Genomic DNA, 50,740 nt, shown 5'->3' on the forward strand with positions numbered 1-50,740 from the left:
GATTATTAAATACAGTACAATATAATGTAGCTAGAAAACAAAAAGATTTAAAACTTCTTGAAATTGGACGCGTATTTTTCGGTAGTGGTGATGACAATATTCAACCAAAAGAAACATTGTATTTGAGTGCAGCTTTAACTGGTGAAGAAAGAGCAACTAAATGGCTTAAAGAAAGTAGTGCTTTAGACTTCTTTGCGGCTAAAGGATATTTAGAAGTTGTATTTGAACGTTTAGGATTAGATGAGAAAGTTACGTATAAAAAATCTACTCTTGAAGGTATGCATCCAGGTCGCTTTGCTGAGGTTTATTTAGGTGAAAAACGTATTGGATTTATCGGTGAAGTTCATCCACAAGTTGCAGACAAACTTGGATTAAATAAAACTTATGTATTTGAAATTAATTTAGATGAAGTAATTTCAGAAAGCAAAGTTAAGCCTAAATACGAAGAAGTAACAAAATATCCAGAAATTACACGTGATATTGCAATGCTAGTTGACGTGAAAGATGAGTATCAAAATATTTATAATGTTGTTGAATCAGTAAATAATAAGTTAATTAGCAAAGTAGAATTATTCGATTTATATGCTGGTGCTGAGTTATTAGCTGGTAAGAAATCTTTAGCGTTAACAATTACTTATAGCGATAAACAAAAAACTTTAACAGATGAGGAAGTAACATCAGTGCATGATAAAGTACTTGCTGCACTTACAGCGTACGGAGCTATTATTAGGTAGGTAGTCTATGATTACACAAATTATATTATTTTGTATTTTGGCATATGTAATTGGATCTATTCCTTTTGCATTGATAGTAGGAAAAGTATTTTATAATACTGATATTAGGACATTAGGAAGTGGAAACTTAGGTACAACAAATACATTCAGATGCCTTGGAAAAAAAGCAGGGATAACTGTTTTTGTATGTGATGTATCAAAAGGGATTGTAGCTACATTTTTACCAACATTAATGTTAGGTAGAGTAGATTTTCTATCAGTATTTGGAGCTTTTGCGATGATAGGGCATGTGTTCCCTATCTTTGCAAACTTCAAAGGAGGAAAAGCGGTAGCAACAGGATCAGGAGTTTTTATATTCTTATATCCTATGTTGAGTTTATTATTATTGGTAATATTCTTTACAACGTTATTCTTAACAGGATATGTTTCTTTGGGAAGTATCTTAATGAGTATAACTGCTATTGGATACTTAAGTATTTTTGAATCAGGTATTGATAAGTGGATAATGATAGTCATGTGTGTATTTGTTATTTATGTACACAAAAAGAATATATCAAGGTTAATAAATGGGACAGAAAATCAATCGAAATTGAAATTGAAATTTAAAAGGGGAACAAAGAATGACAAAAATCATTAGTGGAACTGAGCTTGCAAAGAAGTTGCGAGAAGAAATAAAAAATGAAGCAGCTGTATTAAGAGAAAAAGGTGTTGAACCAACACTTGCTGTAGTATTAGTTGGAGATAATAAAGCTTCAAGAAGTTATGTAAATTCAAAACATAAAGCTTGTTTAGAAAATAATATAAATTCTGTAAAAATAGAATTACCAGAAGAGATTACTACTGATGATTTACTAAATGAAATTAAAAAATTAAATACAGATGATAAGGTTCATGGGATCCTAGTACAATTACCTTTACCTAAACATATAGATGAGGAAAAAGTTTTGAATGCTGTTAGTGTACTTAAAGATGTTGATGGTTTTCATCCTGTAAATGTTGGTAAACTGGTTATTGGTGAAGCTAAACTTATCCCGTGTACACCATTAGGAATTTTAGAAATGATAAAATCTACTGGAGAAGAAATTTCTGGAAAACTAGCATTAGTAATTGGAAGAAGTAATATTGTAGGAAAACCTATATCAACTTTACTACTTCAAAATAATGCAACGGTAATTACTGCGCATTCTAGAACTAAGAACCTGGAATCATTAATTGAACAAGCGGATATTATAGTGAGCTGTGTAGGTGTCGCTCATTTCTTAAGTGGAAAAGAAAAAGTTAAACCAACATGTACAATTATCGATGTAGGTAATAATTATAAAGATGGTAAATTAGTAGGTGATGTAAATCTAGATGAATTTTTAGATAAAGTAGCATACATTTCACCAGTTCCAGGAGGGGTAGGACCATTAACGATTACTATGTTAATGAGAAATACTTTAACTGCTACTTATGATTTACTGAATAAATAAATTAAGGAATTATATAAGTAATTTGAGACTATATTTAATTGAAAAGTTAATGATTTAATGATACAATAATATATTGTACAAGAATGCATTATTTTTAAAGATATAGACTTATAATTTAGACTGTGATATAATTTTAGAAATATATATAGTAAGAAATTTATGTGGGAGGTTTGTAATTAATGATTAGATTTCTAGGAAAAGTTGCTGCTGAAATGAGAAAAGTAAGTTGGCCAACTTTTAGCGAACTTGTTAGAAAAACATTGATTGTTATTGTTGTAGTTGGAATATTAATGTTATTTAGCTACGTAGTTGATTTAGGAATAACTGCTGGAATTAGACATTTCAGTAGATAAGAGAGGTTATTATGAGCGATACAGTAAGTAAAGAGTGGTATGTGATACATACATATTCTGGATATGAAAACAAAGTTAAAGATAATATTGAAAAAAGAGTTGAGTCTCTTGGTATGGAGGATAAAATTTTTAGAATCGTTGTACCTGAAGAAAAAGAGACAATTTTAACTCCTACTGGAAAGAAAAAAGAAGTTAATAGAAAAACATTCCCAGGATACGTTCTTGTTGAGTTAGTTATGACTGATGACTCTTGGTTCGTTGTTAGAAATACGCCTGGTGTAACAGGATTTGTTGGATCTCATGGTGGAGGTTCAAAACCAAGTCCTTTATTACCTGAAGAAATCAACTTTATTTTACAACAAATGGGATTATCTAGTGTTGTAGATATTGATATTGAAGTTGGAGATTATGTTCGTGTTATCTCTGGCCCATTTGTTGGTATGGAAGGTAAAGTTGTTAACCTAGACTTACACAACTATAAAGTTGATGTTATGATTGAACTTATGGGTAGAGAAACCAAGGTTGAGCTTGAGCTTTATAATATAGAAAAATTCTAAGAAAGGAAAAGCTATCTCTAAAGATAGTCGGATAGAGTGTGGAAAAAATTGCTATAATTATGGATTCAACTGCATATTTATCAGAAGATTTAAAAAAAGAATTAGATATTAGTACTGTTTATTTAAATCTTGTTATTGGTAATAATTCATATAAAGAAATAATTGATATGCCTCTTGATAAATATTATGATTATTTAAAAAATCCTAATAATCCCTTCCCGACAACTTCTCAACCAGCTATTGGAGAAGTCGTAGCTTGCTTAGAAAAATTAAAAGAAGAAGGATATACTGATGTTATCGCTATCGCTTTATCTAGCGGAATAAGTGGTACGTATTCATCTTATTCTGTAGCTGGACTAATGGTCGATGGTTTAAATGTTCATCCATTTGATTCTGAAGTATCTTGTAGACCAGAAGGTTATTATGCTATTAAAGCAGCAAGATTAATTAAAGAAGGAAAATCTTGTAAGGAGATTATTTCAGCTTTAAATGAAATGAAAAAAGTGTCTAAAGCGTATTTTATGGCTGATGACTTATCTCATTTGCAAAGAAGTGGTCGTTTAAGTGGAGCTCAAGCAATGGTAGGAAGCTTACTTCAGGTGAAACCATTACTACATTTTGATGATAAAGTAATTGTACCGTTTCAAAAAATTCGTACTTATAAAAAAGTAGTATCAAGAATGTATGAATTGTTTGATGAATACTATAATCAACACAAAAATGAGAACATTACAGTTTGTGTTCTACATGTTGACGCATTAGAGAAAGCAGAAGAGATTAAGAAATATATTGAAGAAAATTATTCGAATGTAACTGTTGATATAGATGGAATAAGTCCAGTTATATCTACTCATCTTGGTATTGGTGCAGTTGCAATCGGATGGACAATATTATAATAACAAATTAAGAGGTGGAAAAAATGGTTCAAACTATGGCACATACTTGCTACCGTGTAGCAAACCTAAAAGAATCAGTAAAATTTTATACTGAAGCATTTGACTTTGTTGTAAGTCGTGAAAGAGACTTTCCAGAGTACAAGTTTACATTGGTATATTTAACTTTACCTGGATCTAATTATGAATTAGAATTAACTTATAATTATGATCATGGTGCTTATGATCTTGGCGATGGATATGGTCATATTGCTATTTCTGTAGAAGATTTAGAGGCACTATATGAAAAACATAAAGCGGCAGGATATGATGTAACAGACCTTAAAGGTTTACCAGGATTCCCGCCAAGCTACTACTTCATTAAAGATCCAGATGGATATAAAATTGAAGTTATTCGTACTAAAATGTAGTTATCATTTGATTTATTTATAATCATATGATATAATTTAGTTAAATTGAAATAAATTACCGAAAGGGTGGTGAATTTTGAAAGGTTCTCCGCTCTTTTATATTGCAATGAAAAATTAAGAAAGAGGTGCACTGTATGAGTATAGTAGATAAAGTAAAAGTTATAGCAACGAAACAGGCTGAAAATACGGAATTTTCTCTTTATGATGTGGAATATGTTAAAGAGGGTACTGAGTACTTTCTACGTATCTATTTTGATAAAGATGGTGGTCTTACGCTTGATGATTGTGTATTACTAAGTGAAAAACTTGCAGAAGAACTTGATAAAGAAGATTTTATCAGTGACAAATATTATTTAGAAGTTTCTTCTCCAGGTATTGAGAGAGATTTGAGAAACTTAGAAGAAGTTACTAATTCTGTTGGGAAGTATGTTTATATAAAAACATATGAAAAAATTGATGGTCAAAAAGAATTTTATGGTGATATATTAGCTGTAGAAGGTGAAGAAATTACGATAGAATATAAAGATAAGGCGAGAGTGAAGAAATCAACGATTAATTACACTAAAATCGCTAAAATTAGATTAGCTGTTAAATTTTAATTATTAAAGGAGAAAGAAAGATGAGCAAGGATTTGCTTAAAGCTATTAAATTAATTGAACAAGAAAAAGGAATTGCAGAAGATATATTGGTAGAGGCTATTGAGTTGGCTTTATTATCTGCATATAAAAAGAATTTTAATGCTGCTAAAAATGTACGAGTAGATTTCAACAGAGCTACAGGTGATTATAAATTTATCATTAGAAAAGATGTTGTAGAAGAAGTTTATGATGATAGAATTGAGTTTGCATTAGAAGATGCTTTGAAAATCAATCCTGCATATGAAGTAGGAGATATTTATGAAGTTGTTGATTTACCAAGCGATTTTGGTCGTGTTGGTGCACAAGCTGCTAAACAAGCATTATTACAAAGACTTCGTGAAGCTGAAAAAGAAATTCTTTATAAAGAATATATTGAACATGAAGGTGAAATTCTTTCTGGTACTATAGATAGAATTGATACTAGATACGTATATGTTAAGCTTGGAAAAATAGAAGCTATTCTTGGTGAAAATGAGAGAGTTAAAGGAGAAACTTATGTTCCTCAAACTCCAATTAAAGTGTATATAGCTAAAGTTGATAACCCAACTCGTGGAAGTAAACCACATGTATTAGCTTCAAGATCTCATCCAGAATTTATCAGAAGATTATTCGAAATCGAAGTCCCTGAAATTTATAGTGGTACTGTTGAAATTAAGAGTGTATCACGTGAAGCTGGAGAAAGAACTAAATTAGCAGTTTTTGCTGAAGATAAAAATATTGATCCTGTAGGGGCTTGTGTTGGTAATAAAGGAGAACGTGTTAATCGTATAGTTGAAGAATTAAACGGTGAAAAAATTGATATTATTACTTGGGATGCTGATCCTGTTAAATTTATCACTAATGCGTTAGCACCGGCTAAAGTTGAAGAAATCTTAATTGATGAAGAAGAAAAAATTGCAAATGTAAAAGTTAAAGATGATCAACTTTCACTAGCAATTGGTAAAAAAGGTCAGAATGTTCGTCTAGCTGCTAAATTAACAGGTTGGAAAATCGACATAAAAGCTGCTGAATAGTGAGGTATTGATTATGAAGAAAAGAAAAGTACCAACAAGAAAATGCATTCTAACAAACGAGATGTTTGCTAAAAAAGATTTATTAAGAATTGTAAAGAATAAAGAAGGCGAAATCTCTGTAGATCCAACTGGGAAAAAAGCTGGGCGTGGAGCATATGTTGTAGCTGACCTAGAAGTTATAAAAGCTGCACAAGAGAAGAAACAACTAGAGAAATTTTTCTCAACGTCACCGGAAATTATGGAGCCTATCTATAACGAAGTAATTAGATTAATTTATAGAAAGTCAATTCCACAGAAATAATGATAAAAGTATATAATTTATTAGGTTTAATGCAAAGGGCAGGTAAACTTATTACAGGTGAAGATTTAATTACAAAGAATTTAAAAAATAATAAAATCAAATTGTTAGTTATTGCTGAAGATTGTGGTGTTAATACAAAAAAGAAATTAACGGATAAGGCTAATTTTTATAATGTTAAATACATCGAATTTTCTACAATAGAGAATATTAGTACTGCGATAGGCAGAGATAATCGTGTAGCTGTTGGAATAACTGATGATGGATTTATAAAGAAATTTAAACAATTATTAGAAGAAGGAGGAAGACAATAATGAAAAAAGTCAGAATTTATGAGTACGCCAAAGAAGTCGGAAAACAATCGAAAGACCTTATTACAGTTTTAAAAGATGCGAATATTGAAGTATCGAATCATATGTCAATGCTAACAGAAGAGGGGTTAGCTAAGCTTGATAGTGTCTTCAAGAAACAAGAGGAAACTATCCAAAATGAGCAATCTTCAAATAACGAAGGTAAGAACAATAAAAAGAAAAAAAATAAAAAAGAGAAAAATAGAAAAGCTCAAAAACAACAACCAGCTATTATTGAAGCTCCAACAGAAGAGACAATTTCGGAAGATACTATTTTAGTAAAAGATGGAATGACTGTTGGTGAACTTTCAGAAGCTTTAAGTGTAGGTTCTACTGAACTTATAAAAAAATTATTCATGGAACTTAAAATAATGGCGAATATTAACCAGTCTCTTACTTTAGAGCAAATCGAGTTAATAGCTATGGATTACGGTAAAGAAATCCAAGAGGAAGTAGAAATTAATAAAGAAGACTTAGATCTTTACTTCGAAGTTGAAGATGCTGAAAAAGATCTTAAAGAACGTGCTCCAATCGTAACAATTATGGGACATGTTGACCACGGTAAAACAACATTATTAGATACAATTAGAAATTCTCGTGTTACAGCAGGAGAAGCAGGTGGTATCACTCAGCATATTGGTGCCTATCAAGTACGTGCTAAAGATAAAAAAATTACATTCTTAGATACACCGGGGCACGCCGCATTTACTACAATGCGTGCACGTGGAGCTAAAATCACTGACGTAACTATCTTGGTTGTTGCTGCAGATGATGGTGTTATGCCTCAAACAATCGAAGCTATTAACCATGCTAAAGCAGCTGATGTGCCTATTATTGTTGCGGTTAACAAAATGGATAAACCACAAGCTAACCCTGATAGAGTAATGAATGAATTAGTAGAATATGGATTAATTTCTGAAGAATGGGGTGGAGATACTATCTTCGTACCAATCTCAGCTCTTAAAGGTGAAGGTATTGATGAATTATTGGAAAATATTTTATTAGTAACTGAAATGCAAGAATTAAAAGCTAATCCAAATCGTTTAGCATTAGGTACAGTTATCGAAGCTAAACTTGATAAAGGTCGTGGAGCTGTAGCTACACTATTAGTACAAAATGGTAGCTTAAATGTTGGAGATCCACTAGTAGTAGGTAATACATTTGGTCGTGTTCGTGCTATGATTAATGATCGTAGTAAAAACATCCAAACAGCTAAACCATCTACTCCTGTAGAGATCACAGGTTTACAAGACGTTCCAAATGCAGGAGATCGTTTCGTAGTATTTGGAGATGAGAAAACTGCTCGTCAAATCGGTGAAAAACGTCAACAACAATATATTGAAACTACTCGTCAAGCAAGTTCAGCTGTTTCACTAGATACATTATTCGAACAAATGAAACAAGGTGAGATGAAAGACCTTAACATTATTATTAAAGCAGACGTTCAAGGTTCTGTTGAGGCATTAGCTATGTCATTAGCAAAAATTGATGTTGAAGGTGTTAACGTACGTATTATCCACACTGGTGTTGGTGCGATTAATGAATCTGATATTACATTAGCAGTTGCATCAAATGCAGTAGTAATTGGATTTAACGTTCGTCCTGACAATAATGCTAAACAAATGGCGCAAACTGAGCAAGTTGATATCCGTCTGCACAGCATAATTTATAAAGTTATAGAGGAAATCGAAGCAGCGATGACTGGATTATTAGATCCGGAATTCGTAGAGAAAGTTATCGGTCTTGCAGAAGTACGTCAAGTGTACAAAGTATCTAAAATTGGTACAATCGCTGGTGCTTATGTAACTGAAGGTAAGGTATCACGAGATGGTAAAGTACGTGTAATCCGTGATAGTGTAGTTATTTACGAAGGTGAAATAGATACATTAAGAAGATTTAAAGATGATGTAAAAGAAGTACAAAGTGGTTATGAATGTGGTATGACTGTAGAAAACTTCAACGATATTAAAGAAGGAGATGTATTCGAAGTATACATCATGGAAGAAGTAAAAAAATAGGAGGAAAACTTTATGTCAGAACTTAGAGTTAATAGACTTGCAGAACAAATAAAAAAAGAGATTACATATGTATTAGCTACAAAAGTGAAAAATCATGATTTAGGATTTGTTACTGTAACAGAAGTTGCTTTGACAGGGGATTATTCTCAAGCAAAAGTGTTCTATACTGTTTTAGGTGGAGAACGTGAAAAAGAAAAAACAAAAGAAGCTTTTAAGAAAATTAAAGGTTTCGTAAAAAGTGAAGTTGCTAAGAAAATTAAAATAAGAAAATTTCCAGAATTAATTTTTCAATACGACACTACTGCCGAATATGCTTTACACATTGAGAGTTTAATTGCTAGTGTTAGTAAAAAGGATAAAGATGAAGATTAATTAGAATAGAGGAGCGGTTTAATTATTGTACATATAAAAAATCTTTAATTAAATCGCCCTAGCATGGCTTCTTTTCTAATTAAATAAAAAAGTAATTAGCTATGACTTCTAAAAAGTTATGTTTGAGATTTTTTGAATTTATTTAGACAGTAAAATTCAATATTTCAAATTTTTAGTAATATAAAAATTTTAAAGGAGAATATAATGTTACAAGTAACTAATTTAGGTTTACGTTTTGCAGATAGAAAATTATTTGAAGATGTAAATATAAAATTTACAAATGGTAACTGCTACGGTTTAATCGGAGCTAATGGAGCAGGGAAAACAACATTTTTAAAATTGTTATCTGGTGAAATAGATTCACAACAGGGTCACGTATCTTTAGGGAAAGGTGAACGTCTTGCAGTACTTCGCCAAAACCACTTCGCTTATGAAGAAAATAGAGTTATTGATGTTGTAATGATGGGGCATGAACGTCTATGGGATGTTATGAATCGTAAAAATGAAATCTATATGAAAGATCCGTTCACTGAGGAAGATGGAATCATCGCTGCTGAACTTGAAGGTGAGTTTGCTGAAATGGATGGTTGGACTGCGGAAAGTGATGCGGCACAACTTCTTGAGGGATTAGGTATTGCTGTAGAATTTCATGATATGCTTATGGGTGAGCTTGATAATGCTATTAAAGTTAAAGTTCTTTTAGCTCAAGCGTTATTTGGTAATCCTGACGTACTTCTTCTGGATGAGCCAACCAACGGTCTTGATATTAGTGCAATTAAGTGGTTAGAAGAGTTCTTAATTAACTTTGAGAACACTGTTATCGTAGTCAGCCATGACCGTCATTTCTTAAATAACATCTGTACACATATATGTGACTTAGACTTTGGTAAGATTCAACTATATGTTGGTAACTACGATTTCTGGTATCAATCTAGTCAGCTTGCTAGAAGAATGGCAGAAGATAACAATAAGAAAAAAGAAGAAAAAATTAAAGAATTACAAGAATTCATCGCACGTTTCTCAGCGAATGCTTCTAAATCAAAACAAGCAACAAGTAGGAAGAAAATGCTTGATAAAATTACTCTTGACGATATTAAACCAAGTAGCCGTCGTTACCCATATGTTCGTTTCACACCAGATCGTGAAATTGGAAATGATTTATTAATCGTTGACGGTGTAAGTAAAACTATTGAAGGTAAAGAAGTATTAAGCAATGTAAGTTTCACTGTAAATCCTAACGATAAAGTTATCTTATTAGGAGATGAAGTTTCTAAAACTACATTATTAAAAATTCTTGCAGGTGAAATGGAACCAGATAGTGGAACAGTTAAATGGGGTATTACAACTTCTAGAAGTTATATGCCAAAAGATAACTCTGAATATTTTGAAGGATTAAAACTTTCACTAGTAGAGTGGCTTCGCCAATATGCTTCTCCTGAAGAAGAAAGTGAAGCGTACTTACGTTCATTCCTAGGTAGAATGTTATTCTCTGGTGAAGAAGCACTTAAACGCGCTCATGTATTATCAGGGGGAGAAAAAATGCGTTGTATGTTATCTAAAATGATGTTATCTAAAGCTAACGTTATTCTTTTAGATGAACCTACAAACCACCTTGACTTAGAGTCTATTACAGCAGTCAATGAAGGTATTATTGCATTCAAAGGTTCTGTATTCTTCACATCTCACGATTATGAGTTTATTCAAACAATTGCAAATAGAGTAGTTGAATTAACACCTGAAGGTGCAATCAATAAAGAGATGGATTACGAAAACTATCTAAGATTCAAAGGTATTATAGATTAAAAAAACTAGGAGATATACTGTTTTGGTATATCTCCTTTTAGTATTGTAATTAAAAACTTACTTTCTCAAAAACTTGTTTTGTAACTTCGTTAAATGCTGCAACTTCTTCTTTAGAGAATCTATTGAATTCGATAGAATCTATATCAAGTAAGGCTACAACTTTATCGTTTTGAATGATTGGAATTACTAACTCACTATTAGTGGTACTATCGCATGCAATATGTCCTGGAAACTTATGAACATCTTCAACGTAAATAGTTTCGCGCGTAGTGAAGCAGTGACCGCATACACCTTTATTAAATGGTATACGAGTACAGGCAACTTTTCCTTGGAATGGTCCAAGAACTAGATTGTTATTTTCCTCATCTAATAAATAAAAACCAACCCAGTTTGTATTTGGTAAGTATTCTTTGTACAGAGCTGACAAATTAGATAAATTAGTAACTAAATTGTCCTCTTCTGATACTAATGCTGTGGCTTGTGCTATAAATAATTGTTTATTTTCTACTATATTCATTACTATACCTCATAAAATAGACTTTTTACTATTCTCTCACAATAGGTAAAAAAAATAAAGCGATAAGTGCAGTAGTTATTAAATAATATTGTTTAGAAAGTTTGTAATTATATTTCGATACTATATAATTATGTATATTTTGTATTTTTACAATTTATCAAAAATATTTAGTAATAACTTTGAAAAAAATATTGAAAAAATTTTAAAAAAATGATTGAAACACTTTGTTTTTTGTGATAAAAATGGTATAATTTTGTTAGGTTATTGTATTAATAAACGTAAAAAATTAAATATAAAATTTCAGGGGGAAGATATATGACATATATATTTTTATTTGTGTGTATCCTTGTTCTTGGAGGAGTAGTAGCACTATTCATCTTTAGAAATAGGAAAAAACAAGATTTATACCCTCTTTTAGTTATGAAAGATGAGCTAGAAAGAGAAACACTATCTGATGATTTGAAAAAAGTAAAAGCACTTGAAATTGCTGGTAAGGCTGAAAAGCTTTATGCACAATGGGAAAGTGAATGGTACGAAATTCAAAGTATCGATATTGAAGAACTTGACAGAGATCTTTATAGTGCAGAAACTTATATTGATAAATTTAATTTCAAACGTGCTGATGAAATTATAATGAACAGTGGTGAATTAATAGCGAATATCAAGGATAGAATCGCTGGAATTAGAAAAGAAATTAAAGAATTAACAGAAGTTGAACCTAGAAATAGAGAACTATATGAAGAAATCGTTGTTGAGTACAAAGAGCTTAATAGAGAACTATTAGCAAAACGTCATCAATATGGTGCGGCAGCTGAACAATTTGAACAAAATATCAAAGAAATAGCTCCACAACTTGATGATTTCAAACTTCTAACATCTACAGGAAAATACATTGAAGCTCAAGATAAGATTAATTATGTGAAGGAATTAATTACTAGTCTAAAAGAAAGAATGGAAGTTTTACCTGATCTGTTAAAAGAAATTGAAAAAACTTGTCCTGCTCAAATTCAGTCGTTAAGACTTAAAGTTGAGGAAATGGAGAAAAAAGGATTTAAACTAACTCACTTAGAAATTTCTAGTAAAATAGAAAGTAGCGTGTGGCAACTTAGTGATGCTCGCGAAAAAGTTAAATCTGGTGATGTTGATTTAATTGAAAATATTCTTGATGGAATATACGATGTTATCGATGAGGTATCTAACGACCTTAAAAAAGAACTTGATTATAAAAAATACATTGAAGAAAACTATAGAGAAATAACTAATAAACTTGAATTACAAGATAAATTAAATGAAGCTCTATACAATAATATTCAAGAAATCAAAAATAGATACCAAATCTATCAAAAAGATGAAGAAATGGTAGCCAACTATTATGATGAATTAAGTGAGTTACTTGATGTTAAACATGATATCGATGTTTATATAAATAATCAACCGAAACTTAATTATAAAGATTTGAAAGAAAAAGTGGAATTATTAGGTCAAGGTTTAGAAAAAATCGAAGAAGATCAAACTAATTATTCAAGATACTTAACGAGTCTACGTGAAGAAGAAGGTCACTCTCGTGAAAAACTTATTTTCATCAATCAAGAAAAAGAAGTTATTAAACGTAAGTTAGATAATTCAAGAGTGCCAGGATTTAGTGATAGATTTATCGTATTATACAAAGATGTTACGGATAGCTATAAATACGCTATAGAGGAACTTAAAAAAGAACCAATTAACATTGATTTATTAAAACGTGCTGTTGCTGAGGCAGAAGAATCATTAGATATCTACGCTTCAGAAGTTAATAACATTCTTACTGATATAGAATTAATAGAAAAACTTATTCGTTATGCGAACAGATACAGAAAAGATAATATTGAATTCCATCAACAATTAACTGTTGCCGAGCAATATTATAGAGAATATCGTTATAACAAAACTCTAGAAATTATTAGAAATTCTCTAGACAAAGTTGAGCCAGGTGCATACGAAAGAATAAGAAATTCAGTAAAACCAAGATAATAAAGAAACCCTAGTTTTAGGGTTGTATACTAAATCCGGGGCATGGAAAAAATTCCAGTCCCGGATTTCAATTTTTAGGTTAACGTTGTTTGTTAGTGTGTCAATAATAACCATAGTGCCACTAACACCAAACCCCTCATAACGAAGCTCGTCATAATTTTCTTCACTTCCACATTTTGCTTTTTCAATAGCACGGTCAATAATATTTTTCGGTACTCTATAAGTTTTTGCTCTCTCAAGTACAACTTTTAAATTTCTGTTACTCTCTGGATCAGCCACACCACTTTTAGCTGCTTGATAAATCTCACGTCCAAACTTCGCATAAATTTTACTTGTGTTTGCATCTTTTTCTGCTTTTTTTTCTTTAATATTGTTCCATTTACGACCCATCTCTTATCATCCTTTTCTTTTTTAATGTATCCCCTTTTATATTACATTATTTTCATTTTTTTCAATAAAAAGAAACATTTATTATGCATTTTATTTTCGTTTTATTTTCGTTTATGTTTTTTTAGCAAAATAAATTATAAAGTTTTGATAAACTAAATGAAATTTTTTATTAAATTTTTAATAATTATTTGTGAAAAAATAAATTGTTTATCATTTAGTGTTGGTATTAAATATATAAAATTTATTTATATAAAACTAAAAGTAAACATTTAAAAATATTTTGAGTGAAAATCCTTTTTTAAAATTTAAAAAAGATTTGAAAGCGTCTGTTTACTTTAGTATTATATTAAAATAATTTTTTAGCCTACACTAAATATTGTTTAAAAATTTTTTAAAATCGCTTGACATATATATATATAATAATATATATAAATTTAAAAGGAGATATGCAATGAAGAAAAAATTTTTATTAAGTCTTGTTGCGAGTGGTATTTTACTAAGTGACATGAGTTTTGGTTTAGTTACAAAACATATTGACAATGCTTATGCAGTAGATAGCAAAGAAGAAGCTAAGTATGATAAATTTTTAGGATATGTTACACTTGAACATCATCAATATCATTTTATAAGTGGACCGACAATACTTAGTTTTGTAGATAGAAATGGGAAAAAAATAGATATTCCTGATTATAAATTTGTAAACGTAAGAGCAACTCATGAAGCTGATCCTACCGGATTGCGCTGGAGAACAAACCCTATAAGAAATTCACTATCTGAGAATGTTTGGACTTTTACTGACACTAATGCTTACACTCATGAAACTTCTACTTATGTACAACCAGTTCAGGTTTTGGTCTTTTTCTGGGACGGAAAAGATAACACAAAAGTAATGGTAGATAAGTATTTAGTTAAAAATACTAATGGGGTTTTATCTTATGAACTTGATAGTAGAGGTACAGGGATAGGGAACATAGATAATCTTAGAGGTGCTACTGGTGATCCAATTTATCTTGGACTAAAAGAAAAAATGAAAGTTACACCTACTTCCCCTATTATACCTAGTGAAAAAGAAAACGCTGGTGCTAACAACAACGCTGGTACAGAAGTGAAACCAGACAATGATGGCAACGCAAACGCTGGTACTAACAACAACGCTGGTACAGAAGTGAAACCAAACAATGATGGTAACGCAAACGCTGGTACTAACAACAACGCTGGTACTAACAGTAGTAGTGTCGTAGCTCCAGCTCCAACTCCAGTTAAACCAGAAACTAAAGTTTACACTGAAGCTGAAATCGAAGCTCTTCAAAACAAAGCAGCTGACTTAGAAAAAGAAGTTGCTGAGTTAGAAAAATTAATAGCTGAAAATGAAAATAATCCAGATGCAGTTGACTATGTTACTGCAGCTAAAAATAAATTAGAAGATAAAAAAGCTGAACTTGAGAAAAAAGAAGCTGAACTTGAAGAAGCTCTTAAAGGATTAGAACCAAAAGCTGAATCTTCAAATGGTACTGAGGCTCCAATTAACAACGTTCCTGAATTAGGTAATGTTGATAAATTAAAAATTGAAGCTGAGATTGAACAACTTAAGGAACAAATCAAAGATGGTGAAGAAAATGGTGCTGAACCTTACTATATTGAAGGATTAAAAGCTAGATTAGCTGACCTTGAAGAAGCTCTTGCGATTTTAGCTGCAAACAAACCTGCTGTTAACGAAGTTCCTGAATTTGATTTATCAAAATTTCCTCAACCAGGTGTACCGACTCCAGCTCCAGGTGCTGCTGGACCAGACTTCGGTCAAAATCCTCAAGGTGACGGAAATAACTTTGGACCAAAAACTGAAGCTAAAGAAGAAGCTAAAGCTGAAACTAAAGAAGGTACATTACCAAACACAGGTATGACTACTTCTAGCACTGTAGCATTAGGATTAAGCTTAATCGCTTTAGTAGGTCTTGCTGTAAGACGTAAATTAAACAACTAATCGTTAATTAGTGTATAAAAAACATTAAAGAGTATGGATTTTTTCCATACTTTTTTTGTTTAATAAGAAAGCTATTCAAAATTTGTATTAGTAATAAATCTTTGAATAGCTACTTATAAATTTATTTTCTTTTTAGATTAAAATAACCTAAACTAGCAAAGTAAAATATTGCTTCAATAGTTGCTATGAAAAATGTAGTAGGTAGGGATGTATAATAAGAAAGAGTTATCCCAATCCATGTACCAATTAGAGCAAATGACATTGATATAGCAATCATTAAACCGACTTTGTTAGTCAGATATCTAGCTGCACTTGCTGGAACAGTAAGTAATACGAACATAAGTAATGCTCCAACTACCGGTACAGTTATACTAGTTGCTACAGAAAGTAATACTAGGAAAAATATAGATATGAACTTTCCGTTCAATCCAAGTGCACGTGCACCAATAGCATCAAATGAGTCAAATTTGATTTTTCTATAAAATAATGAAAGTAATAATATTACAGTTAAAGCTAGTGTAAAAATTAATTTTACGTCGTCTCTAGTTATTGATACCACGCTCCCGAAAAGGATGTTATTCACGTAACTTGTACTTTTTGGTGTTAACGATAGAAATAGCAATCCTAATCCTAGAAAAATACCTAACATTACACTTACAGTAGCTTCTCTTCTAAATGCTTTAACACTGAGGTGACCTACAAGATAAGACATTGTAATAGTAAATATAAGTAACCCGTATATTGGATTAATACCTAAAAAAACAGCGAATGCTGCACCAGCAAACCCAACATGAGAAAGTGTATGTGATATGAATGACATATTCCGAGCCATAACAAACACACCTATATATCCTGCCATTATAGCTACAATAGTTCCGGCTATAAAGGCATTTTGCATAAAATCGTAATTAAGCATAATTGTTATCTCCTACATAATGTTTGCAAAGTTTTAAGTTGTTCTGTTCTCTATTATAATCATCAATACTAATAAATTTATAGTTGTTTTCTTCTAAGTACAAAATTTTATCGACATATTTTTCATTGATAAGCGATAATTCATGAGTTATACACAAAGTTATGATGTTTTCTTTTTTTGTAATATCGTTTAAAAGAGTCATGCATTCAACTTCACTAGTTTTATCTAAATTAGATGTAAATTCGTCTAATAGTAGCAAATTAGGTTTATTAACTAAAGCTTGAGCTAAGAAAACGCGTTGTTTCTCTCCGCCAGAAAGCGTCCCGATAGATTTATCTTGAAGTTTAAGAGAATTAGTTAATGATAATGCATTGTTAATACTTTCTTTTTCATATTTATTTAGCCAAGGAAAGAAACCATTTAGAATAGGAAGAGAAACAAAATCACGAGCGGATAATGGAAGTTCTTCATCAATTTGTCTAAATTGAGGTACATACCCTAGAGAAGGCTGAGTTCCAATAAATGTAATTTCTTTAGATTTGTTTAACTTTTCTAAAATGTTATTAAGTAGCGTAGTTTTACCAACACCATTTTTACCAACTATTGCAACGACTTCTCCAGGAATACATGAAAAAGAAATATTATTTAGTATTGTTTTATCTCCTATAGAATAAGTGAGATTTTTTATAATTAATTCTGCCATAAAATCTCCTATGTTAAATTATTTTTTGATTCTAATATATAAAAAAGAAGAGATACGATTTAGAATCTCTTCTTTATATTATACTACATATTTATAATATGTGAAGACTAATTTTTAATCTTCATATTAATGTTTATGTTCTTTCTCATCATCGTGATCTTTTTCACCGTGAGAGTGGTTGTGAGAATGTCCTTCATGTGAGTGACCTTCATGACCGTGATCATGAGAATGTCCTTCTTCAGCACCTTCTACGTGATAAGCTTTTTCACCAGAACCACCATTAAGAATTTCTTCTAGTTTATTATATTGGTCTAACATCCATTCTATATAAGTTTTTCCATCTGGTTGAGTTTCAGTAACGTTTAAAATTGGTACTTTATTTTCTTCAGCAAGATGAATTAATCCTTCTATTGTCTTGTTAGTAGTTTGAATATTATTGACGATTAATGATATTTGTTTAGATTTAATTTGCTCTTGGATTGTTTTTAAATCTTGTGGAGCAGGGTCGTTACCTTCCTCAGTAGCTTGCGCTAATTTTTTAACTTGGTCAGTTGTTTTAAATCCTAAAGAATCAACCGCATATTCGAATACTGGTTCTGTTGTTAGAACGTATTTACCGTTTGCTTTTTCTTTTAATGATTTGATTTTATCAGTAATTTTAGAAAGTTCTTTTTTATAGCTATCTCTATTCTTTTCATAGAAAGCTTTATTAGAAGAATCTTTTTCTGATAATACTTTAGTAAGTTCGTCAGCAACTTTACTCATTACTTCGGGATTGTACCAGATGTGTTCATTTTCACCATCTTTAAGTCCTAGTAGTTTAGCACCATCTATTTTTTTAATATCTTTACTGTTAGCAGTTAGTTTTTCGAACCAAGAATCATATCCACCACCATTAAGAATAGCAATGTTAGCATCTGCAACAGTTTTTGCATCTTGTGCAGTAGGTTCAAAATCATGAGGGTCGACAGAAGTAGAACTTATAATAGAAGTAACATCTGCTTTATCTCCTGCTATACTTTTTGCAACTTCAGCATAAAAGTTTACTGAAGTAACGATTTTAGTTTTGTTTCCAGAGTTAGTAGCTCCAGAATTAGTTTTACTTGAACATCCGACTAGTATAATAGCGAATGCTGCTATAATTGAAATAATTTTAAAGAATTTTTTCATTATTAATACTCCTCCGTTATTCGTAATAATTACGTTCTAATAAATTATAATACTACTAAATAAAAAAATCAAGACCTTAAACGAAATAATTTTGATTAAAGGGTAAATTATTAATTTAAACTATTTTATATAAACTAATTTTAAAAATTATTAATGTTTTAAAAATTTAAATATATAAAAAAGTAAATTTATAGTAGAATATTAATTTAAAATTTATTAAAATACTTGATTTTTGCTTAGTAATGCTATATAATTAATAAAGTTGAGTAAAAATCAACGAAAATATAACACACGACATTTGAGTAGCTGCTCGGTGCATTTATGTTTGCAGTAAGCTTAGAGAATGTCGGAGGAAAAAACCAAGGAGGAAAATAACTATGGCAGTTATTTCAATGAAACAATTATTAGAAGCTGGTGTACACTTCGGTCACCAAACAAGAAGATGGAACCCTAAAATGGATAAATACATCTTCACAGAAAGAAACGGTATCTACATTATCGACTTACAAAAAACAGTTAAAAAAGTTGATGAAGCATACGAATTCGTAAAATCAGTTGCTGATCAAGGCGGAAAAATGTTATTCGTAGGTACTAAAAAACAAGCACAAGATGCTATTAAAGAAGAAGCTGAAAGAAGTGGTCAATACTACATCAATCACCGTTGGTTAGGTGGAACTTTAACAAACTACAAAACTATTAAAGGACGTATTGACAGAATCGCTGAAATCGAAAAAATGGAAGCTGACGGAGTATTCGAAGTATTACCTAAAAAAGAAGTTATCGAATTAAGAAAAGAATACGATAAATTAAACAAATTCCTAGGTGGAATTCGTGAAATGAAAGGTATGCCAGATGCAATCTTCGTAGTAGATCCTAAGAAAGAGCACAATGCAATTGCTGAAGCTAAAAAATTAGGAATTCCTGTAGTTGGTATCGTAGATACAAACTGTGATCCAGACGATGTTGATTATGTAATTCCTGCAAACGATGACGCTATCCGTGCGGTTAAATTATTAACAGCTAAAATGGCAGATGCTTTTGTAGCTTACAACGAAGGAAACATCGAAGGAACTGAAGAAGCTTTCGTAGAAGAAGTAGAAGCAACAGAAGAATAATCTAAAGATAAAAAATTATAAAAAAATATAAAAATAAAATAACGGAGGCAAATCAAAATGGCACAAATTACAGCTAGTTTGGTAAAAGAATTAAGAGAACGTACTGGTGCTGGTATGATGGACTGTAAAAAAGCACTAACACAAACAGATGGAAATATCGATGCAGCAATCGACTACCTAAGAGAAAATGGTATCGCTAAAGCGGCTAAAAAAGCTGATAGAATCGCTGCAGAAGGTCTTTCTTACATCGAGGTTAAAGGTAACAAAGCTGTTATCTTAGAAATCAACTCAGAAACTGACTTCGTTGCTAAAAACGAAAAATTCGTTGCTTTAGTAAAAAATGTTGCAGAAGCTATCTTAGCAGCTGAACCAGCAACATTAGAAGAAGCTCTTCAAGTAGAAGCACAAGGTGGAACTGTAGAAGCTGTAATTAATGAAGGAATCGCTACAATTGGTGAAAAACTTTCATTAAGAAGATTCGAAGTTGTAACTAAAACAGATGCTGACGCATTTGGTGCATACTCTCACATGGGAGGAAGAATTGGTGTTCTTACTCTTGTAGAAGGAAGCACTGAAGAAGAAGCAGCTAAAGATGTTGCTATGCACATCGCTGCATTAGCTCCTAGATACTTAGACGAAAGCGAAGTACCAGCTGACGTACTTGAGCACGAGAAAAAAGTATTAACAGAGCAAGCATTAAACGAAGGAAAACCAGCTAACATCGTTGAAAAAATGATCGTTGGTAGAATTAACAAATTCCTAGAAGAAATCACAGTTGTTAAACAAAAATTCGTTAAAGATGATAGTTTCACTGTTGAAAAATTCGTAGCATCAAAAGGTGGAAAACTTACTAAATTCGTACGTTACGAAGTTGGTGAAGGTATCGAGAAAAAAGAAGATAACTTTGCTGAAGAAGTAATGAGCCAAGTTAACGCTAGCAAATAATAATTCTCTATTTAATATATACTATTAAAAGAGGTAAAGCACACACTTCTTGTGTGTGCTTTTTTAAAAAATGATTATAGTAGGAACAATAATTTCTGTAATTTATTAGGAGGATAGAAATGGCTACTAAATATAAAAGAGTTTTATATAAGCTTAGTGGTGAAGCACTAGCAGGTGGAAAAGGATTTGGAATTGATTCAGAAGTTGTTAATAATATAACTTCACAAATCGTAGAAGTAGTTAAACAAGGAGTAGAAGTTGCTATTGTTGTTGGTGGTGGAAACATCTGGCGTGGAAAAACTGGTGAAGAGCTTGGGATGGAACGTGCTACAGCGGATTCAATGGGAATGCTTGCAACAGTTATGAATTCATTAGCTTTACAAGATTCACTTGAACAAAAAGGTGTTGATACTCGAGTATTAACTTCAGTTGAGATGAAAGCAATGGCTGAACCATATATTAGAAGACGTGCGATTAGACACTTGGAAAAAGGTCGTGTTGCTATATTTGCAGCAGGAATAGGTAATCCTTATTTCTCTACAGATACAACAGCAGCTTTACGTGCTAAAGAAATCGGTGCTGAAGCTATATTAATGGGTAAAAATGGGGTAGACGGTGTTTACTCTGCTGATCCAAAACTTGACAGTACAGCAACTAAATATGATAAGTTATCATACATGGATATTATGAACAAAGGGTTAACAATAATGGATTCTACAGCAATTACATTCTGTATGGACAACCACCTGCCGATTATTGTCTTTTCAATAGATGATGCAGATAATATTGTTAAAGTTGTTTCTGATTCTAATTTAGGAACAATTATTGAATAAAATTAATATTAGGAGTTTACAATTATGCCTGAACAAATTATGAATAATTTAAACGAAAGAATGGAAAAAGCTATTGCTAGCTTACGTCGTGAATTAGCGTCAATTAGAGCTGGTAAAGCTAGTGCAGCTGTTTTAGATAGATTAACAGTTGATTACTACGGAGTTGCAACTCCAATTAACCAAGTAGCAGGGGTATCTGTACCTGAACCAAAAATGCTTGTAATTTCTCCATACGAAAAAACTTTATTAGGAGATATCGAAAAAGCTATTCAAGCATCTGATTTAGGATTAAATCCTTCAAATGATGGATCAGTTATTCGTATTGTATTCCCAGCTTTAACAGAAGAACGTCGTAAAGAACTTGCTAAATTAGTAGGAAAAGAATCTGAAGGAGCAAAAGTTGCTGTACGTAATGTTCGTCGTGATGCAATGGATGCTATTAAAAAATTAGAAAAAGCTTCTCAAATTACTGAGGACGATTTAAAAGGATATTCTGATGATATTCAAAAAGTTACTGATAAATTCGTAGCTGAAATCGATAAGGTAACAAAAGAAAAACAAGATGAGTTAATGAGTGTATAATCATATGGAAATGACTGAAGTTATTGCTAAAATTAATTCACTTAACGCTACAAAAAAAGAGCGTGAATTAACTACTGAGGAATCAGAAGAATTAGCTAAATATAGACAATTATATTTACAAAATTTTAAAGCTAATATGAGAAATATATTAGAAAATACTAGAGTAATTAATGAAAATGGAGAAGATATAACTCCTAAGAAGAAAGGAGAATAACAATGAGTGCAACTGCAGTTACAATTTTAGTTGGAGCAATTTGTTTACTTGCTGGTGTTGTTGGAGGATTCTTTCTGGCAAGACGTAATTTCATGCACTACATGGAAAAAAATCCTCAAATTAACGAAGATATGGTTATGAGTATGATGAGTCAAATGGGACAAAAACCATCTCGTAAAAAAATCAATCAAGTTATGAGCAATATGCAAAAAGCACAAAAACAAGCTCACAAACAAATGAAAAAATAACATATAAAAAAGCGGATGTATTTAATATACATCTGCTTTTTTATACCTATTGAATTTATAAATGGGATGACTAAAAGTCCAAAATTAAAAATAAAGTATATATGATAACTTATAGATGCAGTGGTTTATTGATGTCAAAATTCGCTTTATAAAAGTTTTTAGATATCAAATAAACTGTATGGGAGTGACTTAACAAAATTTTGTTACTAAGAAATCACGATTTTTGAGGAACTCCCTTTAATGTAATTAGCATTGTATGAATTCATTTTCTGATGAAGATTTTATTGTCATTTGATTTCCTGTTACAGGATGAGGAAAATTGACTTTTAATGCTGCTAAATACATTTTATCATATTTATAACCATCTTTAGAGTAAAGTTTATCTCCAATTATAGGAACTCCAATTGACGCTAAATGAACCCTGATTTGATGAGTACGCCCTGTATCTAATGATATAGTTACAGAAAATTTATTTTGATCTAATTTCGTGCAACTAAGAATATTAGTTATAGCGTTTTTTCCATTTCTAGTCACAGCCATTTTATTCTTCTCTTTGCTATCTCTTCCAATATTAGTATTTATAGTTTGGGATTTAATATTATTTTTTATTAAGGCTGTATAGTAGCGTTTAATATCTCTTTGTTCTAACATTTGATCAAGTTTAGATTTAATTAATGGAGTTTTAGCTAATATTACTAATCCATAAGTATCTATATCAAGTCTATGTATAGGCTCTAGATAGTTATAGTCAGATATTAGGTAATTCACTAAAGTATCATTTTCTATCGCTATATCATTTGGATGTGTTTTAATCCCGAAAGGTTTAGATACGATTAATAGATATTCATCTTCATACTCTTTTTTTATTGTTATTGTATTATTAGAAATATAATTAGAAGAACCTAAATCGATGTTTATTTCTAAAATATCGTTAGTATATAATTTTGAATTTAAAGCCGCTTTAATATTATTAATTTTTATTGTTTCTTTATCATGATGACTATTCATTCTAATAGTGTGTATATTTTTTTTAGAAATCTTTAGGAATTGGCTTAAATAGTTTTCTACGCTAACGAAATCTTGAGTAATTTTAAATTTCATTGAGACTCCTTCTTAATGCTTTATTTATCACTATTATTATATACCAAAAGTAAAATTTATGAAAGTATAATAAAATGTTATATAAGTTAGAAAAAAGTTACTAAATAATTAAATTTTAACTTGATTTTAAGTGTGAAATATAGTAATATAATACTTGTGATTTAATTATACTAAACAGAGAGTTTAACAATAATAAACTAAAGTAACGATAAGTTTAATATTATTAAACAATAGTTACGAAAAGTTAGATAATAATAAACATATATAACGAAAAGTTAGATATTGATAAACAATTAATATCTTTTTATTATAGAAAGGAGAATTTATGTATTCTATAGGTGAAAGATTAAAAAGACTAAGAATTCAAAAAAATCTCACCCAGGAAGAACTAGGAGAACGTACCGACCTTAGTAAGGGATATATATCTCAAGTAGAAAGAGATTTAGCCTCCCCATCGATGGAGACTTTTTTTAATATACTGCAGGTTTTAGGATGTGCTCCAAAAGATTTTTTTGATAAAGATAGTACAAGTCAAAAAGTATACTATTCATTAGAAGATCAAACTAGCTATGAAGAGACTGATGAAGGGTATGAACTTACTTGGTTAGTTCCTGAATCAAATGAGAAAGAAATGGAGTCACTAATACTTAAGTTGGAAAAAAATAGTAATTATAAAACATTTGATCCTTCGGAGTCTGAAACATTATGTTATGTATTAAAAGGGAAATGTAAATTGAAATTAGGTGATGAGGAGTATATAGCTTCTACACACGAGAGTTTTTATTTTTTAGCTACATCTGAACATAGATTATCAAATCCATTTGATGAAGAATGTGAAGTTTTAATAGTAGCGACTAATTCGTATTTATAAGGAGAAAATGATGGCAAATATTGTTGAATTTAAAAATGTAAACATGTCTTTTGGTAATAATAACGTGCTAAAAAACATTGATTTAGAAATAGAAAAAGGAAAATTTTACACACTACTAGGACCTAGTGGTTGTGGTAAAAGTACAATTTTAAAGTTAATTGGAGGATTTTTAAGTCCTACTTCAGGTGATGTATTATTAGATGGAGAAGTAGTGAATGACTTACCAGCTAATAAGAGACACGTAAATACAGTATTCCAAGACTATGCATTGTTTCCACATATGAATGTATTTGAGAATGTAGCATTTGGATTAAAGATAAAAAATGTAAAAAAAGAAGTTATTAATAAAAAAGTTAAAAAAGCACTTAAACAAGTTAACTTAGCTGGTTTTGAAAATCGTGATATAAGTGAGATGAGTGGGGGACAAAAACAACGTGTAGCTATTGCTCGAGCTATCGTTAATGAACCTGAAATTATTCTACTTGATGAATCTTTATCGGCTTTAGACTTAAAATTACGTCAAGAGATGCAATATGAACTACGTGAGCTTCAACAACAAACTGGAATTACTTTTATTTATGTAACGCACGATCAAGAAGAAGCATTAGCGATGAGTGATTATATCTTTGTTATGAATCACGGTAAAATTGAACAAAGTGGAACACCTCTTGATATTTATGATGAGCCAGTAAACCGTTTTGTTGCTGATTTCATAGGTGAATCTAATATCGTAAATGCGGTTATGTTAGATGACTATCTTGTTGAAATTTATGGAAAACAATATGAATGTGTAGATGCTGGTTTAGATAAGAATAAGCGAGTAGAAGTAGTTATTCGTCCAGAAGACTTAGAAATTACAAGTGCTGAAAAAGGTAAAATTAGTGTTGTAGTAGATACTCAACTATTTAGAGGAGTCCACTATGAAATTTGTTGTTTAGATGACCAGTATAACGAATGGATTGTTCATTCAACAAAACAGGCAAAACCAGGAGCTGCGGTAGGTCTAAACTTTGATCCAGAAGCAATACATATCATGGTACCTGGAGAAACTGAAGAAGAATTTGATGCTCGTCTTGAATCATATGAAGAGGAGGAGTAAAAATGTTTAATAAAAAAACTCGTTCATTTTTTATGATTCCTTATGTAATGTGGATGTTACTATTTGTAGTATTTCCAATTTTACTTATCTTTTACCATTCGTTTAGAGATATTGATGGAAATTTCACATTAGAAAACTACAAAATATTCTTTAGTAGTACATATGTTTTAATGACGCTGTATAGTTTTTGGTATGCATTTTTAATTACATTAATTTGTTTAATAATTAGTTATCCGCTAGCATTTGCTATTAATAAAAGTAAATATAAAGAATTATTACTATTACTTATTATTTTACCAACATGGATAAATATTTTACTTAAAACATATGCATTCTTAGGTTTATTCGGAGAGTATGGAACTATTAATAATTTCTTGGAATATATTGGTATTGGAACACAAAGTTTACTATTTAATTCATTTAGTTTTATCTTTGTTTCTAGTTACATATTCTTACCATTTATGTTATTACCAATTTATAACTCAGTTTCAGGCATGAATAAAAACTTGATTGAAGCATCGTATGATCTTGGGGCAGATTTTAAAACTACATTCTTGAAAATCATTTTCCCATTAAGTATTAATGGTGTTAAAACTGGAATTCAGGTTACATTTATTCCAGCACTGTCATTATTCATGATTACAAGACTTGTTGCGGGTAATAAAATTATAAACTTAGGTACAGCGATTGAGGAACATTTCTTAGTTACTCAAAACTGGGGTGTTGGTTCTACAATTGCAGTATTCTTAATAGTAGTAATGGGAATAATAATGATACTTACAAATACTAAAGACAAAACTAATTTTGGAGGTAGAAAATAATGAAATTAACTTCAAAAATATATTTAGCGGTTATCTTTGCAATTTTATATATACCTCTAATCTATTTAGCATATTTTTCTTTTAACTCTGGTAAAACTATGATTGATTTTGAAGGTTTTTCATGGAAGCATTACGTTGATTTATTTGAAAATACTCGTATGATGGTAATAGTAATTAATACAATCGTAGTAGCTCTACTTTGCGGACTATTCTCTGCAATATTTGGTACACTTGGAGCATTAGGTATTTATTCCTTAAAATCTAATAAACAAAAAAATTCTTTCTTAGTTGGGAATAATATATTAATTGTTAGTCCAGATGTTATAATTGGATGTTCATTCTTATTAATGTTCACTTTTATAGCTAAATATACTGGATTAGACACAATTCAAGGATTCTGGTCGGTATTATTATCGCATATCGCATTTAGTATTCCAATAGTTGTATTAATGGTACTACCAAAGTTATATGAAATGCCTAAGACTATGGTTGATGCAGCAATTGATCTTGGTGCAACGTATCCACAAGTTTTAAGTAAAATTGTAATTCCATATATTACACCAGGTATTTGGGCAGGATTCTTTATGGGATTAACATATTCATTAGACGATTTTGCTGTAACATTTTTTGTGACAGGAAATGGGTTCCAAACACTGTCTGTTGAAATTTATTCGATGGCAAGACAAGGTATTAACTTACAAATTAATGCTTTATCTACAGTGTTAACAATTTTTGTAGTTGTAGCAGTTCTTATTTATTATGTAATTAATACTAGTAAATTAAAAAGGGAGGTAAGATAATATGAAAAAATTACTTATTTCTGCTCTTTCGATTCTAATAATCTGTTTAGGAATGCTTTATAGCCGTAATTTTATTGATAGTTCAAATGATGGCGAAAAACAAACACTTACGATTTTTAACTGGGGTGAGTATATTGATCCAGATTTAATTAAAAAGTTTGAAGAAGAAACGGGTATTACAGTAGTATACGAGACATTTGACTCGAATGAAGCTATGCTAACAAAAATACAAGCAGGGTCAACGCCTTATGATATTGTTATTCCTTCAGACTATATGATTAAAAAGATGAAAAAATTAAATCTATTAAAAAAACTTGATCACAGTAAAATTGAAGGATTTGATAATATTGATGAACAATTTAGAGATAAAACATTTGATCCGAAAAATGAATATTCTATCCCATATTTCTGGGGAACTTTAGGGGTATTATATGATAAAACTAAAGTACCAGAAGATCTTAAATTTGAAAAATGGAATGATCTTTGGGATGCACGATTAGAAAATAATATCTTGTTAATAGATGGTGCACGTGAAATGATGGGGATTGCACTTCAATCAGAAGGTAATTCTGTAAATGATACTAATGAAGTAAACCTAAACTTAGCTGAAAGAAAATTAGAACTACTTCATCCAAATATAAAAGCTATTAACGCTGATGAGAAGAAGATGCTTATGATTAATAATGAAGCATGGGTATCAGTAGTATTCTCAGGTGATGCTAAATCTATAATGGGTGAAAATGAAAATATGTTATATGCCTTACCTAAAGAAGGAACAAATCTATGGTTTGATAATATAGTGATCCCAAAAACTTCTAAAAATGAAGATGCGGCATACAAGTTTATAAACTTTATGTTAAGACCAGAAAATGCTGCAAAAAACTCTGAATTTATTGGATATGCTACACCAAACGCTAAAGCAAAAGAATTGTTGTCAGAAGAAACAACAAGTGATGAACAATTTTATCCTGATTTAGAAAGTTTCGGAAATCGAGCAGAAGTATATGAGGACTTAGATCCGAAAATGCTTCAATTATACAATGATTTATTCTTGAAATTTAAGATTAACAATAGAAAATAAAATAAAGAGAGATTATCGTTTAAGATAATCTCTCTTTATAATTGAAAAGTTATGTGAATACTCTTAAAAACCGCTAACTTTTAATTCTTCAGTTTTAAATGTAACATTTTTTTCTGAACCAATATACATAGCTTTGAATTTCCATGTTGAATTTGGTTTTAAGTCATTAACGTTAGCTAATGCATCACCAACTTTGTTACCATTAGCATCATATGCAGGGATAGTAATTTGAACATACGATTTCTCTTTATCAGTATTATTCTTTAATACTCCTGTAACATAGCTAGAAAATGAATCTTTTTCTATATTAATTTCAGAAACTTCATATTTTGCTTTTTGTGTTTCTTGTGTAGAGTTTTTAACTTCAACATCCTTTTTCTTTCCTCCTGAAGTTTGTTGAATGATTACTATAAGAACAATAGCTGCTAAAATAATAAACCAAAGTCTTTTGTATACTGGTTTTTTTTGAATATATACATTTCCATCTTGATCTGTAATTTTTTTCGCCATAATAATACCTCCAAAAAATTTTATACTAATATTATATATATAGTCAAGTATTATAAACGAAATAACGTGGTATTTGTAATTAACTAGTTCTACTTGATATCATTGACAAAAGGAGTAAAGCTTTAGTATAATAAAAAATTAAGAAGATTTGTATTTATTTTATAAAATTTCATATTAAATTTTAACTTCTAAATAATATAGAAAAGGAGAAGATGTTTATGAATAATAGAGGACAAAATTGAAATAATCACCCTCAAAATAACAATCAAAATCAAGGAAATTTGCAATCAAATAGTCAATATCAAGGACAAGGGTATAATGGTCAAAATCCTCAGAATTTTAATAGAAATGTGAATAATCAGTATCCATATCAGAATTAAAATTCTCAACTAAATAGTGTGAATAACCAACAATACTTTGGATACCCAAATGGCCAAAATCCTCAATATAATAACATGGTAAATTCACAGTTTGGAGTGCAAGGCAATAATGGTCAAAATCCTCAATATAATAATATGAATAATTCACAGTTTGGAATGCACGGAAATAACGGCCAAAATCCTCAATATAATAATATGAATAATTCACAATTTAGAGGACAGAATTTCAACGGTCAAAATTCTCAATTTGAGAATATAAATAAGCCTCTGTTTAACCATCAAAATGGATACAATAATCCTAATCAATTTAATCCGCAGTATCGTAACCACAATCCAAACTTTAACTCAATGAATAGTGGAACTAGGATGAATAGTAAGACTGTAGGATATATAACTGCTGCGGTAGTTGCATTAGTAGTTGTACTTATTATTATTTTCGCTAGTGGTAGTGGTAAACTTGGTGGATCTACCCCGGAAGAAGCGGTAAGAAATGTTATAGATGGAGCCAAAGCTAGTGACTATAAAAAAATAGTTAATAATACTTATTTTGAAAATGATGAACAAAGAAGTATTGCACTAGAAAAAATCAATAGAAATGAAGGAGATTCAAAGAGTGGTATAGAACTTAGTAAACCTTTCATGGACATGGTTGAAATAGGTGAGACTAAACGAGTTAACGAAAATAGAGCAAGAGTTGAAATTAAAGCTAAAGGAAACGAACTTCTTAAAAAAATTGGAGGGGACACAACAAAATCTATTTATTTAAAAAAATCTAATAATAGATGGTTTGTTGAAGATAATTCATTCTAAATTTTCATTAAAATATTTTAATAGGGTAAATCATAACGACTTAACAATGTATTAAATGTTTGATTTACTCTATTTTATTTAATATATATTCTTTATTATAAAGAGACAGTATTATTATTGCATAAAACATCTTTAACAAATGTAAAATATTAAAAAAGAAAAAATACTAATTGTTTTGACTTGAAATCCTTAAATTTAAGATAAGTTAATATAAAAATTCTCAGCCGTAGAGGTTTATTGATATCTAAATTTAATTTATAAAAGTTACTTTATATCTAATAATACTTACAGGAGGTGACTCAATATAATTGATTTCTAAGAAATTGATATTTTTGAGTTGCTTCTTTTTTTTACTATAAGTAAAATTAAAAATATGGTATAATAAATTAGTTAAAATAATTTAGGAGGTAAGTATGTTTCAGGCGTTATATAGGAAATATAGACCGCAAACATTTAATGATATTGTAGGTCAAAATCATATAGTTTCAGTTTTGAAAAATGCAATTGACAAGAATCAAATTAGTCATGCCTATTTATTTTATGGATCTCGAGGTACAGGTAAGACTTCTATAGCGAAGATATTCGCGAATGAGGTTAATGGGAATGAAATTTATCAAAAAGAGAATGTTGATATAATAGAAATTGATGCAGCAAGTAATAATGGTGTAGATGAAGTACGTGATATAAAAGAAGCAATTAAATTCTTGCCAACAGAAGGTAAATATAAAGTTTATATTGTTGATGAAGTGCACATGTTAACTACAGCGGCATTTAACGCATTATTAAAAACTTTAGAAGAACCACCAGCTCATGTTATTTTTATTCTAGCAACTACAGAAATTCATAAAATACCAGCAACTATATTATCAAGATGTCAGAGATTTGAGTTTAAGAATCTTTCGCAAGAACAATTAATTGATAGATTAAAGTACATATCAGAAAAAGAATGTTTAGTAATAGAAGATGCAGCTATAGAGAAAATTGCAACTCTTGCTAAAGGTGGTCTAAGAGATGCGATTAGTATACTAGATCAAGTATCTAATTACTCAGAACAAATTACATTAAATCATATATTGGAAGTCACATCGTCTATTAGTGAAGATGATATACTTGAATTTTATAAAGGATTATTGCAAGGAGATGTTACAAAATCCTTATTAAAATACAATGAGTTTGTTGCTCAAGCGAAAGATACGAAATTACTTCTTAATGATTTAATTAACGTAACTAGAGATATAGTAGTATATAAAAATTTAAAAGATACTAAATATACTGTTTATAATGTTGACAAAATATCATCAGAAATAGAAAATGTTAATTTTGATTATTTTTATAAAATAATAGAGTATTTGTCACAGACGGAGCAATTTATTAGATTTTCTACTGAGTATATGAGTTATATGCAAATATGTATTGTTAAGATTTGCTCAAAAGAAGAAGGTATTAATAAAGTTCCTGTTGTTAATAATGTAGAAAATACAGTATCCAATGTAAGAACTGTTGAACTTGAGAATAGAATTAAAATACTTGAAGATAAGTTAAATCAATTAAGAAAAAATGTAAATAGCTTATCAGTAAATCCTATTAGCAATACTTCACATGAAGTTTTAGCAGATAGTACTAATGAAGAGGTGATTTCAACTAGTTGGGATAATATCCCAAAAGAAGAAATTAAAGAAGTAATAATTAAAGATAAAGATAAAATACTTAATCTTATGAAGGAATCAAGTACTAATCTTACAGAATATGCATCAAACGTTTTTATTAGGATAATCAATGAGAGTTTAAATACCAATAATTCAGAAGTAGCGACGATGCGCGAATTATTTAAATCTTGTAAACTAATAGCTTCTTCAAAAGAAGGTGGTTTACTAGTATTTAATGAAGTAGATAATATGGTAAAAATGGCACCAAATTCCAAATATAAAAAATATTTAGAGAGTCTCTTTAAGAGATTTATAGGTGTTGATTATACTTTATATACTTTACAAGATCATCAATATGAATTTTTGGAAGATGAACTGAAAAATCCAGTGAAGGAAATTGCCGAAGAAAATTGTGAAGGTGAAGAACTGAAGCTTACAAAAATAGATGAACTATTTGGAGACATAATTGTAGAAACAGCTGATTAGAAATAACGTGAAAAAGATATTGAAAGATATTGAAAGAAATTGAAATAAATTTCAAATTATTGACAAGTTGTAAAATTTTAAATAGAATTATAATATAATTAGACATTAGGAGGAAATACTATGCGCGGAATGGGAAATATGCAACAAATGATGAGAAAAATGCAAAAAATGCAAAAAGACATGCTAGAAGCTCAAGAAGGATTAAAAGATCAAACAGTTGAAGGTACTGTATCAGGTGGTATGGTTACAGCTATTGCTAATGGTGATGGTAAAATTTTAGATATTAAAATTAAAGAAGAAGTAGTTGATCCAGAAGATATTGAAATGCTTCAAGATTTAGTGTTAACTGCAGTTAACGATGCTTTAGAAAAATCAACTAAACTAAAAGAAGAAACATTAGGTAAATTTACAAACGGATTAAGTATCCCAGGTCTATAAGATGCAATATCCAAAACCAATTTTAGATTTAATAGAAAGTTATTCTTTATTACCAGGAATAGGGAAGAAGACAGCTGTAAGATTGGCATTTCACACTTTAAAAATGCATGATAATGATATTAAAAACTTTGCAGACAGTTTAGTAAATCTTAAAGAAAAACTTACTAATTGCGAAGTGTGTGGAAGACTTAGTGAAGAGCATATATGTGATATTTGTTCAGATAATGGACGTGATAAATCGACTATTTGTGTAGTAGCTAATGACAATGACTTAGTTGCAATGGAAAATATGCAACAATATAGGGGAGTGTATCATGTGCTTGATGGATTGATTTCTCCAATGGATGGAATCGGTCCGTTAGATATTAACATAAAATCCCTTTTTGAACGAGCACAAGATGAAACAGTAAAAGAGATAATACTTGCCACAAATTCATCTCCTGAAGGTGAAGGAACAGCAAGTTTTATTTCGAGATATTTAAAAAATACAGATATAAGAGTTACTAGAATAGCTCAGGGTATTTCTTTCGGAAGTGATATCGAATATGTGGATGAGGTTACCTTATCAAGAGCTATATCTGGTAGAATAGAATTATAATTTAGGAGGACATTTATGTCACAAAAATCAGTTAACGCGATAAAAGTTTTAGGTGTTGATGCGATTAATAAAGCAAAATCAGGACACCCTGGAGTAGTAATGGGTGCTGCACCTATGGCTTATTCTTTATTTACTAAACATTTAAGAGTAAATCCTAAGAAAACAGATTGGATAAACAGAGATAGATTCGTATTATCAGCAGGACACGGATCAATGTTATTATACTCTCTATTACACTTATCAGGATTTGAAGATGTATCTTTAGAAGAAGTTAAAAACTTCCGTCAATGGGGATCTAAAACACCAGGTCACCCTGAGTTTGGTCACACTAAAGGTATCGATGCTACAACAGGGCCTCTTGGTCAAGGTATCTCTACAGCAGTTGGTATGGCTTTAGCAGAAAGATACTTAGCTGCTAAATATAATAAAGAAGGATATGATCTATTTGACCACTATACTTATGTTATTTGTGGTGATGGAGATATCATGGAAGGTGTTGCTTCTGAAGCATCAAGTTTTGCAGCGGTGCAAAAATTAAATAAACTTGTAGTATTATATGATTCAAATGATATTTGTTTAGATGGTGAAACTAAAGATGCATTCTCGGAAAATGTTCGTGCTAGATATGAAGCATATGGATGGAATACAATTCTAGTTGAAGATGGTGCAAATGTTGAAGCGGTTAATGCTGCAATTGAACAAGCTAAAAAATCTGACAAACCAACATTAATCGAAGTTAAAACTATTATCGGAGCTGGTTCTCCTAATAGACAAGGAACAAATGGTGTTCACGGAGCTCCATTAGGTGATGAAGAGACTGCATTATTCAGAAAAGAAATCGGTTGGGAGAATGAACCATTCGACATTCCTGCAGATGTATATGCTGATTTCAAAGCTAATGTAGCAGACCGTGGAGAAAATGAATATGCTAAATGGGAAAAATTATATGCAAATTATAAAGTTAAATTCCCTGAGTTAGCAAAAGAGTTAGAAGAAGCTCTTACACGAGAAGATATTAAACGTTTATCAAAAGAAAGCTTTAGTTTTAAAAATGTAGGAGAAGCTCAAGCAACTCGTAATTCATCACAAGATGCACTTAACAGTGTTGCAGCAGTATTACCAACGTTCTTTGGAGGTTCAGCTGACCTTTCACACTCTAATATGACATTTATTAAAGGTGATAACTTACAAGATGATGCGCACAGAACAGAACGTAATGTTCAATTTGGTGTTCGTGAATTTGCAATGGCTACTGTATTAAACGGATTGATGTTACACGGTGGTGTACGTGTATTCGGTGGTACTTTCTTCGTATTCTCAGACTATCTAAAAGGTGCGTTAAGACTATCAGCACTACAAAATCTACCGGTAACATATGTATTCACTCACGATAGTATTGCAGTAGGTGAAGATGGTCCAACACATGAACCAATCGAGCACTTAGCATCATTAAGAACAATACCAAATACTTACGTATTCAGACCAGCTGATGCGACTGAAACGCAAGCTGCTTGGTACTTATCACAAAAAACTAACGATAGACCAACTTCAATCGTTCTAACTCGCCAAAACTTACCAATTTTAGAAAATTCTTCATTTGAAAAAGTTGCAAGAGGTGCTTATGTAGTTTATGAAACAGCGGCAGACTTTGATACTATTTTAATCGCAACAGGTTCAGAAGTAGCATTAGCAATTGATGTAGCACGTAAACTAGAAAAAGATGGTTCTAAAGTACGTGTAGTAAGTATGCCATCTGTAGAATTATTTGAAGAGCAATCTAAAGAATACAAAGAGGAATTACTACCATTAAATATCCGTCGTCGTGTATCATTAGAAATGGGTAACAGTGCTCTTTGGTACAAATATGTTGGTTTAGATGGATTAGCTATCGGAATTGATAAATTTGGAGCATCTGCACCTGCTAATAAAGTAATCGAAGAATACGGATTTACAGTTGAAGCAGTTGTAGAGAAAATTAAAAATGAGTTATAGAGAAATTCGTCCGGGTGATATTATTAAGGTTAAAGTTACGGCGGTTAAGCCATATGGTGCCTTTATAGAAACTCGTGATAAAATGGTAGGACTAATTCATATTTCTGAAATAACAAACTGTTTTATATTTGATATTAGTAGCTATATAAAACAAGATGAGATTTTAGAAGTGAAAGTATTATCAATAAAAGATAATAAAATTAATGCAACTTTAAACTTTAAACAAAAAAAAGACACATTAAAAAAAGAAATAAATAGTTTAGATACATTAAATTTTGAATATGGTTTTGATACTCTTAAGCAGAATATGAAACTTTGGCAAAAAAAAGCAATATTTGAAATTAGAAATTCTGAGTAAAAACTATTGACAAATGTAACTTAACTAGTTATAATAACATACATATATAATGAAGTATAGGAATTAAAAGTTAACGATATTATTTAACAGAGAGAGTCTAGTGGTGAAAAGGATTCATAATATAACTTTTATGCTACCTAATTAATGCTTCATCGGCATTTAAGCCGTTATAAAAACTAATGAGGAGTACAAAGTACTTAAATTAGGGTGGTAACACGATTATAATCGTCCCTTGTGTAAACTTATTTACACAAGGGATTTTTTATTTTATTTTTTGTTAGCTTGAAAGGAGATATAATAATGAAACAACTAACATCAACACAAATTAGAAGAATGTATCTAGATTTCTTCGTAGAAAAAGGACACAAGATCGAACCGAGTGCATCTTTAGTGCCAATTGACGATCCATCTTTACTTTGGATTAACTCAGGAGTAGCAACATTGAAAAAATACTTCGATGGAAGAGAAATCCCAGAAAATCCAAGAATTACAAACTCACAAAAATCAATTAGAACTAATGATATTGAAAATGTTGGAAAAACAGCTCGTCACCATACATTCTTTGAGATGTTAGGTAACTTCTCAATTGGAGATTATTTTAAAAATGAGGCAGTACCATGGGCTTGGGAGTTTTTAACTTCAGAAAAATGGTTAGGACTTGAAAAAGAGAAACTATCAGTAACAATTCACCCAGAAGATACTGAAGCATATGATTTATGGAAAAATGTAATCGGTCTGCCAGAAGAGAGAATTATTCGTATTGAAGGTAACTTCTGGGATATCGGAGAAGGACCATCTGGACCGAATACTGAAATTTTCTATGATCGTGGAGAAGAAGCTGACACATGGTCACCTAAAGAAGAAATGTATCCTGGTGGAGAAAATGATAGATACCTTGAAGTATGGAATGTTGTATTTAGTCAATACAATCACAATGCAGATGGAACTTACTCAGAACTTCCAGCGAAAAATATAGATACTGGAATGGGATTAGAAAGAATTGTATCAGTATTACAAGATGTACCAACAAACTTTGATACAGATTTATTCATTCCGATTATTCGAGAAATTGAGAACCTTTCAGGTGCTAAATATGGTGTGAGCACAGAACAAGATGTTGCATTTAAGGTTATCGCTGACCATATTAGAACTGTAGTATTTGCAATCGCAGATGGAGCTTTACCATCGAATGAAGGACGTGGATATATCTTAAGAAGATTATTACGTCGTGCTGTAAGATTTGCTAAAGTTTTAGGATTAAACAACTCATTCATGTATAAATTAACTGATGTAGTTGCAGAAATCATGGTAGATTACTATCCAAATGTAAAAGAAAGTGCAAGCTTTGTAAAAGATGTTATCTTAAAAGAAGAAGATAGATTCCATGAAACTTTAAATGAAGGTGAAGCAATCTTAAATAACATAGCTAGTGAAGTTAAAAATACTACAAAAGTTATCTCAGGTAAAGACGCATTCAAACTTTATGATACATTTGGATTCCCAATTGAATTAACAGAAGAATATGCTGAAGAACTAGGACTAACTGTCGATATTGACGGCTTCAATGAAGAAATGGAAAAACAAAAAGAGCGTGCTCGTTCTTCACGTCAAGATGATTCATCAATGCAAGTGCAATCTGACTTATACAATAGAATAGTCGGTGATAGTGAATTTACTGGATACAACAGTCTTTCGGATGAAGGTAAAGTATTAGCTATAGTGGATAAAGAAGATAATTTATTAGAAAACTACAAAGGTAATGAGATTGTAAAAGTTGTATTTAATAAAACACCATTCTACGCTGAAAGTGGAGGTCAAGTAGCTGATAAAGGACTAGTTTTAGCTGAAGGTTTCAAAGCAGAAGTAGTTGATGTTAAGAAACTTCCTGATAAACGTCATATTCACTTCGTTAAAGTAGTAGAAGGTGAACTAGTTGTAGGAACAAAGTATAAACTAGAAGTTGATAGAACTTATAGACTAAATGTTGAGAAAAACCACACAGCAACTCACTTGTTAAATGAAGCACTTCGTCATGAAGTTGGAACACACATTAAACAAGCGGGATCATTAGTAACTGATGAAAAACTAAGATTTGACATTACTCACTTCGCTCCACTTACAAAAGAAGAAATTGAAAGAGTAGAAAAAGAAGTAAACAAACAAATTTGGAATGCTTTAGAAATTAAAACAGAAGAAATGCCTATCGCTGAAGCAAGAAAACTTGGTGCTCAAGCATTATTCGGTGAAAAATATGGAGATGTAGTACGAGTTGTTTCTATCGGTGATTACTCTATCGAACTATGTGGAGGAACTCACAATGCTAACAGTGCTGAAGTAGGTATCTTCAAGATTGTATCTGAATCTGGAGTAGCAGCAGGTGTTCGTAGAATTGAGGCTCTTACTGGAAAAGCAGCATACGAGTACTTAAGAGAACAAGAAGAAACTCTTCGTTCTGTTGAAAAATTAACAAAAGCTAATGCATCTAATGTGGTAGAAAAAGTATCGGCATTACAATCTGAAATTAAAAAATTATCTAAAGAAAAAGAAAGCTTACAACAAAAAATTGCTAATGCTGAGTTAAACAACTTAGTAAATAACATTAAAGAAATAAATGGTGTAAATGTATTAACAAGTGTTGTTGAATCAGAAAACATGAATCACTTAAAACAACTTGTCGATAATGCTAAGTCTAAATTAGAAAACTATGTTATTGCTTTTGCTTCAGTAAATGAAGATAAAGTAAACTTTGTAGTTGCTGTAGATAAAGCAATCACTGATAAATATAATGCTGGAAAACTAGTAAATATTCTAGCAACAGCTTGTGACGGACGCGGTGGTGGACGCCCAGACATGGCTCAAGCAGGAGCTAAGAATAAAGATAATATAGATAAAGCATTCGAAGAATTATTAACTAATATTTAATAACTAATAATACATAAATAAACGGAAGAGATTGCCTATGAAAATAGTAGATTAAACAACTATTTTTAAGGTAATCTCTCCCTTTTTTGTTTAAAATATGGTATAATTAGAAGGATTATTATGGATGAATAATAATTTAGTGCTATTTGATATTTATAGTATTAAATATAATTTTGGAGGTAATGTAAATGGAAACTAAAAAATTAGGAAAAGTAGAAATTAACCCAAGTGCACTTGAGGTTATTGCTAATATTGCAGCAACTGAAGTAGAAGGAGTATCTAAATTATTAGGTAAAAAAGTATATTCACGTGGGGTAGAATTAGAATTTGCAGGAACAGAATTAGTTATTGATGTTTATTGTAATCTAAAAACAGGATTTTCGGTAGCTAAGACAGCAAGGAAAATCCAAGAAAATGTTAGAAATTCTATTTTCAACATGACTGAAATAAATACAAAGACAGTAAATGTAAATATTCTGGGAATTGATTTTTAATTTAGGAGATATAGATGAAGAGCAGACACGAACTTAGAGAAGCAGTTTTTAAAATTTTATTTCAAGTAGAAAATACTGAACTAGATTTTATTGAATTATTAGATTTGGAACAAGAAGAAATTTCAACTAGTATTTATGTTAATAAAACTTTAACAGAAATACTTGAGAAGAAAGAAGAAATTGATGCTGTAATTGCTAATAATTTAAAAGATTGGAAACTAGATCGTTTATCTAAAATGGATAGACAAATTCTACGTATTTCAGCATATGAAATATTATACAGTGATATTCCTTATAAAGTTTCTATCAATGAAGCGGTTGAACTTTCAAAAAAGTACAGCGAAAAAGATGAAAGTTATAAATTTATTAATGGAGTATTAAAAGGTATTGTAGAGAACTCAATAAAATAAGAGGTAAAGTTAGATGGAGGAAAAAACATATCTAACCGTTACAGCCTTGAATAAATATATTGAGAGAAAATTCTTATTAGATCCATACTTAAATGAAATATATATTAAGGGTGAAATTTCAAATTTTAAACTTCACAATAACAATAATATTTATTTTTCTATAAAAGATGAGAATACAAGGATAAATGCGGTATGGTTTGGAGCAAAAACTAAAGAATTTGAAGATGGAGATACAGTTTTAATTAAATCGAAGATTAATTACTATTTCCCTAGGGGAGAACATAATTTATTAGTAGTTGATATGAAAAAAGATAAAATTGGAGAACTGTATAAGAAATTTTTAGAGTTAAAAGAAAAGTTAGAAAAAGAAGGCTTATTCTTACCTCAGTATAAGAAACAAATACCTAGTTTTTCTCAAAATATAGCTGTAGTAACTGCTAAAACAGGTGCAGCCATACAAGATATAACAAGGACTATTCAAAGAAGATTTCCTATAGCGAAGATTAATGTATACTCAACATTGGTTCAAGGAGAAAATTCAGTTCAAGATATTGTTAAAAATATAAAACTAGCTGATGATGGATCAAACGATGTAATAATCCTAGGTCGTGGTGGAGGTTCAATAGAGGATTTATGGAGTTTCAATACTGAGGAAGTAATTAGAGCCATATTTAATTGTAGTACACCAATCGTTACTGGTATTGGACATGAAACAGATACCACGCTTGCTGATTTTGTTTCTGATAGAAGGGCTTCAACACCAACAGCAGCAGCTGAATTAGTTACACCAAATATTGAAGATATAAAGAATAGAATAAAATTTAATTTTCAAAAACTGAATAGTATTTTAAATAATACTATTCAAACATATAAGAGTAGAATTGTTAATAGTGAAAACAATCCATATTTTAAGAATTACTCTAAAATTTATATTGAATATAGAAAATCACTGGAGATATTAGAAAAAGACTTAAACAAAACTCTACATCAATTGATTAAAGATAAGAAGAATACACTAACTAACTCATCTGATAGATTTATTTCATATGACATGTTAGGACGTTTCAAAGAAAATTTCACCAATGAGATAAATCGTCTAGAAGCAAACTCTCCATTAAATATCATGAAAAAAGGTTATTCAGTTACTTTTATGAATAATAAAAAATTAACAACTGTAAAAGAAGCCATAGTAGGAGATAAAGTTACTGTACAGCTTATAGACGGAAGTTTAGAGTGCGATGTAAATAATATATCCGATAAAGGAGTTAAGTAATGAGTAAAGAAAATTTTGAAACAAGTTTAATGAACTTAGAAAAAATTGTTGCTGAATTAGAATCAGGGAAATTATCCCTAGAAGATTCGCTAGAACGCTATAAGCAAGGAATAGATTTAATAAAAAATTGCAATGAATTAATTGATAACGCTGAAAAAGAAGTAGCTAAATTAACAAAGGATTTCAAAGAAAATGAATAATTTTAAAGCATTCATAGAAGAAAACAAAGAAAAATTAAATACCTTTGCTAAAGAATATATCGAAAGACTAGAAATGCCAGCAATTTTAAAAGAATCTATAAAGTATTCTTTAGTTAATGATGGAAAAAAAATAAGACCATTATCTTTTTTGTATTTACTTAAGTATTACGAAGTAGACTATAGTAAATATTTTGATATAGCATTGGCGATAGAATTAGTTCATACATATTCACTAGTACATGACGATCTTCCGGAGATGGATAATGATGATTATCGCTGGGGAAAACTAACGAATCACAAAGTTTATGGACAAGATGTAGCGGTTCTAACAGGAGATGCAATGCTTACATTAGCCTTTGAGGTTCTCAGTGATTGTGATGTAAATCCTAACTTAAAAGTTAGACTTATAAAACAATTTGCTAACTATTCAGGAGCTATGGGAATGATTGCTGGTCAAGTGTATGATGTTAAACAAAAAAATTATAATGTTGATGCAGATTACTTAAGAAGAATGCATAGTTTAAAAACAGGTCGTTTAATTGAGCTTCCTATGGATTTTGCTTGCTTAGTAGCTAATAAATCAAACGATTACTCAGAAATAAGAGAATTTGGTCAACAATTAGGAATAGCATATCAGATAAAAGATGATATTCTTGATTATTATGGAGATTTTGAGAAAATAGGAAAACTACCGAGTGATGAAGATATGATTACTTATCTTAGTTTCTATGGTATTGAAGAATGTGAAGACTTACTTCAAAAGCATACTACGAATGCTATAAATATTGCTGAAAAATTAAATAATAACTTATTAATAGATTTTGCGAATTATCTATTAAAACGAGATAAATAATACACGACAGATTTTAAGTAACTCATTGTGGTTTTTCATACCATTATGAGTTATTTTAATACAATAAAAAACCACGAAAGTTTAGGGGTAAACTTCGTGGTTTTTTACAGTTATTATATTAGCCTAACTTTAGGGAATTAGAAACTCTTAGAACTAATATATTTAAAATGTTAGCTGTAGATTACTGGCACAAACATGAGGATTACTTATAATTGTAAAACTAAAAGTAGTTTGCTTCTGCAGCAGACAAATTAACACTGTATTTTTGATAAATCAAAAAGTGAGTTCTAATTTTTAACCCTAAACATAAAGTAAAATACTTTACATAATTATTATACTAAAAAAAATAATAAATTTAAAGTATTTGTGTAAATTTTATAAATGAAAATGTTTTTATTATTTATTTTCATTGTTTAAACTTTAAATAATAATAAAATGATGATAAAATTAACTAAAAGATTATAAATTAATTGTAAGGAGGGTGGAAATTATATGAAAGTCTTAGTAGCTGTTAATGAATTTAAAGGCTCTTTATCTTCAATAGAGATAGGAAATACTATAAAAAGTGTAATAAGTAAAAGATATACTAATTTAGAAGTTTTAACAGAAGCTGTTGCTGATGGTGGGGATGGATTTTTAGATATATTTAATGATTTTGAGAAAAAACAATTTAAAACTGTAAATGCCGCTTCACAAGATATTATAGTTAGTTATCTAGAAAATTTAGTTAGGAAAGAAGCTGTTATAGAAATTGCGGAAGTTATAGGACTAAAACAACTTTTGGATGTAGATAGAGATCCATATAAAACATCCACTCTTGGTTTGGGTAAACTAATTAATCATTTACTTAATAAGGGTATTAAACACTTCATAATTGGATTGGGTGGAAGTGCAACTAATGATTGTGGTATTGGAATGCTTAGTGAACTAGGAGTTAGGTTTTTAAGTGAATCTGGAAAGCTTTGTCGATATGGAATAAAAGATTTAAGTGAAATTTGTGAAATTGATTTGAGTGGTATTAATCAAAAACTAGAAGATGCAAACTTTACAATAATTAGCGATGTAAATAACCCTCTTTATGGCAGAAATGGAGCAACTTATGTTTATTCAGGGCAAAAAGGATTAGATGAAAGAAATTTTGCAGAAGTCGATAAATATATAACAAACTTTTCAAAACTTGTTTCTGAAAAAATAAAAAATGATTTTTCAAATTTTGAAGGAAGTGGTGCTGCGGGCGGTCTTGGGTTTGCATTCTTATCCTTTTGTAATAGTAGAATCCAGGGTGGTTCTAAGTTTATGATTGAATATTTAGATTTAGAACAAAAAATTAGTGAAATTGATATTCTTATTACAGGCGAAGGAAAATTAGATAGTCAGAGTTATATGGGAAAAGCCCCTATTGAACTTGCTAAAATAGCGAAAAAATATAATAAAAAAGTGATTTTCTTGGCTGGTAGCATTCTTGACGAACAGTTGAATCAACTTAGCGATGAAAATAAGAAATTAGTTGATTCTTCATTTACAGTTCAAAGAGAATTTTTACCTTTAGAAAATGCAATGAACAAAGATGTTACTATTAAAAATATAGAAAATACTGTTATTCAAATCTTTAATTTATTGGAGATTAATAATGGATAAAAAAAATAATATATTAATGGGAATATTTTGCATAATTATTGCAGGATTTGGTTTTTCCTTAATGGCACTATTTATAAAACTCTCAGGTAATTTACCGGCTATGCAAAAAGGCTTTTTCAGAAATATAATTGCTGTTGCTATTTCAGCTATTCCACTAATAAAGCATAGAAAATCAATTAGTCTTCCAAAGGGAAATATTGCTTGGGGAGTATTAATATCGAGAAGTGTTTTCGGTACTATTGGTTTAGTATTTAATTTTTATGCGATAAGTCATATTAGTTTAGCTGATTCAACAATAATACAAAAACTATCTCCATTTGTTATAATAATTTTATCATATATATTTTTTAAGGAAAAAATTACTAGATTCCAATTATTAGCTATAATAATAGCTTTTATAGGTGTGGGATTTATTATTAAACCAACAGGTAATGGACTTATTAGTCTTGGTGCTTTTGCTGCACTCTTAGGAGCGTTTTGTTCAGGAGTTGCTTATACTTGTGTAAGGTACTTAGGTACGCATAATGTTTCAGGTGAATTCATTATATTCTTTTTCTCTTCATTATCAACGTTATTGTTGTTACCTTATTTAATATTTGATTATAGAGAAATGAGTATATACCAATTAATGATGTTAATATTAGCGGGAGCATCTGCAACGATAGGGCAGTATGGGGTAACGTTTGCTTATCGATATGCAGCAGCGAAAAATATCTCAGTTTTTGATTACTCACAAGTCTTATTTTCAGGAATTTTAGGATTTATATTTTTTAACGAGTTACCAGACTTGCAAAGTTTAATAGGATATATTATAGTTATTTTTGTAGGGGTTATTTTAGTTTTAAAGAGTAAATAAAGGAGAGAAACAATGAAAAGAAAAATAATAGGGATTATAACAATTGCGTTTATTGTTCTATGTTCAGTTATACTGTATGTTAATCAAAGTAATAAGATTACTTGGTTTAATAAATTTTTAAAAGATGAAAACAAGATTACTTGGTTCAATAAAATTTCAAAAGATGAAAATAAGAGTACTAATGTGTTACAAACAGAAAATGTAGCTAATGCAAGAGATGGTATAAAGGGGGTAACGCAACCTTATCCATTTATTACCAATCCAAGTGGAGTCGAAAATAATTTGCTTCAAAATGCAAATGGTAATCTTATAGGACAATTAATATATTTACAAAGAGAAAATCTACCAGAGGCTGAACAAAAATTATTAGTAAATAACAAGGATGCAACACAATATATATTAGGCTATCTAGCTGGACAAAAAGCTACACCGTTTGAAGAGGGTGAGACAGTGGAAATTAATAGAAAATATCCATACTATATTCAATGGGATAAACGTTGGGCTTATGATAAGTTAGGTGAGACAAATATTGCTATAGGGGGATGTGGACCAACATGCGTAGCAATGGCATTAAGTGGGATATTAGATGATAAATCAATAACGCCTAAGAATATTGCAGTGAAAGAAGATGCAAATGGTTATTTTACTGATGCGGGAACTAAATGGAGTTTCTTCGATTATATTGCCAAAGAGTATGGGGTTAATTCAACTGGAGTACCTTTAAATAAAGAAGCGATGAAATCTGCTTTAAGTAAAGGACATCCGATAATTGCATCAGTACATCCAGGTAAATTTACCACAGTAGGACATATTATACTTATCACAGCAGTAGATAATGATGATAATTTTATTATTAATGATCCAAACAGTTATACAAGAACGCTAAAAAAATGGTCTTATGATGAATTAAAAACTGAAATAGTGGCTATGTGGGAATTTTCAAAATAAATTTATGATAAATCTTCAAATACACTTTGAGGATTTATCATTTTTTTATTAAAATTTTAGAGGGAATATGTTAATTTTAATCAAACCAATAATTTGATAAATGAATTTAAAAACTATATAATTATATTAATAAATAGAGCGATTAAAAGTAACATTATACATTAAATCGTTAAAATACAAAAGATGGAGGAAATAAAATGTCAGTTCTTGATATTAAAAATTTAGAAGTATCAATTAATGAAAAACAAATATTAAAAGGACTAAATTTAGAAATTAAATCTGGTGAAATACACGCAGTAATGGGACCAAATGGTGCAGGTAAATCTACTTTAGCATCAGCTATTATGGGCCATCCAAAATATGAAGTAGATGGTGGTAGTATTTTATTAGATGGTGAAGAAGTACTAGAAATGGAAGTAGACGAAAGAGCTCGTGCTGGTCTATTTCTTGCAATGCAATATCCATCTGAAGTACCAGGAGTACCAACTTCAGAATTTATTAAATCAGCAATTAATGCGCAACGTGAAGATAGTATTCCTTTAATGCAATATATTAAAAAATTAGATAAGACTATGGAATTTTTAGAAATGGATCTAAAAATGTCTCAACGTTATGTAAACGATGGTTTCTCAGGAGGAGAAAAGAAACGTAATGAAATATTACAAATGATGATGTTAGAACCTAAATTTGCTATTTTAGATGAAATCGACTCTGGATTGGATATCGATGCATTAAAAATCGTATCAAAAGGTGTTAATAAAATGCGTGGGGAAAACTTCGGTTGTTTAATTATCACTCACTATCAAAGATTATTGGATTATATTGAGCCAGATTTTGTACACGTACTTATGGATGGGAAAATCGTAAAATCAGGTGGACCTGAATTAGCACTTCGTTTAGAAAAAGAAGGTTATGACTGGTTAAAAGAAGAGGTTTAATATGGAGAATAATAAATTAAAACTAAGTATTAAAACTTTACAAAGCATCTTTTCTAATACTAATGAACCTACATGGTTTTTAAATACGAGAAAATTAGCTTTATATAAGAGTTATACGCTACCTTTTCCAAAATTAGAGTCTATGGAGTTAGAGAGATGGAACTTATTCAATGTTGATTTTTCAACTCTAAGATTAGAAAATGAAGGAAATATAGAAATAGCTGAATACGGTATTAATAGTGATGATTTTGCTGTAATTCAAAAGAATAACACTATTGTTCATATTAATATTCCAGAAAAATATGCAGATAAAGTAGTAATTAAAGATATTTTTTCTGCTATGAATGATGATCACATAAAAGATAGTTTTATGAGTGTTGTTGACTATGCAGAAAGTAAAGTGACTGCTGTTCACTATACACTATTAAATGCAGGATTATTTATAGACGTTAAAGATAATGCTGTAATTGAAGAACCGCTTCAGTATATCGTAATATCTGATAAAGAACAAAGTTTATTCAACCATGTGACTATTCAGGTTGGAAATAATGCAAAATTTAACTTTATTGAAAACTACGTAAATAATCAAAAAGAGGATAATGTACCATTCAGTTTAGTATCTGAAGTAGTTGCACACGAAGGAGCACAAATCAACTACAGTTCAATTACGAATCAACCAGGTGAAAAACGTGGAACTATTTTACGCCGTGGTTTAACTTATAAAGATTCTTTAATTAACTGGAATGTCGCAGCGATGGATGAAGCAGATGTATATCACGATAATACAACGAACATTTTAGGTGATGGTTCTGAAGCTAATCTTAAGATAGTAACGCTAGGAGTTAAAGAACAAAAAACTTACTTTAATAGTGAAGTAGTTAACCAAGGATTAAGCAGTAAAGGTGATATTCTTCAACATGGTGTATTATTAGATAGATCACACATCGTATTTAATGGTGTTGGATTTATCGTAAAAGGTGCAACAGGATCTAATGCTTATCAAAGTTCAAGAATGCTGACACTTTCTTCGGAAGCTAAAGCTGATGCCAACCCAATGTTATTAATAGATGAAAATGATGTTATGGCTGGTCACGGAGCGTCTCTAGGCCGTATTGATGAAGAACAACTATACTACTTACAAAGTAGAGGATTAACAAGAAAAGAATCAAGTAGATTACTAGTTCATGGATTCTTATCTCCAGTAATCTCTGAATTGACAGTAGATAAAATTAAAGAACTTGTAACAGTGCTTATTGATGAAAAAATTAACAATAACGAGAGTGAGTAATAATGATAGATTTTAGTAAATATAGAGAAGACTTTCCTATATTAAAAAGAAAGATATCAGGAAATGATTTGATATTTTTTGATAATGGAGCTACTACTCAAAAACCTAATCAAGTAATCGATGCAATTACAGATTACTATAAAAATTATAATTCAAATATTCATAGATCTGTTTATACCTTAGGTAATGAATCAGAGAAAATATACGAAGAATCAAAACAATTAGTAAAAGAATTTATAAAAGCGAGTAGTTATGAAGAAATAATTTATACTAGTGGAACTACCGAAAGTTTAAATTTCATAGCAAGAATTTTAGAACAAGATGTAAGTGAGGGAGATGAAATTATCCTTACATATATGGAGCATCATGCTAATATCATTCCTTGGCAACAACTAGCTAAACGAAAAAATCTAGTTTTAAAATATTTAGAATTAGATGAAGAAGGAAGAATAAGTATAAAACAATTAGAAGAATTTATTACAGATAAAACTAAAATCGTATCAATGTGCCATGCTTCTAATGTATTAGGTAATATAAACCCGGTTTATAAAATTGGTGAACTATTAAAAGATAAGGATGTTTATTTTGTAGTAGATGCAGCACAATCTGTTCCTCATTTAAAGATTGATGTTCAAAAAATGAACTGTGACTTTTTAGCATTTAGTGCACATAAGATGTGCGGACCTACCGGTATTGGTGTATTATATGGTAAAAAACATTTACTGGAAAAATTTGATCCGGTTGAATTCGGTGGTGGCATGATCGGTATTGTTGAAGAAACTTTGGCAACATGGGCGATTCTTCCTGATAAATTCGAAGCGGGAACACCACTGCTTGCGCAAGCTGCAGGATTAGGAGCTGCTATTAAATATCTAGATAGTATCGGATTAGAAAATATTGAAAAGTATACTAAAGAACTTACTGAATATATGTATTCTGAACTTTCTAAGATTGATAACATAGAGATTTATGGAACAAAGAATATAGAAGATAGAGTTTCGCTAATAACTTTTAATTTGGTAGGTGTACATCCTCACGATTTAACAAGTTTCTTAGACGCAAAAGGTATATGTATAAGAGCGGGACATCAGTGTACTCAACCATTATTAGGAAAGTTAGGAACATACTCAGTAGCAAGAGCGAGTCTATATTTATATAATACAAAAGAAGAGATAGATTTCTTTATTCAAACTTTAAAAGAAACGAAGGAGTTTTTTGACAATGAGTTTTAGTGATTTAAAAAGTTTATATAAACAAGTAATCTTAGATCATAGTAAACATCCTAGAAATAATGGAGAAATAGAGAGTAGTTATAAGTTGGAGATGCTAAATCCGTCTTGTGGTGATAAAATAACAGTTAGTATGAAATTAGTAGATGATATTATCGAAGATATAAAATTCGTAGGAACAGGTTGTTCAATTTCACTAGCTTCAGCTTCTATGTTAACTGAAGAATTAAAAGGTTTATCAGTAGAAAAAGCTAATACCAAGATTAAAGACTTTTTAAATATGATTATGGGAAATGAATTTAATGAAGAGAACTTAGAAGATAGTATTTCATTACAAAATATTTCGCAACTACCAGCTAGAGTTAAGTGTGCTACTTTAGCATGGAAAATTACAGAAAAAATTTTAGAAGAAAATAAATAGAAGAAGGAGTGATTGCATTGAATAAAAATGAAGAAATGTTTACCGATTATCAGTATGGATTTTCAGATAAAGATGTATCTATATTTAAGACTGATAAAGGACTAACAAAAGAGATTGTTAAAACTATTTCTGAAAGAAAAGAAGAACCACAATGGATGTTAGAATACCGTCTAAATGCATTAAAAGAGTTCTACAGAATGCCTATGCCTACATGGGGTGGAGACTTATCAGAAATAGATTTTGAGGATTTAACTTACTATGTAAAACCATCAGAAAAAACAGAACGCTCATGGGACGAAGTTCCTGAAGAAATTAAAAATACTTTCGAAAAACTTGGTATTCCAGAAGCGGAACAAAAATACTTAGCAGGTGTATCTGCACAATATGAGTCAGAGGTAGTTTATCACAATATGCATAAACAATTCGAAGAGAAAGGAATTATCTTCGAAGATACTGATACAGCGTTAAAAAATCATGAAGAAATTTTCAAAGAATACTTCTCTAAAGCTGTAGATTTTAACGATAATAAGTTCGCTGCATTAAACTCTGCAGTTTGGTCAGGTGGATCATTCATCTACTGTCCGGAAAATGTATCAGTAGAAGCTCCGCTTCAAGCATATTTTAGAATTAACAGTGAAAAGATGGGACAGTTCGAGCGTACATTAATTATTATTGAGAAAAATTCTTCACTACATTATGTAGAAGGATGTACAGCTCCAACTTACTCGGCAAGTTCACTGCATGCTGCTGTAGTAGAAATCTTTATTAAAGAAAATGCTCGTTTCAGATATACAACTATTCAAAACTGGTCGACAAACGTATACAACTTAGTTACTAAGCGTGCAATTGTTGAGAAAAACGGAACTATGGAATGGGTAGATGGAAACTTAGGTTCTAAATTAACTATGAAATACCCAGCTTGTATATTAGTTGGCGAAGGAGCAAGTGGAAGTACGTTATCTATCGCAATGGCTAGTGAAGGACAGGTACTTGATGCAGGATCTAAGATGATTCACCTAGCACCGAGAACATCATCTACTGTTGTTTCAAAATCAATGTCTCGTCGTGGTGGAAAAGTTAACTACCGCGGATGGATTCACTTCGGTAAAAACTCAGAAGGTTCTCGTTCGAACATTGAATGTGATACTTTAATCTTAGATGAATATTCAACATCGGATACTATTCCTTATAACATTGTTAAAAACTCTAACGTATCATTAGAACATGAAGCAAAAGTATCTAAAGTATCAGAAGAACAACTATTCTACTTAATGAGTAGAGGTTTAGATGAAGGACAAGCTACAGAAATGATAGTTATGGGATTCATCGAACCATTTACAAAAGAACTTCCAATGGAATACGCTGTTGAATTAAACAGATTAATTTCATTTGAAATGGAAGGGTCAATAGGATAATTAAAAGTATAAAAATTTAATTTGTTAGGATGATATCTCCCTAAAAATGTGTATAATTTTTTAGAGGTTACCTTTTACAATAGACCCAAAAAGGATAAATTATAAATTTCCTTTTTGGGGGTTTTTAGTTAAAATCTCAATAAAAGCAGAATTAAATTCAGTTGTATTAAAATAATAAATATTGACACTTCTTTTAATTATATTTTGTAAAGTAATAAAAGTATAGGTTAGTTAAATGTAGTAAAATTTTTAGGTTGAAATTACAAATATAAAAAAATAAAACTATTGAGTTCAATTGAAAAATGTTTTATAATATATATATATATATA

Annotated in this window: 52 protein-coding genes and 2 pseudogenes; 47 read left to right on the forward strand and 7 right to left on the reverse strand. The window is 30.3% G+C overall.

Annotated features, from left to right (window positions below; genetic code table 11):
- From RWQ73_RS02725 to RWQ73_RS02790, 14 genes and pseudogenes are all read left to right on the forward strand, one after another.
- A pseudogene (locus tag RWQ73_RS02725) lies at positions 1 to 734 on the forward strand (phenylalanine--tRNA ligase subunit beta); the annotation flags it as partial.
- Between the two features lie 7 nt (positions 735 to 741).
- Complete coding sequence (gene plsY, locus RWQ73_RS02730) at positions 742 to 1,371, forward strand: glycerol-3-phosphate 1-O-acyltransferase PlsY (protein WP_314406587.1); 630 nt, start codon at positions 742 to 744, stop codon at positions 1,369 to 1,371.
- The gene (locus RWQ73_RS02735) at positions 1,355 to 2,206 is read left to right on the forward strand and encodes a tetrahydrofolate dehydrogenase/cyclohydrolase catalytic domain-containing protein (RefSeq protein ID WP_314406588.1); all 852 of its coding nucleotides are present in this window, start codon (positions 1,355 to 1,357) and stop codon (positions 2,204 to 2,206) included. Before plsY ends, RWQ73_RS02735 begins: the two co-directional genes overlap by 17 nt.
- Positions 2,207 to 2,385: 179 nt before the next feature.
- Entirely contained in the window at positions 2,386 to 2,559 is a 174-nt protein-coding gene (secE, locus tag RWQ73_RS02740) for a preprotein translocase subunit SecE (protein ID WP_314086892.1), read from the forward strand.
- 11 nt (positions 2,560 to 2,570) lie between these two features.
- Entirely contained in the window at positions 2,571 to 3,116 is a 546-nt protein-coding gene (nusG, locus tag RWQ73_RS02745; protein WP_314406589.1) for a transcription termination/antitermination protein NusG, read from the forward strand.
- 38 nt (positions 3,117 to 3,154) lie between these two features.
- Complete coding sequence (locus RWQ73_RS02750) at positions 3,155 to 4,012, forward strand: DegV family protein (protein ID WP_314406590.1); 858 nt, start codon at positions 3,155 to 3,157, stop codon at positions 4,010 to 4,012.
- Between the two features lie 23 nt (positions 4,013 to 4,035).
- Complete coding sequence (locus tag RWQ73_RS02755; RefSeq protein ID WP_314406591.1) at positions 4,036 to 4,419, forward strand: VOC family protein; 384 nt, start codon at positions 4,036 to 4,038, stop codon at positions 4,417 to 4,419.
- A gap of 134 nt (positions 4,420 to 4,553) precedes the next feature.
- Positions 4,554 to 5,018, forward strand: coding sequence for a ribosome maturation factor RimP (gene rimP, locus RWQ73_RS02760; RefSeq protein ID WP_314406592.1), 465 nt, complete (start codon positions 4,554 to 4,556; stop codon positions 5,016 to 5,018).
- A gap of 20 nt (positions 5,019 to 5,038) precedes the next feature.
- Entirely contained in the window at positions 5,039 to 6,070 is a 1,032-nt protein-coding gene (nusA, locus tag RWQ73_RS02765; protein ID WP_314406593.1) for a transcription termination factor NusA, read from the forward strand.
- 13 nt (positions 6,071 to 6,083) lie between these two features.
- Positions 6,084 to 6,371 (forward strand): RNase P modulator RnpM, encoded by a 288-nt coding sequence (gene rnpM / locus RWQ73_RS02770; RefSeq protein WP_314406594.1) that lies wholly within the window; start codon positions 6,084 to 6,086, stop codon positions 6,369 to 6,371.
- A complete protein-coding gene (locus RWQ73_RS02775) occupies positions 6,371 to 6,682 on the forward strand; it encodes a ribosomal L7Ae/L30e/S12e/Gadd45 family protein (RefSeq protein WP_314406595.1) in 312 nt (103 codons plus the stop codon). Before rnpM ends, RWQ73_RS02775 begins: the two co-directional genes overlap by 1 nt.
- Positions 6,682 to 8,736 (forward strand): translation initiation factor IF-2, encoded by a 2,055-nt coding sequence (gene infB, locus RWQ73_RS02780; protein WP_314406596.1) that lies wholly within the window; start codon positions 6,682 to 6,684, stop codon positions 8,734 to 8,736. Before RWQ73_RS02775 ends, infB begins: the two co-directional genes overlap by 1 nt.
- Positions 8,737 to 8,748: 12 nt before the next feature.
- Positions 8,749 to 9,108, forward strand: a complete 360-nt coding sequence (gene rbfA, locus RWQ73_RS02785; protein ID WP_314406597.1) for a 30S ribosome-binding factor RbfA — start codon at positions 8,749 to 8,751, stop codon at positions 9,106 to 9,108.
- 204 nt (positions 9,109 to 9,312) lie between these two features.
- Positions 9,313 to 10,911: an ATP-binding cassette domain-containing protein gene (locus RWQ73_RS02790; protein WP_314406598.1), complete on the forward strand. Its 1,599-nt coding sequence runs from the start codon at positions 9,313 to 9,315 to the stop codon at positions 10,909 to 10,911.
- A gap of 49 nt (positions 10,912 to 10,960) precedes the next feature.
- On the opposite strand, the gene RWQ73_RS02795 is transcribed toward RWQ73_RS02790, so the two are convergent.
- Positions 10,961 to 11,428: a GAF domain-containing protein gene (locus RWQ73_RS02795; protein ID WP_314406599.1), complete on the reverse strand. Its 468-nt coding sequence runs from the start codon at positions 11,426 to 11,428 to the stop codon at positions 10,961 to 10,963.
- A 315-nt stretch (positions 11,429 to 11,743) separates the two neighbouring features.
- Here RWQ73_RS02795 and RWQ73_RS02800 point away from each other — a divergent pair, with 315 nt between their 5' ends.
- Positions 11,744 to 13,438 (forward strand): septation ring formation regulator EzrA, encoded by a 1,695-nt coding sequence (locus RWQ73_RS02800; RefSeq protein ID WP_314406600.1) that lies wholly within the window; start codon positions 11,744 to 11,746, stop codon positions 13,436 to 13,438.
- A 78-nt stretch (positions 13,439 to 13,516) separates the two neighbouring features.
- Here the strand turns inward: RWQ73_RS02800 and RWQ73_RS02805 are convergent.
- A pseudogene (locus RWQ73_RS02805) lies at positions 13,517 to 13,828 on the reverse strand (YebC/PmpR family DNA-binding transcriptional regulator); the annotation flags it as partial.
- A gap of 451 nt (positions 13,829 to 14,279) precedes the next feature.
- On the opposite strand from RWQ73_RS02805, the gene RWQ73_RS02810 reads away from it, so the two are divergent.
- Positions 14,280 to 15,809 (forward strand): LPXTG cell wall anchor domain-containing protein, encoded by a 1,530-nt coding sequence (locus RWQ73_RS02810; RefSeq protein WP_314406601.1) that lies wholly within the window; start codon positions 14,280 to 14,282, stop codon positions 15,807 to 15,809.
- Between the two features lie 121 nt (positions 15,810 to 15,930).
- Here the strand turns inward: RWQ73_RS02810 and RWQ73_RS02815 are convergent, their stop codons facing one another.
- The 3 genes from RWQ73_RS02815 to RWQ73_RS02825 all read right to left on the reverse strand — a co-directional run bounded on the left by RWQ73_RS02815 (position 15,931) and on the right by RWQ73_RS02825 (position 18,598).
- Positions 15,931 to 16,725 carry a metal ABC transporter permease gene (locus RWQ73_RS02815; RefSeq protein ID WP_314406602.1) on the reverse strand — a complete coding sequence of 265 codons (795 nt, stop codon included), beginning with the start codon at positions 16,723 to 16,725 and terminating at the stop codon, positions 15,931 to 15,933.
- Complete coding sequence (locus RWQ73_RS02820; RefSeq protein ID WP_314406603.1) at positions 16,718 to 17,428, reverse strand: ATP-binding cassette domain-containing protein; 711 nt, start codon at positions 17,426 to 17,428, stop codon at positions 16,718 to 16,720. The genes RWQ73_RS02815 and RWQ73_RS02820 overlap by 8 nt, the downstream gene beginning before the upstream one ends.
- A 126-nt stretch (positions 17,429 to 17,554) precedes the next feature.
- Entirely contained in the window at positions 17,555 to 18,598 is a 1,044-nt protein-coding gene (locus RWQ73_RS02825; protein WP_314406604.1) for a metal ABC transporter solute-binding protein, Zn/Mn family, read from the reverse strand.
- Between the two features lie 377 nt (positions 18,599 to 18,975).
- On the opposite strand from RWQ73_RS02825, the gene rpsB reads away from it, so the two are divergent.
- From rpsB to RWQ73_RS02855, 6 genes are all read left to right on the forward strand, one after another.
- The gene (gene rpsB, locus RWQ73_RS02830) at positions 18,976 to 19,713 is read left to right on the forward strand and encodes a 30S ribosomal protein S2 (RefSeq protein ID WP_048801949.1); all 738 of its coding nucleotides are present in this window, start codon (positions 18,976 to 18,978) and stop codon (positions 19,711 to 19,713) included.
- 57 nt (positions 19,714 to 19,770) lie between these two features.
- On the forward strand, positions 19,771 to 20,658 hold the full coding sequence (gene tsf, locus RWQ73_RS02835; protein WP_314406605.1) for a translation elongation factor Ts: 888 nt from the start codon (positions 19,771 to 19,773) through the stop codon (positions 20,656 to 20,658).
- A 119-nt stretch (positions 20,659 to 20,777) separates the two neighbouring features.
- Positions 20,778 to 21,491, forward strand: coding sequence for a UMP kinase (gene pyrH, locus RWQ73_RS02840; RefSeq protein ID WP_314406606.1), 714 nt, complete (start codon positions 20,778 to 20,780; stop codon positions 21,489 to 21,491).
- Positions 21,492 to 21,515: 24 nt separating this feature from the next.
- A complete protein-coding gene (gene frr / locus RWQ73_RS02845) occupies positions 21,516 to 22,073 on the forward strand; it encodes a ribosome recycling factor (protein ID WP_314086634.1) in 558 nt (185 codons plus the stop codon).
- A gap of 4 nt (positions 22,074 to 22,077) precedes the next feature.
- Positions 22,078 to 22,287, forward strand: coding sequence for a DUF896 domain-containing protein (locus tag RWQ73_RS02850; protein WP_314406607.1), 210 nt, complete (start codon positions 22,078 to 22,080; stop codon positions 22,285 to 22,287).
- 2 nt (positions 22,288 to 22,289) lie between these two features.
- Positions 22,290 to 22,535 carry a YneF family protein gene (locus RWQ73_RS02855; RefSeq protein WP_314406608.1) on the forward strand — a complete coding sequence of 82 codons (246 nt, stop codon included), beginning with the start codon at positions 22,290 to 22,292 and terminating at the stop codon, positions 22,533 to 22,535.
- A 246-nt stretch (positions 22,536 to 22,781) separates the two neighbouring features.
- Here RWQ73_RS02855 and RWQ73_RS02860 read toward each other — a convergent pair whose 3' ends face one another.
- Positions 22,782 to 23,636 carry an RluA family pseudouridine synthase gene (locus tag RWQ73_RS02860; RefSeq protein ID WP_314406609.1) on the reverse strand — a complete coding sequence of 285 codons (855 nt, stop codon included), beginning with the start codon at positions 23,634 to 23,636 and terminating at the stop codon, positions 22,782 to 22,784.
- 325 nt (positions 23,637 to 23,961) lie between these two features.
- Between RWQ73_RS02860 and RWQ73_RS02865 the strand changes: the two genes are divergently transcribed.
- From RWQ73_RS02865 to RWQ73_RS02885, 5 genes are read left to right on the forward strand one after another with little or no spacing between them, the layout of a single operon-like run.
- Positions 23,962 to 24,507, forward strand: coding sequence for an XRE family transcriptional regulator (locus RWQ73_RS02865; RefSeq protein WP_314406610.1), 546 nt, complete (start codon positions 23,962 to 23,964; stop codon positions 24,505 to 24,507).
- 10 nt (positions 24,508 to 24,517) lie between these two features.
- Positions 24,518 to 25,606 (forward strand): ABC transporter ATP-binding protein, encoded by a 1,089-nt coding sequence (locus RWQ73_RS02870; protein ID WP_314406611.1) that lies wholly within the window; start codon positions 24,518 to 24,520, stop codon positions 25,604 to 25,606.
- Positions 25,607 to 25,608: 2 nt separating this feature from the next.
- Positions 25,609 to 26,427 (forward strand): ABC transporter permease, encoded by an 819-nt coding sequence (locus RWQ73_RS02875; protein WP_314406612.1) that lies wholly within the window; start codon positions 25,609 to 25,611, stop codon positions 26,425 to 26,427.
- On the forward strand, positions 26,427 to 27,227 hold the full coding sequence (locus RWQ73_RS02880) for an ABC transporter permease (RefSeq protein WP_314406613.1): 801 nt from the start codon (positions 26,427 to 26,429) through the stop codon (positions 27,225 to 27,227). Before RWQ73_RS02875 ends, RWQ73_RS02880 begins: the two co-directional genes overlap by 1 nt.
- A gap of 1 nt (position 27,228) precedes the next feature.
- Positions 27,229 to 28,308 carry an ABC transporter substrate-binding protein gene (locus RWQ73_RS02885; protein WP_314406614.1) on the forward strand — a complete coding sequence of 360 codons (1,080 nt, stop codon included), beginning with the start codon at positions 27,229 to 27,231 and terminating at the stop codon, positions 28,306 to 28,308.
- A gap of 63 nt (positions 28,309 to 28,371) precedes the next feature.
- Here RWQ73_RS02885 and RWQ73_RS02890 read toward each other — a convergent pair whose 3' ends face one another.
- Positions 28,372 to 28,818 (reverse strand): FxLYD domain-containing protein, encoded by a 447-nt coding sequence (locus RWQ73_RS02890; protein WP_314406615.1) that lies wholly within the window; start codon positions 28,816 to 28,818, stop codon positions 28,372 to 28,374.
- A 398-nt stretch (positions 28,819 to 29,216) separates the two neighbouring features.
- Here RWQ73_RS02890 and RWQ73_RS02895 point away from each other — a divergent pair, with 398 nt between their 5' ends.
- The 20 genes from RWQ73_RS02895 to sufB all read left to right on the forward strand — a co-directional run bounded on the left by RWQ73_RS02895 (position 29,217) and on the right by sufB (position 50,411).
- On the forward strand, positions 29,217 to 30,008 hold the full coding sequence (locus RWQ73_RS02895) for a hypothetical protein (protein WP_314406616.1): 792 nt from the start codon (positions 29,217 to 29,219) through the stop codon (positions 30,006 to 30,008).
- Positions 30,009 to 30,421: 413 nt separating this feature from the next.
- On the forward strand, positions 30,422 to 32,140 hold the full coding sequence (gene dnaX / locus RWQ73_RS02900; RefSeq protein ID WP_314406617.1) for a DNA polymerase III subunit gamma/tau: 1,719 nt from the start codon (positions 30,422 to 30,424) through the stop codon (positions 32,138 to 32,140).
- A gap of 120 nt (positions 32,141 to 32,260) precedes the next feature.
- Positions 32,261 to 32,578 (forward strand): YbaB/EbfC family nucleoid-associated protein, encoded by a 318-nt coding sequence (locus RWQ73_RS02905; RefSeq protein WP_003144870.1) that lies wholly within the window; start codon positions 32,261 to 32,263, stop codon positions 32,576 to 32,578.
- 1 nt (position 32,579) lies between these two features.
- A complete protein-coding gene (gene recR, locus RWQ73_RS02910; protein WP_314396734.1) occupies positions 32,580 to 33,176 on the forward strand; it encodes a recombination mediator RecR in 597 nt (198 codons plus the stop codon).
- Between the two features lie 15 nt (positions 33,177 to 33,191).
- Positions 33,192 to 35,168: a transketolase gene (gene tkt / locus RWQ73_RS02915; RefSeq protein ID WP_314406618.1), complete on the forward strand. Its 1,977-nt coding sequence runs from the start codon at positions 33,192 to 33,194 to the stop codon at positions 35,166 to 35,168.
- Entirely contained in the window at positions 35,158 to 35,526 is a 369-nt protein-coding gene (locus RWQ73_RS02920; RefSeq protein ID WP_314406619.1) for a S1 RNA-binding domain-containing protein, read from the forward strand. Before tkt ends, RWQ73_RS02920 begins: the two co-directional genes overlap by 11 nt.
- Before the next feature lie 300 nt (positions 35,527 to 35,826).
- Entirely contained in the window at positions 35,827 to 38,448 is a 2,622-nt protein-coding gene (alaS, locus tag RWQ73_RS02925) for an alanine--tRNA ligase (RefSeq protein WP_314406620.1), read from the forward strand.
- 188 nt (positions 38,449 to 38,636) lie between these two features.
- Entirely contained in the window at positions 38,637 to 38,942 is a 306-nt protein-coding gene (locus RWQ73_RS02930; RefSeq protein WP_314406621.1) for an Asp23/Gls24 family envelope stress response protein, read from the forward strand.
- A gap of 14 nt (positions 38,943 to 38,956) precedes the next feature.
- Positions 38,957 to 39,352, forward strand: coding sequence for a transcription antitermination factor NusB (gene nusB / locus RWQ73_RS02935; protein ID WP_314406622.1), 396 nt, complete (start codon positions 38,957 to 38,959; stop codon positions 39,350 to 39,352).
- A gap of 13 nt (positions 39,353 to 39,365) precedes the next feature.
- The gene (gene xseA / locus RWQ73_RS02940; protein WP_314406623.1) at positions 39,366 to 40,625 is read left to right on the forward strand and encodes an exodeoxyribonuclease VII large subunit; all 1,260 of its coding nucleotides are present in this window, start codon (positions 39,366 to 39,368) and stop codon (positions 40,623 to 40,625) included.
- Positions 40,625 to 40,825: an exodeoxyribonuclease VII small subunit gene (gene xseB / locus RWQ73_RS02945; protein WP_314086490.1), complete on the forward strand. Its 201-nt coding sequence runs from the start codon at positions 40,625 to 40,627 to the stop codon at positions 40,823 to 40,825. The genes xseA and xseB overlap by 1 nt, the downstream gene beginning before the upstream one ends.
- Positions 40,818 to 41,678, forward strand: coding sequence for a farnesyl diphosphate synthase (locus tag RWQ73_RS02950; RefSeq protein ID WP_314406624.1), 861 nt, complete (start codon positions 40,818 to 40,820; stop codon positions 41,676 to 41,678). The genes xseB and RWQ73_RS02950 overlap by 8 nt, the downstream gene beginning before the upstream one ends.
- Before the next feature lie 492 nt (positions 41,679 to 42,170).
- The gene (locus tag RWQ73_RS02955; protein WP_314406625.1) at positions 42,171 to 43,316 is read left to right on the forward strand and encodes a glycerate kinase; all 1,146 of its coding nucleotides are present in this window, start codon (positions 42,171 to 42,173) and stop codon (positions 43,314 to 43,316) included.
- Entirely contained in the window at positions 43,309 to 44,172 is an 864-nt protein-coding gene (locus tag RWQ73_RS02960) for a DMT family transporter (protein ID WP_314406626.1), read from the forward strand. The genes RWQ73_RS02955 and RWQ73_RS02960 overlap by 8 nt, the downstream gene beginning before the upstream one ends.
- A 12-nt stretch (positions 44,173 to 44,184) precedes the next feature.
- Positions 44,185 to 45,120: a C39 family peptidase gene (locus RWQ73_RS02965; RefSeq protein ID WP_314406627.1), complete on the forward strand. Its 936-nt coding sequence runs from the start codon at positions 44,185 to 44,187 to the stop codon at positions 45,118 to 45,120.
- Between the two features lie 197 nt (positions 45,121 to 45,317).
- Complete coding sequence (gene sufC / locus RWQ73_RS02970; protein ID WP_003145337.1) at positions 45,318 to 46,058, forward strand: Fe-S cluster assembly ATPase SufC; 741 nt, start codon at positions 45,318 to 45,320, stop codon at positions 46,056 to 46,058.
- A 1-nt stretch (position 46,059) separates the two neighbouring features.
- Positions 46,060 to 47,346 (forward strand): Fe-S cluster assembly protein SufD, encoded by a 1,287-nt coding sequence (gene sufD / locus RWQ73_RS02975; protein ID WP_314406628.1) that lies wholly within the window; start codon positions 46,060 to 46,062, stop codon positions 47,344 to 47,346.
- A 5-nt stretch (positions 47,347 to 47,351) separates the two neighbouring features.
- Positions 47,352 to 48,578: a SufS family cysteine desulfurase gene (locus tag RWQ73_RS02980; protein WP_314406629.1), complete on the forward strand. Its 1,227-nt coding sequence runs from the start codon at positions 47,352 to 47,354 to the stop codon at positions 48,576 to 48,578.
- Positions 48,568 to 48,996, forward strand: coding sequence for a Fe-S cluster assembly sulfur transfer protein SufU (gene sufU / locus RWQ73_RS02985; RefSeq protein WP_314087092.1), 429 nt, complete (start codon positions 48,568 to 48,570; stop codon positions 48,994 to 48,996). Before RWQ73_RS02980 ends, sufU begins: the two co-directional genes overlap by 11 nt.
- Positions 48,997 to 49,031: 35 nt before the next feature.
- On the forward strand, positions 49,032 to 50,411 hold the full coding sequence (gene sufB / locus RWQ73_RS02990; protein WP_035466867.1) for a Fe-S cluster assembly protein SufB: 1,380 nt from the start codon (positions 49,032 to 49,034) through the stop codon (positions 50,409 to 50,411).
- Positions 50,412 to 50,740: the final 329 nt, after the last annotated feature.

Source organism: uncultured Gemella sp., assembly GCF_963525875.1.
GTDB lineage: Bacteria > Bacillota > Bacilli > Staphylococcales > Gemellaceae > Gemella.

What these genes read in the sequence shown, in the direction of transcription:
- RWQ73_RS02850 (WP_314406607.1), top strand. Translation starts at nt 22,078, where the DNA reads ATGGAAATGACTGAAGTTATTGCTAAAATTAATTCACTTAACGCTACA.
- RWQ73_RS02920 (WP_314406619.1), top strand. Translation starts at nt 35,158, where the DNA reads ATGAGTTATAGAGAAATTCGTCCGGGTGATATTATTAAGGTTAAAGTT.
- sufU (WP_314087092.1), top strand. Translation starts at nt 48,568, where the DNA reads ATGAGTTTTAGTGATTTAAAAAGTTTATATAAACAAGTAATCTTAGAT.
- recR (WP_314396734.1), top strand. Translation starts at nt 32,580, where the DNA reads ATGCAATATCCAAAACCAATTTTAGATTTAATAGAAAGTTATTCTTTA.
- RWQ73_RS02820 (WP_314406603.1), bottom strand. Translation starts at nt 17,428, where the DNA reads ATGGCAGAATTAATTATAAAAAATCTCACTTATTCTATAGGAGATAAA.
- xseB (WP_314086490.1), top strand. Translation starts at nt 40,625, where the DNA reads ATGAGTAAAGAAAATTTTGAAACAAGTTTAATGAACTTAGAAAAAATT.
- RWQ73_RS02775 (WP_314406595.1), top strand. Translation starts at nt 6,371, where the DNA reads ATGATAAAAGTATATAATTTATTAGGTTTAATGCAAAGGGCAGGTAAA.
- rnpM (WP_314406594.1), top strand. Translation starts at nt 6,084, where the DNA reads ATGAAGAAAAGAAAAGTACCAACAAGAAAATGCATTCTAACAAACGAG.
- rbfA (WP_314406597.1), top strand. Translation starts at nt 8,749, where the DNA reads ATGTCAGAACTTAGAGTTAATAGACTTGCAGAACAAATAAAAAAAGAG.
- RWQ73_RS02905 (WP_003144870.1), top strand. Translation starts at nt 32,261, where the DNA reads ATGCGCGGAATGGGAAATATGCAACAAATGATGAGAAAAATGCAAAAA.
- RWQ73_RS02810 (WP_314406601.1), top strand. Translation starts at nt 14,280, where the DNA reads ATGAAGAAAAAATTTTTATTAAGTCTTGTTGCGAGTGGTATTTTACTA.
- RWQ73_RS02950 (WP_314406624.1), top strand. Translation starts at nt 40,818, where the DNA reads ATGAATAATTTTAAAGCATTCATAGAAGAAAACAAAGAAAAATTAAAT.
- RWQ73_RS02930 (WP_314406621.1), top strand. Translation starts at nt 38,637, where the DNA reads ATGGAAACTAAAAAATTAGGAAAAGTAGAAATTAACCCAAGTGCACTT.
- frr (WP_314086634.1), top strand. Translation starts at nt 21,516, where the DNA reads ATGCCTGAACAAATTATGAATAATTTAAACGAAAGAATGGAAAAAGCT.
- nusG (WP_314406589.1), top strand. Translation starts at nt 2,571, where the DNA reads ATGAGCGATACAGTAAGTAAAGAGTGGTATGTGATACATACATATTCT.
- rpsB (WP_048801949.1), top strand. Translation starts at nt 18,976, where the DNA reads ATGGCAGTTATTTCAATGAAACAATTATTAGAAGCTGGTGTACACTTC.
- tkt (WP_314406618.1), top strand. Translation starts at nt 33,192, where the DNA reads ATGTCACAAAAATCAGTTAACGCGATAAAAGTTTTAGGTGTTGATGCG.
- nusB (WP_314406622.1), top strand. Translation starts at nt 38,957, where the DNA reads ATGAAGAGCAGACACGAACTTAGAGAAGCAGTTTTTAAAATTTTATTT.
- RWQ73_RS02825 (WP_314406604.1), bottom strand. Translation starts at nt 18,598, where the DNA reads ATGAAAAAATTCTTTAAAATTATTTCAATTATAGCAGCATTCGCTATT.
- dnaX (WP_314406617.1), top strand. Translation starts at nt 30,422, where the DNA reads ATGTTTCAGGCGTTATATAGGAAATATAGACCGCAAACATTTAATGAT.
- RWQ73_RS02815 (WP_314406602.1), bottom strand. Translation starts at nt 16,725, where the DNA reads ATGCTTAATTACGATTTTATGCAAAATGCCTTTATAGCCGGAACTATT.
- RWQ73_RS02800 (WP_314406600.1), top strand. Translation starts at nt 11,744, where the DNA reads ATGACATATATATTTTTATTTGTGTGTATCCTTGTTCTTGGAGGAGTA.
- secE (WP_314086892.1), top strand. Translation starts at nt 2,386, where the DNA reads ATGATTAGATTTCTAGGAAAAGTTGCTGCTGAAATGAGAAAAGTAAGT.
- RWQ73_RS02735 (WP_314406588.1), top strand. Translation starts at nt 1,355, where the DNA reads ATGACAAAAATCATTAGTGGAACTGAGCTTGCAAAGAAGTTGCGAGAA.
- RWQ73_RS02860 (WP_314406609.1), bottom strand. Translation starts at nt 23,636, where the DNA reads ATGAAATTTAAAATTACTCAAGATTTCGTTAGCGTAGAAAACTATTTA.
- pyrH (WP_314406606.1), top strand. Translation starts at nt 20,778, where the DNA reads ATGGCTACTAAATATAAAAGAGTTTTATATAAGCTTAGTGGTGAAGCA.
- sufB (WP_035466867.1), top strand. Translation starts at nt 49,032, where the DNA reads ATGTTTACCGATTATCAGTATGGATTTTCAGATAAAGATGTATCTATA.
- sufD (WP_314406628.1), top strand. Translation starts at nt 46,060, where the DNA reads ATGGAGAATAATAAATTAAAACTAAGTATTAAAACTTTACAAAGCATC.
- RWQ73_RS02890 (WP_314406615.1), bottom strand. Translation starts at nt 28,818, where the DNA reads ATGGCGAAAAAAATTACAGATCAAGATGGAAATGTATATATTCAAAAA.
- RWQ73_RS02955 (WP_314406625.1), top strand. Translation starts at nt 42,171, where the DNA reads ATGAAAGTCTTAGTAGCTGTTAATGAATTTAAAGGCTCTTTATCTTCA.
- xseA (WP_314406623.1), top strand. Translation starts at nt 39,366, where the DNA reads ATGGAGGAAAAAACATATCTAACCGTTACAGCCTTGAATAAATATATT.
- plsY (WP_314406587.1), top strand. Translation starts at nt 742, where the DNA reads ATGATTACACAAATTATATTATTTTGTATTTTGGCATATGTAATTGGA.
- RWQ73_RS02790 (WP_314406598.1), top strand. Translation starts at nt 9,313, where the DNA reads ATGTTACAAGTAACTAATTTAGGTTTACGTTTTGCAGATAGAAAATTA.
- RWQ73_RS02855 (WP_314406608.1), top strand. Translation starts at nt 22,290, where the DNA reads ATGAGTGCAACTGCAGTTACAATTTTAGTTGGAGCAATTTGTTTACTT.
- RWQ73_RS02875 (WP_314406612.1), top strand. Translation starts at nt 25,609, where the DNA reads ATGTTTAATAAAAAAACTCGTTCATTTTTTATGATTCCTTATGTAATG.
- RWQ73_RS02870 (WP_314406611.1), top strand. Translation starts at nt 24,518, where the DNA reads ATGGCAAATATTGTTGAATTTAAAAATGTAAACATGTCTTTTGGTAAT.
- RWQ73_RS02885 (WP_314406614.1), top strand. Translation starts at nt 27,229, where the DNA reads ATGAAAAAATTACTTATTTCTGCTCTTTCGATTCTAATAATCTGTTTA.
- infB (WP_314406596.1), top strand. Translation starts at nt 6,682, where the DNA reads ATGAAAAAAGTCAGAATTTATGAGTACGCCAAAGAAGTCGGAAAACAA.
- RWQ73_RS02965 (WP_314406627.1), top strand. Translation starts at nt 44,185, where the DNA reads ATGAAAAGAAAAATAATAGGGATTATAACAATTGCGTTTATTGTTCTA.
- RWQ73_RS02960 (WP_314406626.1), top strand. Translation starts at nt 43,309, where the DNA reads ATGGATAAAAAAAATAATATATTAATGGGAATATTTTGCATAATTATT.
- tsf (WP_314406605.1), top strand. Translation starts at nt 19,771, where the DNA reads ATGGCACAAATTACAGCTAGTTTGGTAAAAGAATTAAGAGAACGTACT.
- alaS (WP_314406620.1), top strand. Translation starts at nt 35,827, where the DNA reads ATGAAACAACTAACATCAACACAAATTAGAAGAATGTATCTAGATTTC.
- RWQ73_RS02865 (WP_314406610.1), top strand. Translation starts at nt 23,962, where the DNA reads ATGTATTCTATAGGTGAAAGATTAAAAAGACTAAGAATTCAAAAAAAT.
- RWQ73_RS02880 (WP_314406613.1), top strand. Translation starts at nt 26,427, where the DNA reads ATGAAATTAACTTCAAAAATATATTTAGCGGTTATCTTTGCAATTTTA.
- RWQ73_RS02755 (WP_314406591.1), top strand. Translation starts at nt 4,036, where the DNA reads ATGGTTCAAACTATGGCACATACTTGCTACCGTGTAGCAAACCTAAAA.
- nusA (WP_314406593.1), top strand. Translation starts at nt 5,039, where the DNA reads ATGAGCAAGGATTTGCTTAAAGCTATTAAATTAATTGAACAAGAAAAA.
- RWQ73_RS02795 (WP_314406599.1), bottom strand. Translation starts at nt 11,428, where the DNA reads ATGAATATAGTAGAAAATAAACAATTATTTATAGCACAAGCCACAGCA.
- sufC (WP_003145337.1), top strand. Translation starts at nt 45,318, where the DNA reads ATGTCAGTTCTTGATATTAAAAATTTAGAAGTATCAATTAATGAAAAA.
- rimP (WP_314406592.1), top strand. Translation starts at nt 4,554, where the DNA reads ATGAGTATAGTAGATAAAGTAAAAGTTATAGCAACGAAACAGGCTGAA.